Origin of the sequence: Streptomyces sp. NPDC085944 (genome assembly GCF_040686295.1) — a bacterium.
GTDB classification, from domain to species: domain Bacteria; phylum Actinomycetota; class Actinomycetes; order Streptomycetales; family Streptomycetaceae; genus Streptomyces; species Streptomyces salinarius.
The window spans coordinates 1-54,939 of the sequence record NZ_JBFBJX010000011.1; the positions used below are offsets into that span (position 1 = coordinate 1).

Below are 54,939 nucleotides of genomic sequence, written 5' to 3' on the forward strand. Positions count from 1 at the left end.
GGCGTTGACTTTTGGCACGCTGTTGAGTTCTCAAGGAACGGACGCTTCCTTTGTACTCACCCTCTCGGGCTTTCCTCCGGGCGCTTCCCTTCGGTCTTGCGTTTCCGACTCTATCAGATCTTTCCGACCCGATTTCCTCGGTGCTTTCCAGGTTCCCGCTTTCGCGTTTCCCTTTCCGGCGGCTCCGACTTTATCAGATCCTTTCGGGCTCTGATTCCCCGTCAGAGGGGGTTGTCGTCCCGGCTGTTGGGCCGTTCCGACGAGGTGAGACTCTAGCGGATTCCCGGCTCCCGAGCTAATCGGGGGCCGCGTTCTTTCGAACGTGGACTCCTCATTCCGTAAATACACGCGCCGACAGGACGACGACGCCGACAACGCGACTGTTCGTCGAAGAGTGGTTGGTACTTGCGGAATGGCTGTCCGGGGACCGACCGAGGTCGGCGCTCACGTCGAACAACCCGGAGAACATTAGGAGTGCGGGGCAGCCGTGTCAAATCCCGGGCGGAGCGGGCTGCGCGGGCGTACGGTGGGGCTCGTGACGACGCGTACGTGTAGCCAGCTCTGGCGGGCCGCCTGACGGCGGCCGCACACGTATGTACTCGACGGCCGCCGCTTCGGCGGCCGTTCTCGTATCTCCCTCCAGGAGGGGCGGCCGGCCGGTGGCGGCGGCCCTGACCAGGAGGTGGAGAGATGACGCGGGTCTTCAGTGGGGTCAAGCCGACCGGGCACCTGACGCTGGGGAACTATCTGGGAGCCATGCGGCAGTGGGCCGCGGTGGACCAGCACCGGTCGGACGCGTTGTTCTGCGTCGTCGACCTGCACGCGCTGACCGTGGACCACGACCCGGCGCGGGTGCGCAGACTCAGCCGCCAGGCGGCGTCGCTGTTGCTCGCGGCGGGACTGGATCCCGAGCTGTGCACGGTGTTCGTGCAGAGTCACGTGGACGAGCACGCCCGGCTGTCGTACGTACTGGAGTGCGTCGCGACGGACGGGGAGATGCGGCGGATGATCCAGTACAAGGAGAAGGCCGCGCGGGAACGGAGGCGGGACGGGAGCGTGCGGTTGTCGCTGCTCACGTATCCCGTGCTGATGGCGGCGGACATCCTGGCGTACGGGACGGACGAGGTGCCGGTCGGGGACGACCAGACGCAGCATGTCGAACTGGCCCGGGATCTCGCGGTGCGGTTCAACCAGCGGTACGGGCACACCTTCGTGGTGCCGCGGGCGACCAGTCCGGCGGTGGCGGCTCGGGTGATGAACTTGCAGGAGCCCGCGTCGAAGATGGGCAAGAGCGACGACACCGGGCCGGGGATCGTCTACCTGCTGGACGAACCGGACGTGGTGCGCAAGAAGGTCATGCGGGCCGTGACCGACAGCGGACGTGACGTCGTCTACGACCGCGAGGAGCGGGCGGGGCTCGCCAATCTGCTGGAGATCCTCGCCGCCTGTACGGGTGGGGACCCGGCGGAGCTGGCGGGTGGGTACGACTCGTACGGCGCGTTGAAGAAGGACACCGCGGAGGCGGTCGTCGAGGTGCTGCGGCCGGTGCGGGAGCGGCACCAGGCGCTCTGTGCGGATCCCGGGTATGTGGAGGGCGTGCTCCGGGAGGGGGCCGAGCGGGCCCGGGCGACGGCGCGGCCGACCGTGGACGCGGCCTACCGGGGGATCGGGCTGCTGCCTCCGGTGAACGCGGCGCGGTAGGCGCGGGGGCTGGTGGCGAGGCGCGCTGCGAAGTGCTGGCGCATCGTGACCTCGCTGCCGAAGCCGGCCCGGCGGGCTACCTCGGGCATGGGCAGGTCGGTGCGTTCGAGGAGCTTCTGGGCGGCGGCGATGCGCTGGTCCAGGAGCCAGCGCAGCGGTGTGGTGCCGGTGGCCGCCGTGAAGTGGCGGGCGAAGGAGCGCGGGGACATGCCGGCGCGGGCGGCCAGGTCGGCGACCGTGAAGGGCTCGTCGAGGTGGCGCAGGGCGTGTTCGCGGACGCCGGCGAGGGCGTCGGCGTCCCGGTCCGCGTGCCGGGTGGGGTGCTCGATGAACTGGGCCTGGGTGCCGGTGCGGAAGGGCGCGGTGACCATCGAGCGGGCGATGGTGGCGGCGGCTTCGGCGCCGTGGGCCAGGCGGACCAGGTGGAGGCAGAGGTCGATGCCGGCTGCGGTGCCCGCGGCGGTCCAGAGGTTGTCGTCCTCGACGAAGAGGGCGTCCGGGACGACGGTGACCCGGGGGTGGTGGGTGCGCAGCAGGTCCAGGAGCCGCCAGTGGGTGATGGCGCGGCGGCCGTCGAGCAGGCCGGCCTGGGCGAGGGTGAAGGCGCCCCCGCACAGGGCGGCGACGGTGGTGCCGCGGGCGTGGGCGCGGCGGAGGGCGGCGAGGACCGGGGCGGGTGCCGGGGTGAGGTGGTCGTCGAGGCCGGGGACGACGACGAGGTCGGCGGTGTCCAGCCAGTCGAGCGTGCGGTCGGGGTGGAGCGCGAGGCCGCCGCGCATCGGGACGGTGGTGGTGCCGTCGGCGGCGACGCGGCGCAGGTCGAAGGCAGGGGCGCCGCGGTCGGTGCGGTCGGTGCCCCAGACCTCGGTGATGACGGCGACGTCGAAGGAGCGGATGCCGGGGAAGGCCGCGAGGGCGACGCGGTGGGGCGTCGCGGGCGTGCGTGCGGCTCGTACGGCTTCTGCCATCGTGGCAGTAAACCATCGATCGGTGACTTTCGGACCTCTGGGGCGCCTGCTCCGCGGGCGGCACGATCGGGGCATGGACATCGCGGAGAACGCAGCACTGGTGGTCGTGGACGTGCAGAAGGGCTTCGAGGACGCCGGTTTCTGGGGTACGCGCAACCACCCGCAGGCGGACGACAACATCGCCGCGCTCATCGACGTGTGGCAGGCGACCGGACGGCCGGTCGTCTTCGTACGGCACGACTCGGTGAAGGCCGGGTCGCCGTTGCGGACGGGGTACGAGGGGAACGGGTTCAAGGAGTACGTCGAGCAGCGGCGCGGGAAGGGCGGGGCCGAGCTGCTGGTGACGAAGAGCGTGAACTCGGCGTTTCTCGGTACGCCCGACCTCGGCGCCTGGCTGCGCGGGGCGGGGATCTCGCAGCTCGTGCTCGCCGGGATCCAGACGAACATGTGCGTCGAGACGACGGCACGGATGGGCGGGAACCTCGGCTACGAGGTCGTGGTCGCGTTCGACGCGACGTACACCTTCGGCCTGGAGGGGCCCTTCGGCTGGCGGCAGAGCGCGGACGAGCTGGCGAGGGCGTCGGCGGTGTCGTTGCACGGGGGCGGGTTCGCCCGGGTGGTGATGACGGAGGAGGTGCTCACCGGCGTGCGGTGAGCGCTCCTGCGGGCTTTTCGGGGGCCCGGTCGTCGGCTCGGTGGTCAGTCCTTGGTGCCGGAGGCCAGTTCGCGGCTGCGGTCGCGGGCGGCCTCCAGGGCGGCGATGAGGGCGGCGCGGACGCCGTGGTTCTCCAGTTCGCGGATGGCGTTGATGGTGGTGCCGGCGGGCGACGTGACGTTTTCGCGGAGCTTGACGGGGTGTTCGCCGCTGTCGCGGAGCATCTTCGCGGCGCCGATCGCGGACTGGACGATCAGGTCGTGGGCCTTGTCGCGGGGCAGGCCGAGCAGGATGCCGGCGTCGGTCATGGCCTCGACCAGGTAGAAGAAGTACGCGGGTCCCGAGCCGGAGAGGGCGGTGCAGGCGTCCTGCTGGGACTCCGGGACGCGGAGGGTCTTGCCCACGGCGCCGAAGATCTCCTCGGTGTGCGTCAGGTGGTCGGCGGTCGCGTGGGTGCCGGCGGAGATGACGGACATGGCCTCGTCGACGAGGGCCGGGGTGTTCGTCATGACGCGGACGACCGGGGTGCCGGGGGCGAGGCGTTCCTCGAAGAAGGCGGTCGGGATGCCGGCGGCGCCGCTGATGATCAGGCGGTCGGCCGGGACGTGCGGGGCGAGTTCTTCGAGGAGCGTGCCCATGTCCTGCGGCTTGACCGTGAGGATCAGGGTGTCGGCGGTCTTGGCGGCCTCGGCGTTGGTGACCGGGGTGACTCCGTGGCGGGCGCGGAGTTCGTCGGCGCGTTCTCGGCGGCGGGCGGTGACCAGGAGGTCGGCGGGGGCCCAGCCGGATCCGATCATGCCGCTGAGGAGGGCTTCGCCGATCTTGCCGGTGCCGAGGACTGCGACTTTCTGGGTCATGGGTGTGGTGCCCTCCGGGGTGTGCGCGTCGTCCGGGGCCATCCTCGCACTGCGTGCGCGGGTGGGGGTGGTGCGTCCAGTCCGCGGGACGGTGCGGGGTGGGTGGTCCGGTCGGGGTTTCCCGCCCCGCCGCCCCTGAGGGGCACCCCCAACGGGCTGACTATGCCGTTCGGCGTTTCAAGGTTGCCGCGCCCAGGGCGAGGACCAGCAGCGCGCAGCCGGCGACGATGAGGGCGTCCCGTACGAAGGTGGCGGTCATGTCGGTGTGGCGCAGGACCTCGTTCATGCCGTCCACCGCGTAGGACATGGGCAGGACGTCGGAGACGGCCTCCAGGGCGGGGTGCATGTTGTCGCGCGGGGTGAAGAGGCCGCAGAGGAGGAGCTGAGGGAAGATCACCGCCGGCATGAACTGCACCGCCTGGAACTCGGAGGCCGCGAAGGCCGAGACGAAGAGGCCGAGCGCGGTGCCCAGGAGGGCGTCGAGCAGCGCGACCAGGAGGAGCAGCCAGGGGCTGCCGGTGACGTCCAGGCCCAGGAACCAGACCGCGAGGCCCGTCGCGAGGGCGGACTGGACGATGGCGAGGGCGCCGAAGGCGAGGGCGTAGCCCGCGATCAGGTCGCCTTTGCCGAGTGGCATGGCGAGGAGGCGTTCGAGAGTGCCGGAGGTGCGCTCGCGCAGGGTCGCGATGGACGTGACCAGGAACATCGTGATCAGCGGGAAGATGCCGAGGAGCGAGGCGCCGATGTTGTCGAAGGTGCGTGGGCTGCCGTCGAAGACGTAGCGCAGCAGGAGCAGCATCACGCAGGGGATCAGCATCAGGAGCGCGATGGTGCGGGGGTCGTGGCTCAGCTGGCGCAGGACACGGGTCGCGGTGGCCGTGGTGCGGGAGAGGCTCAGGGCACGGGTGTGGGCCGGGGTGCGGGTGGGCGCGGGAGCCGTGGGGGTGGTCATCGGACGTTCTCCTTGGTGCTGGCCTCCGCCTTCGCCTTCGCCTCGTCGACCAGGTGGAGGAAGGCTTCCTCGACCGTCTCGGAGTCGGTACGGGTGCGCAGGGCGTCGGGGGTGTCGTCGGCGAGGACCTCGCCCTCGCGCATCAGGAGCAGCCGGTGGCAGCGCTCGGCCTCGTCCATGACGTGGGAGGAGACGAGGATCGTGGCGCCGCGGTCGGCGGCGATGGAATGGAAGAGGGCCCACAGGTCGCGGCGGAGTACGGGGTCGAGACCGACCGTCGGTTCGTCGAGGACGAGGAGCTCGGGGGCGCCCAGGAGGGCCACGGCGAGGGAGACGCGGCTGCGCTGGCCGCCGGAGAGGTTGCCGGCCAGGGAGTCGGCGTGGGTGGTGAGGTCGACGTCGGTGATGACCCGGGTGACGTCCTCGCGGCGGTGGGCGGAGGCCGCCCGGCCGGGGTGGAGGATCTCGGCGAAGTAGTCCAGGTTCTGGCGGACGGTCAGGTCGTCGAAGACGGACGGGGCCTGGGTGACGTAGCCGATGCGGGTGCGCAGCGCCGGGTGGCCGGCGGGGCGGCCGAGGACGTCCAGCGTGCCGGCGACCTTGGCCTGGGTGCCGACGATCGCCCGCATCAGGGTCGACTTGCCGCAGCCGGAGGGTCCGAGGAGGCCGGTGATCCTGCCCCGCGGGACGGTGAAGCCGAGGCCGCGCAGGACGGTACGGGTGCCGCGGACGACGGTGAGGTCTTCGGCGTGGACGGCGGGTGGGGCGGGGTCGTCGCCCTGCCCTTCGGGGGGTCGGGAGGAGTGCTCCGGCAAGTAATTCATCATGTGATGAATACTCCTCCCGGGCGCCCGTGGCGTCAAGCCGTCACGTCGAGTCGGTGTGCCGGGCCGTCACGTCGAGTCGGTGTGCCGGGCCGTCGCGTCAGTGCGTCGGGGTCGTCGCGAGGAGGAGGTGGACGTCGTACGTCTCCTCGACGGCTCCGTCCGGGAAGACCGACAGCAGGTGTCGGCGCTCCTCGGCGAAGAAGGCCGCGGCGCGTTCCTCGGCGTCGGTCAGGAAGACCGAGTGGCTGCCGAGGTTGGCCAGGTGGGTGGCGAGCGGGACGCGCCGGCTCCAGCGGATCTCGCGGTGGACGAAGTCGAGCGTGCCGGTGGGGTCGGCGAAGCGGGCGTCGAAGTCGCGCCTCTCGGCGGAGAGGTTCAGGTGCCCGAAGTGCCGGTCGATGCGCCGTGCCGCGTCCGCGATCCACGGCACGTCGTGGGCGTCGGTGTTCCACCACAGCGCCAGCGCGCCGCCCGGACGCAGCACGCGCAGCGCCTCCGGGACCGCCAGGGCGGGGTCGGTCCAGTGCCAGGCCTGGGCGTAGGTGAGCAGGTCGGCGCTGTGGCCGACGAGGGGGAGGGCGTTGCCGTTGCCGCGGACGACGGGCACGCCGGGAAGGGTGCGGCGGAACTCGGTGGTCATGCCGGCGCCGGGTTCCACGGCGATCACGTCGGCGCCCCGCTCGCTCAGGCGGGCGGTGGCGAGGCCCGTGCCGGCGCCGACGTCCACGACGCGGGCGCCCTCGATGGGTCGGCCGGTGAGCTCTTCCAGCGCGTCGAAGAGGGCGGGCGGGTAGGAGGGACGGTTGGCGGCGTACTGGGCCGCGGCGGCGTTGAAGGAGTGGGCGCGGGCGCTGTGGTGGGCCGGCGCGGTGGTAAGGGGAGCGGCCGAGTCGTCCGGGGTCAGCGGTGTCGTCATACGGCCATGGTGGCCGGGCGGGCCCGGGCGGGGCAGGGGGTTCCGGGGAGGGTCGCAGGCAGGACCCGCGGCCGGGGGTTGCTTTTGGCGGCGCTTCTTCGGCGGGGGGTTGCCGCTGCCGCAGGCGACGCTCACCTCGCGATCCCCGCCGGCAAGGGCTCACGGCGCCCGCGGCCGCTTCCGGCGCACCTCGGCAGGTTCCCCGTACGGCGAGTGACGCGCCCCCGCGGAGAAAGCACGCACCCGGGCCACCTCCGTCGGCGCCTCCTCGACGGATTGCCCCTGCGAGGAGTGACGCCGCCCCCGCAGCCCTCATACTCCCCGTGCTCCCCCGGAGCACAGGCCCGCGGCGCCCCCGGCTACTTCCGGCGGCGCTTCTTCGACGGGTTGCCCGTACGGCGAGTGACGCGCTTCTCGTAGTCCTCGCGGGCCTTCTCGTACTCCTCGCGGTGCAGCTTCTCGCCCGGGGCCTCGGTGAAGGTGCGGAAGAAGTAGGCGAGGAGGGTGCCGACGAAGCCGATGGCGAGCAGGCCTCGCAGGGAGGCCTGGCGGTCGGGGTCGTGGCGGCTGGTGAAGCCGGACCAGGTGTGGCGGAAGGCCAGGGCGCTGCAGACCGCGAACATCACGATCATCAGCAGCGAGACGAAGCTGCCGACATCGGCGATCTGGAGGCCCTGGTAGGCGACGCGGAGCACGAAGCAGGCGGCGGCCGCCACGACGAGCGAGCCGACGGCGAGACCCACCCGGCGGGCGGTGTAGCCGTTGTCGTGGTGCACCCAGGTCGTGCCGTAGAACCGGAGGGGTTCGGGGCGGGGGCCGGCCTGGGTGTCCGGGGTGCCGTTCTTGCCGTTCTCTGCGCTCACGGGTCGATTATGGCGCGCGCCTGTTCCGGCGTGCGGTGCGGTCAGCCGCCCTGGCCGGCGCTGCCCATCGGGCCGACCTTCACCGGGGAGCCCGGGCTGTCCGAGGCGGGCAGCGAGGCGCCGCCCGGCCAGTCGAGGGTGACCGACTTGGTCTCGTTCGGCGGGGTCACCACCAGGCCCGTGATACGGACGCCGGAACCGCCGGTGTTGTTGATCGGATAGGTGATGCCGAAGGTCACGTTCTCGCCGTCCTCGAGGACGATCGGCGGGGCCTGCTCGCCGGTGCGCTCCGCGGACAGGCTTCCCGTGTTGGTCTTCAGGTCGACGCCCGCGTAGCCCGCGAGGGTGCAGGCCCGGCCACCGCCGTTCTTCAGGTCGACCGCTACGGTGCCCTCGGTGTCGCCGTCGACGGTGGCGTCCGCCGCCGTGATCTCCAGCTCGTCGGTGCGGCACTTGGCGGCCGCCGTGCCGTCCTCGCCGGTTCCGTCGGCTCCGCCTGTTCCGTTGGGGGTCTTCCCCGCGGAGTCCTGGCCGCCCTCCTGGTCCGAGCCGGTCGATCCGGAGCCGCCGTCCGAGGAGGACGGGGCCGAGGCGGCGGGCGGGGCGCTGGTCTCGTCCGTGCCGCCGTCGTTCTGGCAGGCCGTGAGCGAGAGACCGGCGGCGAGCGCCATGGCGGCGAGGGTCAGCTTGCGAACGCGCATCGTTGTCTACCTCAGGATCGGTTGGCGTGCCGGTCCGCCCGTACCCGTCGGTGCGAGCGGCTTTCCGATCACCAAGAGCCACTCGGCCCGGCACGCCGTTCCCCCCGGGAACCTCCTGGTACGGCCCCAGGACAACGCTGTTACAAGGTCATCGGCGGCACACTCAGCAGCGAGGAGCCACGTAGCCGTCGCTGCCGGTGCGGATGTACGCGTCGGAGACGTACTGGCCGCTGCCGATGTTGTCCCAGATGTTCGAGGTGCCGTAGGGGCCCGAGACCCACTCCCCCGGGCGCTGACAGTTGATCGAGACCCTGGAGCCCACGGGCAGGACCCGGACCAGGGAGTAGTTGGTGCCCGGGCCGCTGCGGACGTTCAGGCGGTAGCCCGGCGCGACCGGGTACGAGCTCAGGGCGGCGGTCGCCGCGACGGCTTCCGCCTGCGCTCCCCCCGCTGCCTCTTCCTCGCCGCCGGTGTTCTGGACCTGGTCGAGCGACATGCGAGAACTCCCCCCGTTGCACCCCACGACTTTCGTGGGGGACCGTTGATACCCCACGAACAAGTTGCCAAACACCAGTTCGTGACCCGCACACGGAGGGCGGCAGGCCGCCTCTGTCCCGTACGCCCCATCGACTAGGCTCCGAGCGTCGCTCGCGCGAACGAACAGCACGGGGGTGGTTCCATGGCGCCGCAGCGGGATGCCGGGGCGGACGCGGAAGCGGAACTTCCGGAGTACGACGGTCACTACCGCCTGGAGTCCCGGCTGGGCTCGGGCGGCATGGGCGTCGTGCACCTGGCCCGCAGCGCCTCCGGAATGCGCGTCGCGGTGAAGGTCGTGCACGCTACGTATGCCAGAGACCCCGAGTTCAGGGGGCGTTTCCGGCAGGAGGTGGCTGCGGCCCGGCGGGTGAGCGGGGCCTTCACGGCGCCGGTCGTGGACGCCGATCCGGAGGCCGGGCGGCCCTGGATGGCCACGCTGTTCATCCCCGGCCCGACGCTCTCGGAGTACGTGAAGCGGAACGGGCCGATGGACGAGCCCCAGTTGCGCCGGCTGATGGCCGGGCTCGCCGAGGCGCTGCGCGACATCCATCGCGTCGGCGTCGTGCACCGGGACCTGAAACCGAGCAACGTCCTGCTCGCCGAGGACGGCCCGAAGGTCATCGACTTCGGCATCTCCCGGCCGAAGGACAGCGAACTGCGCACCGAGACCGGCAAGCTGATCGGCACGCCGCCGTACATGGCGCCCGAGCAGTTCCGGCGGCCCCGGGAGGTGGGGCCCTCGGCCGACGTGTTCACCCTCGGGTCGCTGATGGTGCACGCGGCGACCGGGCGCGGGCCCTTCGACTCCGACAGCCCGTACGTCGTCGCCTACCAGGTCGTGCACGACGAGCCCGACCTGACCGGCGTGCCGGAGTCGCTCGCGCCGCTGGTGCTGCGGTGTCTCGCCAAGGAGCCCGCGGACCGGCCGACGCCCGACGAGTTGATGCGGGAGCTGCGGTCGGTGGCGGCGGCCTACGACACGCAGGTGTTCGTACCGGCGGCGCGGGAGCCCGCCGGTGAGGGGCCCACCGCGCAGGCTCCCTGCGGGCCGACCGGAACATCCGGGAAGTCCGGGCGGGTCGTGCGGCGGCTGGGGAAGCGGTCGGCGCTCGTCGCCGGGGCGTTGGGGCTCGCCGTGACGGGGAGCCTCGTGGCCGTGCAGGCGTTCGGCGGTGCCGAGCCCGCGCGCACGCCCGCCGCGCAGAGTGCGTCCGGCGGGTTCGGGGCGTGGGAGGCGGTGCCCGCGGCGACGGACGGCGGGATGCCGCAGTGCTCGTACGCGGGGCGGCGGCTGCTGTGCGCGCGGCCCGGACTGGTCTTCGCCCTCGATCCGGCCGACGGCGGCACGCTGTGGCGGCACCCCGTCGAGGAGGCCGTGCGGAGCGAACCGCCGGTCGTGTCGGGCGGGCTCGTGCAGCCCGAGGTCGGCCTGCTCGGCCCGCTGGAGGCGCTCGACCCCGCGACGGGGAAGCCGAAGTGGCAGGAGGACATGCCGGCGTACGACGGGCTGCGCACCGTCGGCGACATGCTGCTGCTCACCCGCGCCGACGGGATGGTCACCGGCGTGGACAGCGCTTCGGGGCGGACGGCGTGGGCGCACCGGATCCCGGGGCTGTCCGTGCCGTACTTCACCTCGTTCGCCGGGGAGCGGCATCCGGCGGCGTACGCGACGAGCCAGAGCGCGGACGGGAAGCGGACCCGGGTCACCGCCGTGGACCCGGCGAGCGGGGACGTGCGCTGGGACGCGGAGCTGGCGGGGACGCTGACGCCGGTGGGAGCGGCGGACGGGTCGGTGTTCCTCGTCGCCGAGGGGGCGGCCTACGGCGACGTCGAGGCCGTGGTCCGCTACACCCCCGCCACCGGAGCGACCCGCCGGGTGACGCTGCCGATCCCGGTCGCGCAGGCGTCGGCGTCGGCGGGCGTGCACGGGGACACCGTGTACCTCATGGGCGCGGGCGGCTCGCTGGTCGCCGTCGACATGGCGGCGGGGAAACAGGCGTGGCGGCTGGAGACGGGCGTGAGCCGGGGCTCGGAGCCGGTCTCCGACGGGCGGCACGTGTACGTCACCGCACCCGACGGGCGGCTGTTGGGTGTCGACGCCCGCGGGGGCAAGCTCCTCGGGCAGACCCGCCCCCGGCTCGGCGCCGAGTCCGACACGGTGCCCGCGTCCCTGCCGACGCCGGTGCTCGCGGGCGGGCACGTGTACGCCGGGGCGCCGGACGGCACGGTGTTCGGGGTGGCGGGGCGGGACCCGAGGGCCTGGTGACCCAAGGCCGTACCGGGCCCCCTGTGTCCCCTGCCGGGTCCCTCGGGGTGTCCCCTCGGGGGGTCAGCCCAGCTTGCTGACGTCGCGGACGGCGCCCTTGTCGGCGCTGGTGGCCATCGCGGCGTAGGCCTTCAGGGCCGCGGAGACCTTGCGGTCGCGGTTCTTCGGCGCGTACACGCCGTTCAGGGCCTGCTGGCGGCGGGTCAGCTCGGCATCGTCCACGAGCAGCTCGATGGAGCGGTTCGGGATGTCGATGCGGATGCGGTCGCCGTCCTCGACCAGGGCGATGGTGCCGCCGGCTGCCGCCTCCGGGGAGGCGTGGCCGATGGAGAGCCCGGACGTGCCGCCGGAGAAGCGGCCGTCGGTGACCAGGGCGCAGGCCTTACCGAGACCGCGGCCCTTGAGGTACGAGGTCGGGTAGAGCATCTCCTGCATGCCGGGGCCGCCCTTGGGGCCCTCGTAGCGGATGACGACGACGTCGCCCTCCTTGACTTGCTGGGTGAGGATCTTCTGGACGGCCTCCTCCTGCGACTCGCAGACGACCGCCGGACCCTCGAAGGTCCAGATCGACTCGTCGACGCCGGCCGTCTTGACGACGCAGCCGTCCACGGCGAGATTGCCGCGCAGGACCGCGAGGCCGCCGTCCTTGGAGTAGGCGTGTTCCACCGAGCGGATGCAGCCGCCCTCGGCGTCCTCGTCCAGGGAGTCCCAGCGCTCGGACTGGGAGAAGGCCTCGGCGGAGCGCACGCAGCCGGGGGCCGCGTGCCACAGCTCGACGGCCTCCTTGGAGGGGGAGCCGCCGCGCACGTCCCAGGTCTTCAGCCAGTCGGCCAGGGACGGGCTGTGCACGGAGTGCACGTCCTCGTTGAGCAGGCCCCCGCGGTGCAGTTCGCCGAGGAGGGCGGGGATGCCGCCGGCGCGGTGCACGTCCTCCATGTAGTACGTGCGGTCCTTGGCGACGTTGGGCGCGACCTTGGCGAGGCACGGGACACGGCGCGAGAGGGCGTCCATCTCGGTGAGGCCGTAGGCGACCTCCGCCTCCTGGGCGGCGGCCAGCAGGTGCAGGATCGTGTTGGTCGAGCCGCCCATCGCGATGTCGAGCGCCATGGCGTTCTCGAAGGCCGCGGGGGTGGCGATGTTGCGGGGCAGGACCGAGTCGTCGTCCTGCTCGTAGTAGCGGCGGGTCAGGTCCAAGGCCGTGCGGGCGGCGTTCTCGTACAGCGCCTTGCGGGCGGTGTGGGTGGCCAGCACCGAGCCGTTGCCGGGGAGGGAGAGGCCGATCGCCTCGGTCAGGCAGTTCATCGAGTTGGCGGTGAACATGCCGGAACAGGAGCCGCAGGTCGGACAGGCGTTCTCCTCGATGCGGAGGATGTCCGCGTCGGAGATCTTGTCGTTGACCGCCTCCGACATCGCGTCGACCAGGTCCAGCGTGCGGACCGTGCCGTCGACCAGGGTGGCGCGGCCGGACTCCATGGGTCCGCCGGAGACGAAGACCGTGGGGATGTTCAGGCGCAGCGCCGCGTTGAGCATGCCCGGAGTGATCTTGTCGCAGTTGGAGATGCAGATCAGGGCGTCGGCGCAGTGCGCCTCGACCATGTACTCCACGCTGTCCGCGATCAGGTCGCGGGAGGGGAGGCTGTAGAGCATGCCGCCGTGGCCCATCGCGATGCCGTCGTCCACGGCGATCGTGTTGAACTCGCGCGGGATGCCGCCGGCCGCGACGACCGCCTCGCTGACGATCCGGCCGACCGGGGCCAGGTGCGTGTGGCCCGGCACGAACTCCGTGAAACTGTTGGCGACGGCGACGATCGGCTTCCGCCCGATGTCCGCGCCGGGTACACCGGAGGCACGCATAAGGGCGCGGGCGCCCGCCATGTTGCGGCCGTGGGTGACTGTGCGGGACCTCAGTTCGGGCATCGTCGCTCGCTCCTTCGGAGAGTTATGACTGCCGTCGAGCGTACGCCGGTCATCCAGGGGTCGGGACGGGGTGTCCGGAATGCGGGACGCCCGTCTCGCCGCACGCCGCCAGGGAGGGCGCCCTCCGGGGCCGGTGAGGGGCCTCACGGTCCGGTGAGGAGCTTCACGGTCCGGTGAGGTGGCCCTGGACGACCGGCGCCAGGTGGGCGATGAGCTGCTCCGGGTCGGCCGAGGCCAGCGGTTCCACCTTGATCACGTAGCGGAGCATCGCGCAGCCCACCAGCTGTGCCACCGCCAGCTCGACGCGCAGCTGTGCGTCCGGGCTGTTCAGCTGGGCGGCGACCCGGCGCAGCAGCTGGGCGGCGATCAGCCGGCGGAAGACGGCTGCGGCGGCCTCGTTGTTCACGGCGGAGCGGAGGATGGCCAGCAGGGGCGTGCGGGTGGCCGGGTTCTCCCAGACACCGAAGACGAAGCGGGTCAGGCGCTCGCCGACCCCGTCCAGGGGGCCGTCGGCGATCGCTTCGGGGGCGTCCATGGCGGGCGCGAAGGCGACCTCGATGGCCGCCCCGAAGACCTGCTCCTTGGTGCCGAAGTAGTGGTGGACCAGCGCCGGGTCCACGCCCGCCGCCTTGGCGATGCCGCGCACGGAGGTCTTCTCGTAGCCGCGCTCGGAGAACTCCTCGCGGGCGGTGACGAGGATGCGGTCGCGGGTGTCCCCGGCCTCCGTACGGGGCGGGCGGCCGCGGCGCCGGGCGGCTTTGTCGGCGTCGCCGCTCACCGGCGGTCCGTCCTGGCCGCCGGGCCACCCGGCACCGGGGACGCCGACCGCGCCAGGTGCTCGCGGGTGAAGGCGAGCGCCTCGGCGAGATCGGCTTCACGTTCGGCGCCGGACATCGCGCGCCTCGTGTTGACCTCGATGACGACGTGGCCGTCGAAGCCGGTGCGCGTGAGGTGCGCGAGGACCTCGGCGCAGGGCTGGGTGCCGCGGCCGGGGACGAGGTGCTCGTCCTTGGCGGAGCCCTTGCCGTCGGCCAGGTGGACATGGCCGAGGCGGTCGCTCATGCGGTCGATCATGCCGAGGGCGTCGGTGCGGGAGGTCGCGGCGTGGCTGAGGTCGATCGTGAAGTGCCGGTAGTCGTCCTTGGTCACGTCCCAGTCGGGGGCGTACGCCTGCATCTCGCGGTCGCGGTAGCGCCAGGGGTACATGTTCTCGACGGCGAAGCGGACGTCCGTCTCGTTCGCCATCCGCCAGATGCCGTTGACGAAGTCCCGCGCGTACTGGCGCTGCCAGCGGAACGGGGGGTGCACCACGACGGTGGACGCGCCGAGCTTCTCGGCGGCGGCGCGGGCGCGCTGGAGCTTGGCCCAGGGGTCGGTGGACCAGACCCGCTGGGTGATGAGCAGGCACGGGGCGTGCACGGCGAGTATCGGCATGCGGTGGTAGTCGCTGAGTCTGCGCAGCGCCTCGATGTCCTGACTGACCGGGTCCGTCCAGACCATCACCTCGACGCCGTCGTAACCGAGGCGCGCGGCGATCTCGAAGGCCGTCGCCGTCGACTCCGGGTAGACGGAAGCCGTCGACAGGGCGACCTTCGCGTCCGGGGTTCGGATCACGTCCCTGGGGTTTGCCACGGGGGTCAGGGTACGGGGTGCCCTCCGGGAGTCGCGGGGTGCCCGATCGCCGTTGTGGTCATTGCCATAGGACAGGTGCGCGACGGTTCGCGGTTGCCCGCGCCCCTTTTCAGGGGCGCGTTCACCCCTGGCCCATGTGATCCAGGCGCCGTAGGATCACGCCCTCTCTGAGGGCCCACGGGCAGATTTCCAGGTTTTCCACGTGGAACAGGTCCATCGCGGCCTCGGCCACCAGGGCGCCGGCCAGGAGCTGGTTCGCGCGGCCCTCGGAGACGCCGGGGAGTTCGGCGCGTTCGGCGCTGGTCATGGCGGCCAGGCGGGGCACCCAGGCCTCCAGGGAGGCGCGCTTCAGCTCGCGCTGGACGTAGAGGCCCTCGGCCGAGCGGGCGGCGCCGGCGATGCGGGCCAGCTGCCGGAAGGTCTTCGAGGTGGCGACCACGTGGTCGGGGGCACCCAGGCGGCTGAACTCGCCGACCGTCCGGGCGATCTCCGTACGGACGTGGCGGCGCAGCGCCCTGACGTCGTCCGGGTGGGGCGGGTCGTCGGGCAGCCGGGCGGCGGTCAGCCGGCCCGCGCCGAGCGGCAGCGACACCGCGGCGTCCGGTTCCTCGTCGAGGCCGTAGGCGATCTCCAGGGAGCCGCCGCCGATGTCGAGGACCAGCAGTCTGCCCGCGGACCAGCCGAACCAGCGGCGGGCGGCGAGGAAGGTGAGCCGGGCCTCCTCGGCGCCGGTGAGGACGGTCAGCTCGACACCGGTGTCGTCCCGCACGCGTTCGAGGACGTCGTCGGCGTTGGTCGCCTCGCGCACGGCCGAGGTGGCGAACGGCAGGAGGTCCTCCACGCCCTTGTCCTCGGCGGCCTGGAGCGCCTCCCTGATGACCGCGACCAGCCGGTCGACGCCGTCGGGGCCGATCGCCCCGCCCTCGTCGAGGAGCTGGGCGAGGCGCAGTTCCACCTTGTGCGAGTGCGCGGGCAGCGGGCGGGCACCGGGGTGCGCGTCGACCACCAGCAGATGCACCGTGTTCGAACCCACGTCGAGGACACCGAGTCTCATGTACGGAACGCTACTGCGGGCGCGGGCGGCGGTGGTCCCGTCCTTCCGCTCCGGCGACTTACCCTGGAGCCGTGCCAAAGACGAAAAAGGCGAAGGACGAAAAGTCGGCCAAGAAGGACAAGAAGCGCATCTCGGGCGACGAGAAAGGGCTCGACTTCGCGCGCGCGTGGGTGGAGTTCCCGGATCCGGCGGACGACGAGCAGGTCTTCCGGTGCGATCTGACATGGCTGACCTCTCGTTGGAACTGCATCTTCGGCAGCGGCTGCCAGGGCATTCAGGCGGGCCGCGCGGACGACGGGTGCTGCTCGCTGGGCGCGCACTTCTCCGACGAGGACGACGAGCAGCGGGTCGCCGAGCATGTGGCGAGGCTCACGCCGGACATCTGGCAGCACCACGCCGAGGGCACGCGGAACGGCTGGACCTCCGAGGACGACGAGGGTTCCCGGCAGACCCGGCCCTTCCAGGGCTCCTGCATCTTCCAGAACCGGCCGGGATTCGCCGGGGGCGCGGGCTGCTCGCTGCACATCCTGGCGCTGAAGGAGGGCCGGGAGCCGCTGGAGACCAAGCCGGACGTGTGCTGGCAGCTGCCGGTTCGGCGGACCTACGAGTGGATCGACCGGCCCGACGACACGCGCGTCCTCCAGGTGTCGATCGGTGAGTACGACCGGCGGGGGTGGGGCCCGGGCGGGCACGACCTGCACTGGTGGTGCACGTCGGCGACCTCGGCGCACGGCGCGGGCGAGCCCGTGTACGTGTCCTACCGGCCGGAGCTGATCGAGCTGATGGGCAAGGCGGGGTACGACCGGCTGGTCGAGCTGTGCGAGGAGCGGCTGGCCTCGCAGCTGCCGCTGCTGGCACCGCATCCGGCGGACCCGGCTCGCTGAGGGCGGGGGCCGGGCCGGGGCCGGTGGCGGTGCCGATGCCGGGGCCTGTCCCGCGGGCCGGTTGCAGTGCCGGGTTCCGTCCCGGTCGCGGGCACCGTGCCGGCGTTACGAGCCGGACGGGCTCGGGGTGCGTTGCGTTACGAACCGGACGGGCTCGGGGTGCGTTGCGTTACGAGCCGGACGGCCTCCGGTGCGTTGCGTTACGAACCGGACAGGCTAGGGGTGCGTTGCGTTACGAGCCGGACGGCCTCCGGTGCGTTGCGTTACGAGCCGGACGGGCTCGGGGTGCCGCTGTCGGCGTCGCCCGGCGGGGGTGACGAGCCGTCCGGACCGCCGGTCGGGGACGGGTTGCCGGTCGTCGGGTCCGGGTCGGGCGAGGTCGGCGGCGGGTCCTGGGTGGGCGTCGGGTCCGGATCGGTGGGCTGCGAGGTGGACGGGTCCGGGTTTGGGGCCGGGGTATGGCCCGGGTCGGACGGGGACGTGGTGTCGCCGGGGGTGCTGGGGCGCGGGTCCGGGCGGGTTGGGGTGGGCGTGGGACCGTAGCCCTCGATGGTGACGACCGCGTCGGCGGGCGAGACGGCCACCCGTGCGCTCCAGTGGCCGGTCGGCTCGCGCAGGTGGTCGACGTACACCCGGACCGTCACGGACTCGCCGGGACGCAGGGTGCCCGAGGACCGGCTCAGGTAGAGCCAGGAGGCTCCGGCGGACACGGACCAGCGCACCGGGGCGTCGCCGGTCGCGGTCAGGGTGACCAGCGTGGTGTCGCCGTCGTGGCCGGCCGTCACCTTGAGGTGGCCGGTCCCCTTCTCGCCGGCGCCGGAGACGCCGACGACCTCCACGGAGACGTCGGCCTCGCCGTTCTCGCCGAAGCCGGTGCCGGGGGTGGTGCTCGCGTTGCCCGCGTTCTCGTAGCCGCCGTAGCCGCCGCCCGCCGACTCGCCCTCCAGGCCGTCTGGGTCCTGCGCCTCGCTGGCGCTGGCCGAGCGGCCCTCCTCGCCCTCGACGACGGGCGTGCCCCGGTAGGCCGCCCACAGGGCGAGCACCGGGGCCGCCACGACGGTGGCGACGACGGTGGTGGTGACGGCACGCGCGCGCAGGCGGTCGCGGCGGGCCGCGCGGTCCTTGGGGTCCATCGGGAAGCCGCGCCGGTCGAAGCGGGGAGCGCTGCCCCGCGCGCGCGTGCCGTGGGCCGGGGCTCCGCGCAGGGCGGCGCGGGGGGCTTCCAGGACGGGCAGCTCGGCGGGGGTGACGCTGGTGCCGGGCCAGCGGCCGGGGATCGCGCGCTCGGCGGTACGGCGGCAGCGCGGGCAGTCGTCGACGTGCCGGACCAGCTCGCGGCGCAGGGCGCTGCTGAGGACGTAGCGGTTGTCGCCGGTGAGGCGGGACACGCCCGCGCAGGTGCCGGTCTCGACGACGGCGAGGGCGGCGCGGGTGCGTTCCACCTCGCAGGCGGCGGAGGCGAGCAGTTCGCGGGCGGCGGCGAGGTCCATGCCGAGGACGGCGGCGACCTCGTGGGGGGCCAGGCGGTGGCGTACGGCGAGTTCGAGGGCCTCGCGCTGCTCGGGGGTGGTGCCGGCGGCCTCCGGCCAGGCGAGGAGGGCGAGTTCGCTGCGGTGCCGCTGGGTGACCTCGTCGTTGGCGGCGGTGGCTGTGGCGGTGGCCGGGGTGGTGGGGGCCGGGGGCGTGGGTGTGGTGGGAGCGGTGGGGCGGCCTGCGGCGTGGCTGCTCGGACGTTTCTGCTTGGCCTCGGCCAGCTTGCGCAGGCAGGCCCAGCGGGCCAGCGCGTACAGCCAGGCCCTGCGGTCGGCGGCGGGCGGAGGGCCACGGTGGCCGCGGCGCTCGGCGAGCGCGAGGACGTCGGTCAGGGCGGTGGTCGCGGCGTCGTGGTCGCAGAGGACGGACAGGCAGTACGTGAACAGGCCGTCCAGATACGCGTCGTACGCGGCGTATCGCGCGGGCGGACGCTGCGCCGGCGGCTGTGCCAGCGCCCTCGCCGCGGTGCGGTCACGCGCTTCCCGGTGCGCCCGGTGTGCGCCGGTCGTGCGGGTCGTGGTTTCCGTACTGCTCCTCATCACTCGGCGACCGTAGGGGGCTATGGGTGGCGCGAACTGGCGCGTTGGGCACTTTTAATCCGTACGGGTGAAACGATCCCTCATAAGGGGACAGGAACCTGCCCTTCCGTGGCCGGGCCGGGGTCGCCGTCGTCCGTTCGTGGTGCTGGGGAGCGGGTGCCTGCGGCGCCGGTGCGGGTGCCTTCGGCGGTGGTGCGGGGTGCCTGCGGCGCCTGTGCGGGTTGGGTGGGGGTGCGCGTAGCGCCTCGGGTTCGGTGGGTGGGTCGGGGCCGGGCCGGGGGGTGTCCGTCCTCGGAACGGCGCGGAATCGGTCGGCCACAGATCTCCCCCGGCGCGGACGCGCCAACCACTGCGGGCGGACACCCCCCGACCCGACCCCTCCTCGCCGTACGCGGCTCTCCCCCGCCCCACGCCACTGCCCCATCCCCGCCGTACGCGGCTCCCCGCCGCCCCAGCCGCAGGCAGTCCGCCACACCACCGCCGCTGCTGCGGGCAGTCGCCACGCCTGCCACCCCAACTGCAGGCAGTCCGCCACGCCGTCGCCGCTGCTGCGGGCAGTCGCCACGCCTGCCGCCCCAGCTGCGGGCAGTCCGCCACGCCACCGCCGCTGCTGCAGGCAGTCCGCCACGCCGTCGCCGCTGCAGGCAGTCCGCCACGCCGCCCCAGCTGCGGGCAGTCGTGCCGCTGGGGCGGCACGGGTGGGCGCAGCGGCAGAGCGCGAACGCCGGGCCGCGTCACCCACCCGCGCCCACACCCACGCCGGGAGCCACGCCGACGCCGGGACAGTGGGTCCACCCGCGCGCGCCCGCACGCGCGCCGGGGGCCACGTCGGCGCCGGGACAGTGGGTCCACACCCGCGCCGGGTCCGTTGTCAGTGGGGGCGGTTACCGTTCGTGCATGGCTGCCCGTACGAAGTCCGCCAAGGAACGGCCGTCCTACCGCTGCACCGAGTGCGGCTGGCAGACGGCCAAGTGGCTCGGCCGCTGCCCCGAATGCCAGGCATGGGGCACGGTCGAGGAGTACGGCGCGCCCGCCGTGCGTACGACCACGCCGGGGCGCGTCACGACCTCCGCGGTGCCCATCGGCCAGGTGGACGGCCGGCAGGCGACCGCCCGCTCCACCGGCGTGCCCGAGCTGGACCGGGTGCTCGGCGGCGGGCTGGTGCCCGGGGCCGTGGTGCTCGTCGCGGGAGAGCCCGGCGTCGGCAAGTCCACGCTGCTCCTCGACGTGGCGGCCAAGTCCGCGAGCGACGAGCACCGGACGCTGTACGTCACCGGTGAGGAGTCGGCCAGCCAGGTGCGACTGCGGGCCGACCGGATCCACGCCATCGACGACCATCTGTATCTCGCCGCCGAGACCGACCTCGCGGCGGTACTCGGGCATCTGGACGCCGTCAAGCCGTCGCTGCTGATCCTGGACTCCGTGCAGACGGTCGCCTCGCCCGAGATCGACGGCGCCCCGGGCGGCATGGCGCAGGTGCGGGAGGTGGCGGGGGCACTGATCCGCGCCTCCAAGGAGCGCGGCATGTCCACGCTGCTGGTGGGCCACGTCACCAAGGACGGGGCCATCGCGGGGCCGCGGCTGCTTGAGCACCTCGTGGACGTCGTCCTGCACTTCGAGGGTGACCGGCATGCGCGGCTGAGGCTGGTGCGAGGCGTCAAGAACCGGTACGGGACGACGGACGAGGTCGGCTGTTTCGAGCTGCACGACGAAGGGATCACGGGACTGGCCGATCCCAGCGGGCTGTTCCTCACCCGGCGGGCCGAGCCGGTGCCCGGCACCTGTCTGACCGTCACCCTGGAGGGGCGGCGGCCGCTGGTCGCCGAGGTGCAGGCGCTGACCGTCGACTCGCAGATTCCGTCGCCCCGGCGCACCACCTCGGGGCTCGAGACCTCGCGGGTGTCGATGATGCTGGCCGTGCTGGAGCAGCGCGGGCGCATCAGCGCCCTGGGCAAAAGGGATATCTACAGTGCGACCGTGGGCGGGGTGAAGCTCTCCGAGCCGGCCGCCGACCTCGCCGTCGCGCTCGCGCTGGCCAGTGCGGCCAGTGACACTCCGCTGCCCAAGAACCTCGTGGCGATCGGCGAGGTCGGGCTCGCCGGAGAGGTGAGACGGGTCACGGGGGTGCAGCGCAGGCTCTCCGAGGCGCACCGGCTCGGCTTCACGCACGCCCTGGTACCGGCCGATCCGGGGAAGGTCCCTGACGGCATGAAGGTCCTGGAAGTCGCGGACATGGGGGACGCCCTGCGGGTGCTTCCGCGCTCGCGTCGCCGAGAGGCCCCACGGGAGGAGGGGGACCGCCGGTAGACTTTGCCCTGGTCTCGCCTGTCCGTACGACCGAATGTGCGACACGGGAGCGCCAGAAGAACCTGCGACCGGAGGAGTGCAGTGGCAGCCAACGACCGGGCAGCAGCTCCCGGAAAGTCCGGTGGGAGTGCCGGTGCCGATGGCCTGATGCGCGCCTCACTGAGCGCCGTGGCGCCCGGCACGTCCCTGCGCGACGGCCTGGAGCGGGTCCTGCGCGGCAACACGGGCGGTCTCATCGTGCTGGGCTCCGACAAGACCGTCGAGCAGATGTGCACGGGCGGTTTCGTGCTGGACGTCGAGTTCACCGCGACCCGGCTGCGCGAGCTGTGCAAGCTCGACGGCGGCATCGTGCTGTCGTCCGACCTGTCGAAGATCCTGCGGGCCGGGGTGCAGCTGCTTCCCGATCCGACCATTCCCACGGAGGAGACCGGCACGCGGCACCGGACGGCGGACCGGGTCAGCAAGCAGGTCGGGTTCCCCGTCGTGTCGGTCTCGCAGTCGATGCGGCTGATCGCGCTGTACGTGGACGGGCAGCGGCGGGTGCTGGAGGACTCGGCGGCGATCCTGTCGCGGGCCAATCAGGCGCTGGCGACGCTGGAGCGGTACAAACTGCGCCTCGACGAGGTCGCGGGCACGCTGTCGGCGCTGGAGATCGAGGATCTGGTGACGGTGCGGGACGTCTCCGCGGTCGCGCAGCGGCTGGAGATGGTCCGCCGGATCGCCACCGAGATCGCCGAGTACGTGGTGGAGCTGGGGACGGACGGGCGGCTGCTCGCGCTGCAGTTGGACGAGCTGATCGCCGGGGTGGAGCCCGAGCGCGAGCTGGTCGTGCGGGACTACGTGCCGGAGCCGACCGCCAAGCGGTCCCGTACGGTCGACGAGGCGCTCGCCGAGCTGGACAAGCTCAGCCACGCCGAACTGCTGGAACTGTCGACCGTGGCCCGGGCCTTGGGCTACACCGGGTCGCCCGAGACGCTGGACTCGGCGGTGTCGCCGCGCGGCTTCCGGCTGCTGGCCAAGGTGCCGCGGCTGCCCGGCGCGATCATCGACCGGCTGGTGGAGCACTTCGGCGGTCTGCAGAAGCTGCTCGCCGCCAGCGTCGACGACCTGCAGACCGTGGACGGCGTCGGCGAGGCGCGGGCGCGCAGCGTGCGCGAGGGGCTGTCGCGGCTGGCGGAGTCGTCGATCCTGGAGCGCTACGTCTGAGCCCTCGGGGCCCGTCTGTGATCAGTCGCTCTTGAGGACGAACGACGTGCGCACCTTCTCGAACCCGGCCGCCTTGGCCTCCACCAGATAGGTGCCCGCCTTGGCCGAACCCGCGGGCGGCGTACCGCACTCGGGGGCGCTCGGCTTGCGGTCCCACTTCACGGTGTAGGTGATTCCGCCGCCGGCGGCCACCCGGTACCGCAGGCTGCCCTCGCCCTCGACGCAGTCGTCCGAGGACCAGTAGGCGTCGTCACCACTGGCCGGGGTGATGGTGAACACCGCGTGCTCCGGGCCGAGATCGACCTTGCAGTCGGTGCCGGAGGTGTTCCGCGCGGTCAGTTCGAAGGCCGGGGTCTGGCCCGGCGAGTAGCTGTTGCGGACGCTGCGCAGGCTCAGCTTCACCGCGCCCGGCGTGCAGTTGGGCAGCGCCGACCCGGCCGGCAGCGCGTCACCCGCGCCGACGCCCGTCACCGCGCCGCCACCCGAGGCGCCTCCCGAACCGCCCGCCCCCTCGCCGCCGGACTCACCGCCGGATCCGGACCCGGTGTCCGACCCGTCGCCGCTTCCGGAACTCGACCCGGAGCCCGAGCCGTTGGAGTCCCCGCCCCCCGACTCGTCGCGTCCGCCGGGGGCCTGGCTGATCGCCGGGCCGGAGCTCGAAGGACCCGGAGTGATGGAGGGCGCCGGGTTCTTGCCGTCGGCCCCGTCCTTGCGGCCGTTGCCGCCGTCCCCGCCGCCCGAGACCACGATCCAGGTGATCAATAGCGCCAACAGGGCGAAAAGAGACAGCAGTACGGCCCTCCGTCGCCAGTAGATGGAGGAGGGAAGCGGCCCGACCGGATTGCGCAGAGATCCCACGGCGCAAACTGTACGAGAGATCGGCGCGTTCCCTTGTCCCACCCGCCGTTCGGGCTCGCAACTTTTACGGATCATCATTCCGGCAGACCGGCCCGCCGGCCGCCACCGGGTGGCGGTGTTCCCGTGCGGAGGCCCTCCCGTGGCAGGATCGGAGGGTCATGACTGCGCCCACGAAGCCCTCGCCAGGCGGACCCTCCGACCCCGCCGCGTCCGGTGTGCCGCTGCACGCCCCCGTCATCGACTGGTTCGACGAGCACGCCCGCGATCTGCCGTGGCGGCGCCCCGAGGCCGGTGCCTGGGGCGTGATGGTCAGCGAGTTCATGCTCCAGCAGACGCCGGTCAGCCGCGTCCTGCCCGTGTACGAGCAGTGGCTGGCCCGCTGGCCGCGCCCCGCCGATCTCGCCGCCGAGGCACCCGGCGAGGCCGTCCGCGCCTGGGGCCGCCTCGGCTACCCGCGCCGCGCCCTGCGCCTGCACGGCGCCGCCGCGGCCATAACGGAACGGCACGGCGGCGACGTGCCCGCCGACCACGCCCAACTGCTGGCGCTGCCCGGCGTCGGCGAGTACACGGCCGCCGCGGTCGCCTCCTTCGCCTACGGCCAGCGCCACGCCGTACTGGACACCAACGTCCGCCGGGTCTTCGCCCGCGCGGTCACCGGCGTGCAGTACCCGCCGAACGCCACCACCGCCGCCGAGCGGAAGCTGGCCCGGGCGCTGCTGCCCGACGAGGAGGCGAGCGCCGCCCGCTGGGCCGCCGCGTCGATGGAACTGGGCGCCCTGGTCTGCACAGCGAGGAACGAGTCGTGCCACCGCTGCCCGATCGCGGCCCAGTGCGCCTGGCGGCTGGCCGGCAAGCCCGCGCACGACGGGCCGCCGCGGCGCGGCCAGACGTACGCGGGCACCGACCGGCAGGTGCGCGGGCGGCTGCTCGCGGTGCTGCGGGAGGCGACCGCACCGGTGCCGCAGGCCACCCTCGACCAGGTGTGGCAGGAACCGGTCCAGCGTGCCCGCGCCCTGGACGGCCTGGTGGCCGACGGTCTGGTGGAACCGCTGGCGGACGGGCTGTACCGGCTGCCGCTGAGCTGACGTACAGCGACAGCCGGCATCTTTGTGACGGCTCCCCCGTCGGGCAAATCACCCCATGTCGCCATCAAGTGGGCTGCCGTCTTACCCGGTTCCTCCTTCCGTTACACAACCGACGGACAGCCGAGGGTTTGCCGCAGGCTGCTACGCACAGCGCCGTGACAACGCTTCCCTACCTTCGTTTGCGTGCCCGGAGGGGCACGGCAACGACCAAGGACCACAGGCAGTGGGCCGGCGGATGACCACCGCCGGGATACGGGGATCGGAAGGCGGTTGACATGGGCGAGGTGCTCGAGTTCGAGGAGTACGTCCGCACCCGGCAGGACGCGCTGCTGCGCAGCGCCCGGCGCCTGGTACCCGACCCCGTGGACGCCCAGGACCTGCTGCAGACCGCGCTGGCGCGGACGTACGGGCGCTGGGAGACCATCGAGGACAAGCGGCTCGCGGACGCCTACCTGCGCCGGGTGATGATCAACACCCGGACCGAGTGGTGGCGGGCGCGGAAGCTGGAGGAGGTGCCGACCGAGCAGCTCCCCGAGTCCCCCATGGACGACGCCACCGAGCAGCACGCGGACCGCGCCCTGCTGATGGACGTCCTGAAGGTGCTCGCCCCCAAGCAGCGCAGCGTCGTGGTGCTGCGACACTGGGAGCAGATGTCAACGGAGGAGACCGCCGCCGCCCTCGGCATGTCGGCGGGAACGGTCAAGAGCACGCTGCACCGGGCGCTCGCCCGGCTCCGCGAGGAGCTGGTCGCCCGCGATCTGGACGCACGGGCGCTGGAGCGTGAGGAGCGGAAGCGTTGCGCGGCCTGACCGACGGTCGGACACCCGGGGAAGCCCGGAGAACCACGCAGGCGGCGAGTACGGCGGTGGCCGTGTTCGTCGCCCTCGGCGTTTCCCTGGCCGGCTGCGGGACCGGCGGCACCGGCGCCCGGGACGAGGGACCGGCCCACGCGGACGCGGTGGGCGGCGCCGCCTCCTCGTCCCCGAAGCCCGCGGCTGATGCGTCGCCGTCGAAGGCACCCGACCGCGTGGACGCGGTGCGGCTCGTCAAGGCCGATCCCAAGGTCTCCGCGGAGGTCAAGCGCGAGCTGAAGCCGTGCGCCGCCGACGAGTACCCCGTCGACGTGTCGTACGGCAAGCTGACCGGCGGCTCGGCGGAGGACGTCGTCGTCAACGTGCTGACGTGCGGTGACGCGGTCGGTGTGGGCAGTTACGTGTACCGCGAGGAGGACGGCGGGTACCAGAACGTGTTCAAGGCGGAGGAGCCTCCGGTCTACGCGGAGATCGACCGCGGCGACCTGGTGGTGACCAAGCAGGTGTACGACAAGGGGGACCCGGTGTCGAGTCCGTCCGGCGAGAACGTGATCACGTACCGCTGGGCGTCGGACCGGTTCGCCGAGGAGTACAGCACCCACAACGACTACAGCAACTCCGCGGGGAACGCGCCCACCCCGGCTCCCGAGCCGGACGGCTGATCCGCCCGTCGCGCAGGCCGACGCGAACCGATCGGACCGCTCGCACCGATGAGCGAGTGAAGGCTGTTGAGGGAGCCGGCACCCCGTTCGACCCGACCACACCCTGAGGACTGAGAGCACCGGGATGGCAGACCAGACCCACGTCCTGTTCGTCGAGGACGACGACGTCATCCGCGAGGCCACCCAGCTCGCCCTGGAGCGGGACGGCTTCGCGGTCACCGCGATGCCCGACGGGCTCTCGGGCCTGGAGTCCTTCCGGGCCGACCGTCCCGACATCGCCCTCCTCGACGTCATGCTCCCCGGCCTCGACGGCGTCAGCCTGTGCCGCCGCATCCGGGACGAGTCCACAGTGCCGGTGATCATGCTGTCGGCGCGGGCGGACTCCATCGACGTGGTGCTCGGCCTGGAGGCCGGCGCCGACGACTACGTGACCAAGCCGTTCGACGGGGCCGTCCTGGTCGCCCGGATCCGGGCGGTGCTGCGCCGCTTCGGGCACGCCGGGGGCGACGGCCGGGCGGAGCCCGGCGGCGCCGCCGGGACGGGAGGCGTGCTCACCTTCGGCGACCTGGAGGTGGACACCGACGGCATGGAGGTGCACCGGGCCGGGCGGCCGGTGGCGCTCACCCCGACCGAGATGCGGCTGCTGCTGGAGTTCTCCTCGGCGCCGGGCACCGTGCTCTCGCGCGACAAGCTGCTGGAACGCGTGTGGGACTACGGCTGGGGCGGGGACACCCGGGTCGTCGACGTCCATGTGCAGCGGCTGCGCACCAAGATCGGCCAGGACCGGATCGAGACGGTCCGCGGCTTCGGCTACAAGTTGAAGGCCTGAGCGGGGATACAGGGACATGCGGGGGTTCTTCCGACGACACCGGGCAGACTCGCCACCGGGGCAGCGGTACGACCGCGCCGCGCCGGGCCGGCAGGCGGGACCGGACGAGCGCACGGCACCGTCCGGGCGGCCGGGCGGCCGTACGCACGTCCCGAGCTCGGGCGGCGCCGACGAAGGGGAGCTGCGTCCGGGGAGTGCCGGTGCGCGCGGGCTCCTTGCCCGGGGACTCCGTGCCCGCGGTATCCGCACCGGGCTGCGCTGGAAGCTGAGCGCGGCCATCGCGCTGGTCGGCGCGCTGGTGGCGATCGTGCTGAGCCTGGTCGTGCACAACGCGGCCCGGGTGTCGATGCTCGACAACGCCCGTGACCTCGCCGACGACCGGGTCCTGATCGCCCAGCGCAACTACGAGCTGTCCGGGCGGCAGAACTTCCCCAACGCCCAGATCGACGACCCCGAACTGCCGCCGGAGCTGCGCCGCAAGGTCGAGGCGGGCCGGCGGGCCACGTACGTCTCCGAACAGGCGAACGGCGTGCCGGACATCTGGGCGGCCGTGCCGCTCAAGGACGGGCACGTCATGTCGCTGCACTCCGGTTTCACCGACCGCAGCGCGGACATCCTCGGCGACCTGGACCAGGCCCTGGTCATCGGCTCGATCGCGGTCGTACTGGGCGGCAGCGCGCTCGGTGTGCTCATCGGCGGTCAGCTCTCGCGCCGGCTGCGCAAGGCCGCGGCCGCGGCGAACCGGGTCGCGGGCGGCGAGGCGGACGTCCGGGTGCGGGACGCCATCGGCGGTGTCGTGCGGGACGAGACGGACGACGTCGCGCGCGCCGTGGACGCGATGGCGGACGCGTTGCAGCAGCGGATCGAGGCCGAGCGCCGGGTCACCGCGGACATCGCGCACGAGCTGCGCACCCCGGTGACCGGTCTGCTCACGGCCGCCGAACTGCTGCCGCCGGGCCGGCCGACCGAGCTGGTCCTCGACCGGGCGAAGGCGATGCGCACGCTCGTCGAGGACGTCCTGGAGGTGGCCCGGCTCGACGGGGCCTCGGAGCGGGCCGAGCTGCAGGACATCATGCTCGGCCACTTCGTCTCCCGCCGGGTCGCCGCCAAGGACCCGTCCGTCGAGGTACGGGTGATCCACGAGTCGGAGGTCACGACCGACCCGCGCCGCCTGGAGCGCGTCCTGTTCAACCTGCTCGCCAACGCCGCCCGGCACGGCCGCGCACCGGTCGAGGTCAGCGTCGAGGGCCGGGTGATCCGGGTCCGCGACCACGGGCCGGGCTTCCCCGAGGACCTGCTGGCCGAGGGCCCGAGCCGGTTCCGTACCGGCAGCACGGACCGGGCGGGCCGCGGACACGGCCTCGGCCTGACCATCGCGGCCGGTCAGGCCCGGGTCCTGGGCGCCCGCCTCACCTTCCGCAACGTCCGCCCGGCCGGCGCCCCCGCCCACATACCGGCCGAGGGCGCGGTCGCCGTCCTGTGGCTCCCGGAACACGCACCGACCAACACGGGGAGCTACCCGATGCTGCCGGACCGGGCGGACGGCGCGGCGGCGGCGTCCCGGGAGGCGTCCTCGAAGCGCTGACTCCCGGGGTGACGGCGGTCGGGTCCGCCGGCGGCCCGAAAACCGGGGGCCGTGGCGGTCCCGATGTGAAACGCTTCCCGTCGGGCCAGGAGAGCCACGCCGACATCGAGGGGGACCACGTGGAGCCTTCGGAACTCCGCCGCGCGATCGGGGCGGGCCGGGCGGCCGCTTCGGAGCTGGGCCTTGACGTCACCGATGTGACGGTCGTCCATGATTCCGACCGGGTCGCGTTGCACCTGCTCCCTTGCGACGTCCTGGCGCGCGTCGCACCCTCGGGGCAGCTGGCCGATTCCGAGTTCGAGGTGGAGGTCGCCCGCCGCCTCGCCCTCGTCGACGCCCCGGTCGCGGAGCTCGATCCCCGGTCCGACGGCCGAGTCCGGGTGCGGGACGGGTTCGCCGTCTCGCTGTGGACCTACTACGAGCCGCTGCCCTCGGAGATCGCGCCGACCGCCTACGCGGACACCTTCCGGCGCCACCATGCCGCCCTGCGCCGGATCGATCTGGCCGCGCCGCATGTCACCGACCGGGTCGCCGCGGCGCTGAGAGAGGTGCGTGACCCGGAGCGGTCTGACGAGCTGTCCGACGCGGACCGGTCCTTCCTCGGCGACACCCTCGCCGACCTGAGCGCCGCGCTGGGCACCGGCCGGACCGGCGAGCAGCTGCTGCACGGCGAGCCGCATCCGGGCAACCTCCTCAACACGAGGCGAGGACCGCTCTTCGTGGACCTCGCCACCTGCTGCCGCGGACCGGTCGAGTTCGACCTGGCCCACGCCCCGGAGGACGTGGCGCAGCACTACGCGGGTGCCGACCAGGATCTGGTCCGCCGGTGCCGCGCCCTGAACTGGGCGTTGTTCTCGGCCTGGCGCTGGCGCCGGGAGGACCGGATGCCCGAGCGGGAGCACTGGAGGGCGGAAGGACTCAACCGGGTGCGGGCCGCCCTCCGCGGACGGTCCGCACCGACATGACCGGGTCCACGGGCGGCACCAGCCTCGCGGCGGCGACCGCCACGAGGTGGTCCGGTGCGGCACCCGTCTTCAGGGCGGCCACGTACGCGACGGCCTGGGCGGGGGTCAGTTCGGGAACCTTCTGACGAAGAAGGCGCGTGGCGTGGACCCGTCCCCGGTCGGCCGTGACCGCCCGCACTTCGTCGTGCAGATCGTCCACCGCGGTCCGCACGGTCTGCCCCCGGACGCGGACCCGGTAGTCCGCCTCCCATGCCCCGCTCATGGCGGAGAGGACGCCGATCGAGTGCAGGCTTCCGTCGACGCGGTCGACCAGGTAGGGCCCGTTTCCGGCCAGCAGGAACCGATCGTCCCCGGTCCGCAGGTACTCCGCGGACGTCCAGGTGACGATCCAGACCAGTTCGTGCGCCTTGACGTCGGCCACGGCCATGCGCAACGGGTCCAGACCGGCCGCCAGATCCCTTCGGTGGACGCGTTCCAGCTCTTCCTCGACGATCCGGACCGCGGCGTCCCGTTCGGTCATCTACCGCAGGGCGTCGACGAAGGACTGCCAGGCGACGGCGCCGACGGTGACGACCGGGCCGGACGGGTGCTTGCTGTCCCGGACGGGGACGGCGTCGGCGGGGCAGTTGTCGGCGACCTCGACGCAGTCGCCGCCATTGGGGCCGCTGTAGCTGGACCTACGCCACTGGGTCTCGCTCGGTCCGGTCTGCATGACGTTCCTCCACTACGCGGGCGATCAGCGCCGCCGAGTCTTCACGGAGAGGGCGTCCGCCTGCAAGTGAGCGTAATTGAGAGTGTCTTCTTTGATGGTCTGCGGGCCGGCCGTCATGTGGCCGGCCGGACGTCATGTCCTCCGTACCGCGTCGAAGGGTTATAGCGTGATTCACGCAACCGGTCCGCAGACGGCGGACGTTGAGAGCCGGTACCACGCCGAGTTCGCCATGGGCGCGCACGCGGCCCGCCGTCTGCGCCGCGTCCTGCGGCGGTACCTCGTGCGCTCCGGGCTGTCCGACGTGGCCGACGCTGCCGAGCCGGCGCTCACGGAACTCGTCGCCGACGTCGTACGGCACGTGCGCGGCCGTCGGGGACGCGTGTGCTTCCTGCTCCGGCCGGGCGGCGTACGGGTGAGGTCGCCGGCGGATGCCCGGAACCGCCCGTACCCGGGGCCGCCGACGCGCTGGGCGAGGGCGGGCGCGGGCTCCCGATCGTCGCGGCGGTGGCCGACCGGTGGGGTGTCACGCCGTACGCGGACGGGCGGGGCAAGACGGTGTGGTTCGAGTGCGCCGGCAAGGCGGGTGAGTCGGCGCCGCGTCCGTGACCGGCCCCCTCAGCCGGCCGCGTGCCGGGTGGCGACGCGGCGTACCTCCTGGGCGGCGCCCGGCGGTTCCAGGAGCATGTGACCGGCCTCGCGGCCCTCGTGGTGGACGCGCAGGCGCGGGCCGTCGACGAGGACGCGCAGCTCCGGCCACGGGTGGCGCCACAGCAGTGCGGAGCGCTCCCACAGTTGGAGGCCGCGGCTGGTCACCACCAGTTGGTACCGCGGGCCCTCGTGCGCCGCGGGCGGCGTGTGCTCCCGGTACGGGGGCCGGACGGTGTAGGTGCCGAGGACCGTCTCCCCCGGCTCCAGGGCCTCACGGCGCACGGCGCGGCGCCGGCTGATCCGCACTCCGGCCCAGCCGGCGAGACCGGTGGTCAGCGCGGCCGGGCCGGCGATCGCCCACCACGGCAACGCGGCCTCGACGCCCGCCAGGACGACCGCGGTGACCGGGAGGACCGCGGTTGCGGCGGCGCCGGTCAGCGCTGAGCGCCGACGGGATGCGGTCCTGCCGTTCTCGTCCCTGCTCACGCCCCGCATCCTCCCTCGCGCTCCCCCTGGAGCCTCGCGGCTCAGCCTATGCCGGAAGACGAAGGCCTCCGGGCGGCCGAAGCCGCCCGGAGGCCTGGGTAGGGGAGACGGCGGGCCGCCGCCGAGGTCAGACGGCCTCGGTCACCGGTGTCTTCGCCGGTGCCGGGTCGCCGTCGCCGTCGGCCGGGGCCTCCGCCTTCGGGCCGGCGCCCTTCAGCGGGACCTCCTTGACGAACACCGCCGCGACCAGGGCGAGGACCGCCACCGCCGAGCCGAGCAGGAACGCGCCGTGGGTGCCCGCGGACACCGCGTGCTGGTAGGCGTCGCGGATCGCGGCCGGCAGGGCCTTCAGCGCCTCCGCGGTCAGGGTCGCCGACTGCTCCGTCGCCTGGGAGCCGCCCGCCGGCACACGCTCGGCCATGACGTCCTGGACCCGGTTGTTGAACAGTGCGCCCATGATCGCGACGCCGAAGGAGGAGCCGAGGGTGCGGAAGAGGGTGGTGGAGGAGGACGCGACGCCCATGTCCTTCATCTCCACGCTGTTCTGCGCCACCAGCATGGTGATCTGCATCAGGCAGCCCATGCCGAGGCCGACGACGGCCATGTACATGCCGGAGGTGAAGCGGGTGGTGTCGGTGTCCATGGTCGACAGCAGGAAGAGGCCGACCGTCATCAGCGCGCCGCCCGCGACCGGGAAGATCTTGTAGCGGCCGGTGCTGGTGGTGACCCGGCCCGCGACCATCGACGTGACCAGCATCGCGCCCAGCATGGGCAGGAGCAGCAGGCCCGAGTTGGTGGCGGACGCGCCCTGCACCGACTGCTGGTACAGCGGCAGGAAGAGGGTGGCGCCGAACATCACGAAGCCGACGATGAAGCCGATGACCGACATCAGCGTGAAGTTGCGGCTGCGGAAGATGTGCAGCGGCAGGATGGGCTCCGCGGCCCTGGTCTGCCAGAACACGAACCCGATCAGCGCGGCGACGCCGATGCCGATCAGCTCCATGATCCGCGCGGAGGTCCAGGCGTACTCGGTGCCGCCCCAGGTGGTGACGAGCACGATGGCGGTGATGCCGACGGTCAGCAGCGCCGCGCCCAGGTAGTCGATCCGGGCCTCGCTGCGCTTCTTCGGCAGGTGCAGCACGGCGCTGATCGCGATCAGTGCGACCACGCCGAGCGGGAGGTTGATGTAGAAGGACCAGCGCCAGCCCCAGTTGTCGGTGATGGTGCCGCCGACCAGCGGTCCGCCGATCATCGAGAGCGCCATGACACCGGCGATCATGCCTTGGTACTTGCCGCGCTCCCGGGGCGGTATCAGGTCACCGATGATCGCCATGACGCCGACCATCAGACCGCCGGCGCCCAGACCCTGGATCGCGCGGAAGCCGATGAGCTGGCCCATGTCCTGGGCCATGCCGCTGAGCGCGGAGCCGGCCAGGAAGATCACGATCGACGTCATGAACGAGCCCTTGCGCCCGTACATGTCGCCGAGCTTGCCCCACAGCGGGGTGGAGGCCGCGGTGGCGAGGGTGTAGGCGGTGACGACCCAGGAGAGGTGTTCCAGGCCGCCCAGTTCGCCCACGATCGTCGGCATCGCGGTGCCGATGATCATGTTGTCGAGCATCGCGAGCATCATCGCGATCATGAGGGCGAGCAGGACGACCCGCACGCTCCTCGGCTGTTTCACGGCACCGGCGTCGCCGGTCGCCGCCTCCGTCTTGTCCGCCATCTCTCCTACTCCCCCAGCTACCGCTGTACCACTCACGCTTACTTGCCGCCCGGCAAGTTGTCTACACTGGGAAAGGTAGGCGCGTAACTAGCCGGTCGTCAAGTAAGTTTTTCGGAAAGTGCGCGGGGCAGGAGGTGCGTAGGAGGATGGGCGGCACAATGAACGGCACCAAGCAGCAGCGACGCCGCGGGGACACCCGCCAGCGCATCCAGGACGTGGCGCTCGAGCTCTTCGCGGAGCAGGGGTACGAGAAGACCTCCCTGCGCGAGATCGCCGAGCGTCTGGACGTGACCAAGGCAGCGCTCTACTACCACTTCAAGACCAAGGAAGAGATCCTCGTCAGCATCTTCGAGGATCTCTCACGGCCGTTGGAGGACCTGATCGAGTGGGGGCGGGAGCAGCCGCACACCCTGGAGACGAAGCAGGAGATCGTCCGCGGCTACAGCGAGGCGCTGGCCGGCGCGGCGCCGCTGTTCCGCTTCATGCAGGAGAACCAGGCGACGGTGCGGGACCTGCGCATCGGCGAACTGTTCAAGACCAGGATGTTCGGTCTGCGCGACATCCTCATGGATCCCGAGGCGGACCTGGTCGACCAGGTCCGCTGCGTCAGCGCGCTGTTCACGCTGCACGCCGGGATGTTCGTGCTCCGGGACCTCGAAGGCGACCCCGAGGAACAGCGTGCTGCCGTTCTCGAGGTCGCCACCGATCTGATCACCCAGGCTCACCGGGGAGCCGAGGAAGCCCAGTCCCGCTCTTAGACGGTCACGCCCTTGGCCTTCAGGAAGGCGACCGGGTCGACGGCCGAGCCGTAGTTCGGCGTCGTGCGGATCTCGAAGTGCAGGTGCGGACCGCTGGAGTTGCCGGTGTTGCCGGACTTGGCGATCGACTGGCCGGTCTTCACGACCTGGCCGATCTTCACGTTGATCCTGGACAGGTGCGCGTACTGGGAGTACGTGCCGTTGCCGTGCTTGATGACGATGGCGTTGCCGTAGGCGGGGCCGTCGCCGGCGCCGTTGCCGCCGGCCTTGACCACGGTGCCGCCGTGGGCGGCGACCACGTTGGTGCCGATCGGCACGGCGAAGTCCTGGCCGCTGTGCTTGTGCGCCCACATGCCGCCGTTCTGGGCGAAGCTGGCGCTCAGCGTGTACTTCCTGACCGGGTCGACCCAGGAGGCGGCCTTCTTCTTGGTGGCCGTCTTCTTGGCGGTCGTGGTCTTCTTGGCGCTCGCGGCGGCCTTCTCGGCCTTCGCCGCCTTGGCCTGCGCCGCTGCCTGGGCCTCTACGGCGCTGGCGGCGGCGGTGGTACTGGTGGCCGCCGTGGTGCCGGTGGCGGCCGCGACCCCGGCTCCCAGTGCGACCGAGGCTCCGAGGCCGGCGGCCATCACCGCGGCGCGGGTGCGGATGGTCGTACGGGAAGAACGGGACGTGACACGCGGGAACATTCGAACCTCATGGGGACGGGTGCAGAGGAATGCCCACCGGCGGGGCGCACAAGACGCTCACCGGGCGGGCTCAACCTTGGTAACCCGGGGACCCCGAACCGCACAAAGGTGTGACCTACGACCGTATTTAGTACTTCGGTCTGAAACTTCCCGACCCATGCCAGAGCCGTCATTCTGGGCAAAACCAGGTCAGACGCCCGGAAAAACCCCTGCCGTCTACACCGTTATGTCCGTTTTCGTAGTTCTTGCGGCTTCCACTATTCCCCGTAGTACAGGGCAATCGGCCTGTGCGGCACATCACCGGCGGCCATGATCGAAGGGCCGGTGAATGTGACCGGGGCTACTCCCGTCCCGGTTAACCCGCCCCCCGTACAAGGGCGTTCACCTAGGCTCGGAACATGGTCGACGTCACAGCACTCGGGGCCCGAGTCGCTTCCAGCGCGGTCACGCCGCTCGTCCGTCGGCTCTTCGTGCGGGACGGGCCGGGGGCGGGGCTCGTGGACCGGCCGGTGCGGATATCGGCGCTGGTGTCCTTCCGGGGCGAGAAGCGGACCGTCACGCCCAAGGACGTCGAGAAGATCGCCGGGGAGCTGGTCCGCAGGGCGCTGGCCGCGGCCGGACCCGGCGAGGAGCCCGTGGACGCCGCCGAGGCCGCGGCCGTCAGGGACGCCCTGGCCCGCACCCTCGCCCGGCTCGGCGAGATCACCGTCGAGGACTACGAGGCCGTCGGGCTCGGCCCGGAGCGCTTCGCGCGCGAGCTGGGCGCGGGCGTGCCGCTGGCTCCGTACGGGCTGAGCGAGGGCGGCACGCTGCTGTACGAGCGGCTGCTGCGCACCGCCTCGCTGCACATCCTGAACTTCCTCACCCAGCGCTCCACCTACGTCGCCCGGCGGCAGACCGACCAGACGCAGCAGCTGGCCCGGCTGGTCCAGGCCGTCGACGTGGTGCTGGAACGGCTGCCGTCCCAGTCGGCCGAGGACGCCGGGTTCGAGGAGCGCTACGCGGACCACATCGCCACCCGGTACGGCAGCCTCACCATCTACGGGCTCGACGCCGGGACCCGGGAGTGGCCCCTGGACACGGCCTACCTGAGCCTGGAGGCGACCCGGCCCCGGGCGGGGCAGGACGGGCGCCGAGGACCGGAGTACGGGGCCGTGGCCGCCGAGCAGGTGCTCGCCGGGCACGACCAGGTGTTCCTGCGCGGCGTCGCCGGGTCCGGCAAGACGACCCTCGTGCAGTGGCTCGCGGTCACGGCCGCGAGCCGGGTCTACGACCACGGGCTGACCCACCTCGTCGGGCGGGTCCCGTTCGTGCTGCCGATGCGCCGGATCGTGCGGCCGGGGGCGGAGCTGCCCTTCCCCGGCGACTTCCTGCGCGCGGTCGGCTGTCCCGTCGCCGGGGAGCAGCCGCCGGGGTGGGTGGAGCGCGTGCTGCGGGCCCGGCGCGGGGTGCTGCTGGTCGACGGCATCGACGAGATCGCCGGGGACCGCCGGGCCGCCGCCCGGCGCTGGCTGCGCGAGCTGGTGCGGGCCTTCCCGGGGAACCTGTGGCTGGTCACCTCGCGGCCCTCGGCCGTACCGGAGGAGTGGCTGGCCGCCGAGGGCTTCGACGAGCGCGTGCTCGCACGGATGTCCCGGGACGGCGTCACCACCTTCGTACGACGGTGGCACCGGGCGGCCGGGGCACCGGAGGAGGTCGGCAAGTCGCTGCTGGAGGCCGTGCGCACCACGTCCGAGCTGAACCGCCTGGCCACCAACCCGCTCATGTGCGGCATGCTCTGCGCCCTGCACCGCGACCGGCGCGGCTTCCTGCCCCAGGACCGCAGGTCCCTGTACGAGGCCGCCCTGACCATGCTCCTGGAGCGCCGGGACCGGGAGCGGGAACTGCACGGCCCCGACGGAACGCGGCTGCCGTACGCGGTCCAGGTGCAGCTGCTGCAGAAGCTGGCGTGGTGGCTGATCCGCAACGGCCGCCAGGAGATGGACCGGACCGAGGCCCTGCGGATCGTCGGCCGTGCGCTGCCCGCGCTCAGCCTGGCGGCCGACGGCGAAGAGGAGACCTACCACGCCCTGCTGCTGCGCTCCGGGCTGCTGCGCGAACCTGCCGAGGGCAGGGTGGACTTCCTGCACCGCACCTTCCAGGACTACCTCGGCGCCCGGCTGGCCGTCGAGGAGATGGACTTCGACCTGCTGGTCGACCACGCGGGCAGGGACGACTGGGAGGACGTCATCCTGCTGGCCCTCGCGCACGCCCGCCCGAAGGAGGCGGAGTACCTGATGCGCAGGCTGACGGAACCGGGCGACCCCCGCCGCGCGCTGCTGGCGGCGGCCGGGCTGCGGTACGCGGCGGAAGTCGCCCCCCAGGTGCGCAAACGGGTGGAGGACGGGCTGGTGGCGCTCGTGCCGCCGGTGTCCTTCGACGCGGCACGTGAGGTGGCGCGCGCCGGCGGCGATCTCGTGCTGGGCCTGCTGCCGGGCCCCGAGGAGGTGGATCACCGCACGGCAGCCCGCGTGGTGTACACGGCGGTCAGTGTGGGCAGCGAGGCGGCGCTGCAGTTCCTGCGCCGTTTCCGCGGTCATCCCGGCTCCGGCGTACAGCAGTCCCTCGCCGCCGCCTGGCACCTGTTCGACCGTGACCGGTACGCCCGCGAGATCCTCGCCCACCTGCCCCGGCAGTGGTCCGTCGACGTGTCCTCGGTGGCGGACCTGCGCGCGCTGCGCGCGCTCGGCGGCTGGGAGCACATCCACGTCCGCGGCGCGTACCGCGTCGAGGACCTGACCGCCCTGATCGTGGCCGAGCGCCTCGCCCGGCTGACGCTGGACGCCGCGCATCCGGTGGAAGGGCTGGCCTGGCTCTCCGCCTTCCCGGGCCTGCGCACCGTCACCGTGCTGGCCGACACCGACCCGTCCGTGGCCCGGCAGGTGCCGGACAGCGTGCGGGTCCAGATCTCCGCAACCGACCAGTCCTCACGACACCGGGGGTAAGCCGTATCCATGGATCCCGCCGTCCGCACGCCCTCCCGTCTCGCCGCCCCCCTCGTCCACCGGCTCTTCCGCGACCCCGTGCGGCCGCCGGTGTTCTCCGAGCCGGTCCCCGGCCTGGTCACCTGGCGGGGCACGCGGGCCACGGCCACCCCCGACGACGTCCACCGCACCGCCGCCGACCTGGTCCACCTCGCCGCCGAGCGGCATGCCGCGCCCACCGCCGAACTCGCCCCGGTCGTCGACGTCCTGGCCCGCACCCTGCTCGCGATCGCCGAGGTCGACGTCACCGACGCCGACGCCGTACGGCTGGGCCCGCAGGACTACGCGCGGCGGCTGCGGGGCGCCGTGCAGGGCGCCGACCGGGAACTGTCGCCGGACGCGGCCTGGTTCCACGACGCGCTGCTGGTGTCGGTGTGCCTGCACGTCCTGCACCACCTGGTGCGGCGTTCCGCCTATCTCCAGCGGCAGTTGCCGGGGCGAGCGAGCCGGATCGCCCAGCTGGTCGACCAGGGCGACGCCGAGGCGGCGGCACGGCAGGCCGAACGGCCCGAGGAGGACGTGGCGTTCGAGGCCGAGTACGTCCAGTGGGTGGCCCGGCGGTACGGCTGGCTGACCATCGTCGGCGTGGACTTCCCCAACGCGCCCGACCGTTGGCCGCTGGAGGAGACCTATCTGAGCCTGGAGGCGGAGGAGCGCAGCAGCGGCGTGGGCGGCGCCGAGGACGAGCAGCGCACGGTGCTGCTCGCGGACCGGGCGCTGGAGGACCACGAACGGGTCCTGCTGCGCGGCGGCGCCGGCTCGGGCAAGACGACCCTGGTGCAGTGGCTGGCCGTGGCCGCCGCCCGCGAGGGCTCCCGCATCCCCTTCGTGCTGCCCGTACGCCGCTTCGCCCGCGAGGGCTTCCCGGCCCCGGACGACTTCCTGCACGCGGTGCGGCATCCGCTCGCCGACCGGGCGCCGGAGGGGTGGGTGGTGCGCACCCTGCTCGCCGGGCGGGCGCTGCTGCTGGTCGACGGCATCGACGAGGCTCCGGAGAAGACGCGGGGCGAGTTGCGCGACCGGCTGCGGCGGCTGCTGCGCGTCTTCTCCGGAAACGGCTGCCTGGTCACCTCCCGGCCGTCCGCCGTCTCCGACGGCTGGCTGTCGGGGGGCGGGCTGGCCGAGGAGGACTTCGTCGAACTGTCGCTGGCGCCGATGTCGCGGGACCAGGTGACGCGGTTCATCCGGGACTGGCACTCGGCGGCCCGCCTGGACGAGCAGAGCCGTCCCCAGGGGCCCCAGGGCCGGGAGCGGGAGCGGGAACGAAGAACGCTCGACGAGTACGAGCAGCGGCTGCTGCACTCCGTACGGATCTACCGCGAGCTGCGCCAGCTCGCCACCAACCCGCTGATGTGCGGCCTGATATGCGCCCTGAACCGCGACCGGTCGGGCTCCCTGCCCAGTGGCCGCAAGGAGCTGTACGACGCCGCCCTGGAGATGCTGCTCCAGCGCCGCGACCCCGAACGGGACGTGCTGTACGCCGACGACGTGCGGCTCCAGCAGAGCACCCGCGAGCGGCTGCTGCAGAAGCTGGCCCACGCCATGCTGGAGGAGGACGCCTCCGAGCTGACCGGCGAACGGGCGGTCGCCATCCTGGACGCCGCGCTGCCCGCGATGCCCGCGGCTCGCGCACAGGGGGACGGCGCGACGATCTTCCGGCACCTGCTGCACCGCACGGGTCTGCTGCGCGAACGGTCGGGCGAGTCGGTCGACTTCGTCCACCGCACCTTCCAGGACTACCTGGCCGCCAAGGAGATCGTGGCGCGCGGCCGGTTCCCGACGCTGGTGGACCACGCCCACCAGTCCGAGTGGGAGGAGGTCATCCGCATGGCCGCCGCCCACGCCCGGCCCGAGGAGTGCGCCCAGTTCCTGGAACGGCTGCTGGCGCCCGCGCCCGGACTGCGCCGCCCACAGATCAACCACCGGCGGCTGATGGCCGCGGCCTGCCTGGACCACGTCACCGAACTCGACCCGGCCGTCCAGCGGCTCGTCCACGACCGTACGAAGAACCTGGTGCGCCCGACGACGGAGCTGGCCGCCCGGGGGCTCGGCTGGGTGGGCCCCATCGTCCTCGAACTGCTGCCCGATCCGGGGCAGGTGCCCGACGACCGGCAGGCGCATCTGCTCGCCTGCACCGCGACCCGCGTCCAGGACGACGCCGCCATCGACTACCTGGCCCGGCTGCGCTCCCGTGCGGCGCTGCCGGTCCGCACCGAACTGGCTCGGGGCTGGCGGCACTTCGACACCGAGCGATACGCCCAGGAGATCATCGCCCACCTGGATCCGGACGGTCTCTACTTCCCGGTCGCCGACACCGCCGAGCTGGCCGCGCTGCGCGAGCTGGGCGGGCGGCCGCGCGTCCAGGTGGGCGGGGTGATGCGGGCCGAGGAGCTGCTGGCGGGGCTGCTGACCGACCAGGTGACCCACCTGTGGCTCAACGCGGAGCTGCCCGACACGGACGTCTCCTGGCTCTCCGGGCTCCCGCGGCTGCGGGTGCTGCGGGTCAACCCCCGGCTGCCGCGGGTGCGGAACGTGCCGGACGGGGTGGAGATCACGGCGTAACCGCAGGCCGGACGGATGACTACTGCTCAGTAACCCAATCGTTGCCGTCCGGCCACTTGCTGGGGCGAGCATGCACGCGACAACTTTGTGCCGTCAGGCATCCGTTTTGTGCCGTCAGGCATCCGCGCAGGCATGAGAGGACCCCACCCCCCATGACCGACCAGACCGGACAGACCAGACAGACCCGGCCCCTCTGGGGGCGCGCCGCGAGTACGGCCGTCGTCGCCGCGGCGGCGCTCACCGCGACGGTCACGCCGTCCGTCGCCGCCCCGGCCGATTCGCCGCCCGCGTCGGTGCCGGCGGCCGCCGCGGCCGACGTCGACTACGACACGTGGCAGCGCGACTGCCGGGCCGTGATGGACGCGGCACTGCCGTACCTGAAGGAGCGGATCGCCGACGCCGGCCCCGGCGAGAAGCAGGCGATCGTCCTCGACATCGACAACACCTCCCTGGAGACCGACTTCGGCTTCAGCTACCCCCAGCCCGCCAACCGGCCGGTGCTGGAGGCCGCCCGGTACGTCCAGGAGCACGGCGTCGCCCTGTTCTTCGTGACCGCCCGCCCGGGCATCATCGAGGCGCCCACCGAGTGGAACCTCGCGCACGCCGGGTACGAGTCGTCCGGGCTGTACGTCCGCGGGTTCCTCGACCTGTTCAAGGACGTCGCCGTGTACAAGACGGAACAGCGCGCGGAGATCGAGTCGAAGGGCTACACGATCATCGCGAACATCGGTAACAGCGCCACCGACCTGTCGGGCGGCCACGCCGAGAAGACCTTCAAGCTCCCGGACTACGGCGGTCAGCTGTCCTGACGCCGGTCACGGAAAAAGGGGGCCACCCGGGACTTCGGTCCCGGGTGGCCCCCTTCTCAGGCTCACCCTCGCAGGGCTACGCCTCCTTGCTCAGGTTCGGGCCCGCGCCGCCCCCGGCCGCCTGCTCGATCGGCGGAACGTCGGGGAGGGCCGACTTCTCCTCACCCCGGAAAGTGAAGGTCTTGGCGTCGCCCTCGCCCTCGGTGTCCACGACCACGATGTGACCGGGACGCAGCTCGCCGAAGAGGATCTTCTCCGACAGCGTGTCCTCAACCTCGCGCTGGATCGTGCGACGCAGCGGACGCGCGCCCAGCACCGGGTCGTAGCCCTTCTTGGACAGCAGCTCCTTGGCGGACTGGGAGAGCTCGATGCCCATGTCCCGGTCCTTGAGGCGCTCGTCCACCTTGTCGATCATCAGGTCGACGATCCGCAGGATGTCGTCCTGGCTGAGCTGCGGGAAGACGACCACGTCGTCGACGCGGTTGAGGAACTCGGGCCGGAAGTGCTGCTTGAGCTCGTCCTGGACCTTGTTCTTCATGCGCTCGTAGTTGGTCTTCGTGTCACCCGCGGCGGCGAAGCCGAGGTTGAAGCCCTTGGAGATGTCCCGGGTGCCGAGGTTGGTCGTCATGATGATGACCGTGTTCTTGAAGTCCACGACCCGGCCCTGGGAGTCGGTCAGGCGACCGTCCTCCAGGATCTGCAGCAGCGAGTTGAAGATGTCCGGGTGGGCCTTCTCGACCTCGTCGAAGAGGACGACCGAGAACGGCTTGCGGCGGACCTTCTCCGTCAGCTGACCGCCCTCCTCGTAGCCCACGTAGCCGGGGGGCGAACCGAAGAGGCGCGAGACCGTGTGCTTCTCGCTGAACTCCGACATGTCGAGGGAGATCAGCGCGTCCTCGTCGCCGAAGAGGAACTCGGCGAGCGCCTTGGACAGCTCGGTCTTACCGACACCGGACGGACCGGCGAAGATGAACGAGCCACCGGGACGCTTCGGGTCCTTCAGACCGGCACGGGTACGGCGGATCGCCCTGGACAGCGCCTTGACGGCGTCGACCTGGCCGATGACCCGCTTGTGGAGCTCGTCCTCCATGCGCAGCAGGCGGGACGACTCCTCCTCCGTGAGCTTGAAGACCGGGATGCCGGTCGCGGTCGCGAGGACCTCGGCGATCAGCTCGCCGTCGACCTCGGCGACGACGTCCATGTCGCCGGCCTTCCACTCCTTCTCCCGCTTGGCCTTGGCGGCCAGGAGCTGCTTCTCCTTGTCGCGCAGGGAGGCGGCCTTCTCGAAGTCCTGCGAGTCGATCGCGGACTCCTTGTCGCGGCGGACGCCGGCGATCTTCTCGTCGAACTCGCGCAGGTCCGGCGGCGCGGTCATCCGGCGGATGCGCATCCGGGAACCGGCCTCGTCGATCAGGTCGATCGCCTTGTCCGGCAGGAAGCGGTCCGAGATGTAGCGGTCGGCGAGCGTCGCCGCCTGCACCAGGGCCTCGTCCGTGATGGAGACGCGGTGGTGGGCCTCGTAGCGGTCGCGCAGGCCCTTGAGGATCTCGATCGTGTGCGGCAGCGACGGCTCCGCGACCTGGATGGGCTGGAAGCGGCGCTCGAGGGCCGCGTCCTTCTCCAGGTGCTTGCGGTACTCGTCCAGCGTGGTCGCACCGATGGTCTGCAGCTCACCACGGGCCAGCATCGGCTTGAGGATGCTCGCGGCGTCGATGGCGCCCTCGGCGGCACCCGCACCGACCAGCGTGTGCAGCTCGTCGATGAACAGGATGATGTCGCCGCGGGTGCGGATCTCCTTGAGCACCTTCTTCAGGCGCTCCTCGAAGTCACCGCGGTAGCGGGAGCCGGCGACCAGGGCGCCGAGGTCCAGGGTGTAGAGGTGCTTGTCCTTGAGGGTCTCGGGCACCTCGCCCTTGACGATGGCCTGCGCGAGGCCCTCGACGACGGCGGTCTTGCCGACGCCGGGCTCACCGATGAGCACCGGGTTGTTCTTCGTACGGCGGGACAGCACCTGCATGACCCGCTCGATCTCCTTCTCGCGCCCGATGACCGGGTCGAGCTTGGACTCACGAGCGGCCTGGGTGAGGTTCCGGCCGAACTGGTCGAGGACCAGGGACGTGGAAGGCGTGCCCTCCGCAGGACCGCCGGCGGTGGCGGTCTCCTTGCCCTGGTAACCGGAGAGCAGCTGGATGACCTGCTGCCGCACCCGGTTCAGATCGGCGCCCAGCTTGACCAGGACCTGGGCGGCGACGCCCTCGCCCTCGCGGATCAGGCCGAGCAGGATGTGCTCCGTGCCGATGTAGTTGTGGCCCAGCTGGAGGGCCTCGCGGAGCGACAGCTCCAGGACCTTCTTGGCACGGGGGGTGAAGGGGATGTGTCCGGACGGGGCCTGCTGGCCCTGGCCGATGATCTCCTCCACCTGCTGGCGGACCGCCTCGAGCGAAATCCCGAGGCTCTCAAGGGCCTTGGCGGCGACACCCTCACCCTCGTGGATCAGGCCCAGGAGGATGTGCTCGGTGCCGATGTAGTTGTGGTTGAGCATCCGGGCTTCTTCCTGAGCCAGGACGACAACCCGCCGCGCGCGGTCGGTGAACCTCTCGAACATCGTTAATCGCTCCTCAGAGCGGTCAGGCAGTGGGGGGAACTTCCCCTCCCTGTCCTTCCGCAGCTTAGTCCCGCAAGCGGGGACCGCTCATTCCAACTGCCGACACCGTCGATGGCCTCCTGACCCCTGACGCCGACATCTGCCACAACCCGATGGTGCGAGACGATGTTCCCGCAGGCCAAGCACTTACCCCACTCGCCAGTACGCCGATGGCGAACGCGAGACGGCCCGATCTGCAAGTCGCCCCCTCCCACTAGGGATGTCTTACCCGCGGGGACTGACACTCCATGCCGCGCACACCGGTTCCCTCCGCTACGGGCGAACAACCTTGCGCCACCCCGCACCCCCCGCACGCCCCCTCGCACCACCCGTGTCCAGCACTCTGCGTTTTCGAATCGGGACCCAGCGTAACTTGAGGCCTCTGCGGACGGTTGCACTTGGCATGGTTGGCGCCTCGCACCCGGTCCCCGTCGCTCCCGCGGCCCCCGTTGTGCCGTCGCCGCGCCGGCCCACCGGGAACGGCGGCTCGGCGTGGGAGCGGACGCGCTGGTGGTACGAGAGCGCGCTCGGGTGGCCGACGACGCCCGGGGACCCGGTGCGGTTGCGCACGGGCGTGCGCTTCGACGTCCTCGACGTGCCGGTCGGCGCCGGGTACGCGACGCTGGAGCGGCTGGACCGGAGGGAGCGACTGGACCGGGCGGACCGGCCGGTGTGCGCCGGTCCGGCCGGACGCGTCGGCGGGGGTTCGCCGGTGCCGGGGTTTCCGGTGGCCGTCCAGGGCGGGCGGATGCTGCTGCTCGTGGCGGCGGGTGCCGCGGAGGAGCTGCCCGGGCTGCTGGAGTGGCTGGAGTGGGGTTCGCTGACGCTCGGCCTGACGGCGCTCGGTGCGGGCGGCACCGTGGACGCGCCCCTTGCCCCGCCCGGCCCTGCGCTTGCCCCGCCCGGCCCTGCCGGGCTGCCGCCGCGTCCCCCGGAGCGCGACGGCCTGCACGGGGCCGCCGTATGGCTGCGGCCCCCGGAGCCGGGATGCGAGGTGGAGTCCTCGCTGCCGGCACTGTCGGTGCCCGGACGCACCGGGACCGCCCTCGATCTCGCCCGGCTGGTCCACACGCTGGCCACGCAGTGCCACCGCCTCCGGCTCACCGCGAGCGGCCCGCCGCGGGCACGGCCCGTGGCGCGGGTCGGGTGATCAGCCGTTGGCCTGCTCGTACGCCTCACGGACCTTCGCGGGGACACGGCCGCGGTCGTTGACGTCCCAGCCGTTCTCCTTGGCCCAGGCGCGGATCGCCGCCGTGTCCTGACTGCCGCCGGAAGCGGCGCGTGCCTTGCCGCGGCCGCCCGAGGCGCGGCCCCCGGTACGGCGGCCACCCTTCAGGTACGGGTCGAGAAGACCGCGGAGCTTGTCCGCGTTGGCGGTGGTGAGGTCGATCTCGTAGGTCTTGCCGTCCAGTGCGAACGTCACGGTCTCGTCTGCCTCGCCGCCGTCGAGGTCGTCGACAAGAAGGACCTGAACCTTCTGTGCCACCGGATTTCCTTTCATCGATAACTTGAGGGCCGGGGGTCCGCCGGCGTCCGCCGTATCGCCGCCCCTTGTTATATGCAGTACTGCAGTACGCCGGAAAGCAAACCGCTTTTGCCGGAAAAACACAAACCCCCGGCGGAGACCGGTAGCCCGACTCCGGGCCGGAAACATGCGCGTTTCGGACATAGGGAACCCATGAAGGGCGCGTCGGTGGAATAAACCTCGAAGGACCGTGGGCCGTGGACGTCCGGGGCTCCCCGGCGATCACAGATGCAGAAGCATCCGGCTGTTGCCCAAGGTGTTCGGTTTCACTCGTTCGAGACCCAGGAACTCCGCAACGCCCTCGTCATAGGAACGCAGCAGCTCCGCGTACACATCGGTGTCGACGGGTGTCTCCCCGATCTCGACGAAGCCGTGCTTGCCGAAGAAGTCCACTTCGAAGGTCAGACAGAAAACGCGGCGAACACCGAGCCAGCGTGCCGTGTCCAGCAACTTCTCCAGCAGCTTGTGGCCGACGCCGGCGCCCTTCAGACCGGGCTTCACCGCGAGAGTCCGCACTTCCGCGAGGTCTTCCCACATCACGTGCAGGGCGCCGCAGCCGACCACCTCGGCGTTGTCGTCGCGTTCCGCGACCCAGAACTCCTGGATGCTCTCGTAAAGCGTCACCATCGCTTTGTCGAGCAGGATGCGGTCACGGACGTACGCGTCGAGCAGCCGGCGCACGTCCGGGACATCGCTGGTGCGGGCCCGCCGGACGCTGATGGCATTTGGCATGGGGGGACGCTATCGCTCGCCGCCGTCCGATGCCGCGCCGGGTCCCGGCGGCGGGGTTTCCGCTTCCGGCGCGGGCGTTTCCCGACCCTGCGCCGGGGTTTCCGGTGGCTGTGCCGGGGTTTCCGGTGCCTGGGCGGGGGTTTCCGGTGGCTGTGCCGGGGTTTCCGGTCCCTGCACGATGCGGATGGCGTCCCCGAGGGCCTGACGCTGTTCCTCGCTCATCATGCCGAAGAAGGCGACGAGGGCGGCGGCGGGGTTGTCGCTCTGCGACCAGGCGTCGTTCATGAGGGCGGCGGCGTAGGCGGCGCGAGTGGAGACCGCCTCATATCGATAGGCACGGCCTTCGGACTCGCGGCGCACCCAGCCCTTCTGATGGAGATTGTCCAAAACGGTCATCACGGTCGTGTACGCGATGGACCGTTCCTGTTGCAGGTCTTCCAGGACTTCCCGAACGGTCACGGGGCGGTTCCACTTCCACACCCTCGTCATGACCGCGTCTTCGAGTTCTCCCAATGGGCGAGGCACGCTTCGAACGATAGTGGGAGATCGGGACGACCGCGTGCCGGACGTGCGCTTTCGCAGGCGAACGCGCGCAAAAGGGGCGTACGGCTCCGCGGGGAGGGTGCGGGAGCCGTACGCGGGTGTGCCGCGGTGCGTGTCGTGGCGCGGCGCGCCCCGGGTCGGTCAGGACTCGGGGTGCGGGGACGCCTGCCGGGCGCCCTCCGCGCGGGCGAGGGCCGCGTCGACGACCGCGTCCTCCTTGGCCTTGTTGGCGCCGCCCTGGGTCTTCACGATCACCCGGATCAGGCCGATGAAGAAGACGGCCATGACGACCGGGGGCAGGAGCGCGGAGACGTAGTCCATGGATCCAGGGTAGCCAGGCGCCGTCAGCCGGCGGCGAGGTGGTGCCGGGAGCCCGGTGCCGGCGGGGCGGGCGGGTTGGCGGGCGGCGCGGGCTTGCGGCGGGGGAAGACCTCGCCGGGGGTGGGGACGGGGCGCTTGGGGGCGGCGGGGGCGGGGCCGGGTCGGGGGGACGGCTTCGGGGCGGGTTTCCGCGCGGGGTCCTCGCCGGGGTGGCGGCCGCCGGGGACGGCGTGGAGGCGGGTGCGGGTGCGCGCCGCGGGGAGCGTCGCCCTGGCCGGGGCGGATGCCGTCGCGGGGCCGCAGCGGGCCAGGAGCTCGGCCGCGGCGGGGTTGCCGCGCAGGGCGCCCAGGGCGGCGAGGTCGTCCGCGTCGGGGCGATGGCCGGCGTCCAGCGCCTCGTCCAGGAGCGCGAGGTAGCCGGTGGCGGTGCCGGGGAGGGCGGCGCGGTACCGGGCGAGGTCGGCCACCAGGAAGGCGCGGAGCCTGGCACCCTCCCGCATCGCCTCGTCGAGCGACTCTGCGAGGTGGAGGCAGTCCTGGGCCTCCTGGGCCGAGACCGTGCTGGGGTTCAGGGCGAGGGCGAGGGCTCGCCGGAGCACACGCAGCTCCTGAGCACCGAACGCCATGCCGCCGCGGGGTCCGTAGGGCGTGGGCATGCGGCGACGATACGCGCTAATCAGACAAACTCGGCATAGGGGGCACGGGTGTGGCGTACGGGCCCACCCGGATGCGGGTGCCTCCGGCGGTGGTGCGGGCGCCTTCGGCGGTGGGTGGTTGGTGTGGTGGGGGTGGGTGCCTGCGGCGCCTGCGCGGGTGGGGTGGGGGTGCGGATGCCTGCGGCGCCGGTGCGGGTTTGGTGGGGGTGCGGATGTCTGCGGCGCCTGTGCGGGTGCCTCCGGCAGTGGGTGGTGGGGGATGCCTGCGGCGGTCTGTACGGGGTGCGTGGTGGTGGGTGCCTGCGGCGCCGGTGCGGGTGCCTTCGGCGGTGGTGCGGGGTGCCTGCGGCGCCTGTGCGGGTTGGGTGGGGGTGCGCGTAGCGCCGTAGGTTCGGTGGGTGGGTCGGGGCCGGGCCGGGGGGTGTCCGTCCTCGGAACGGCGCGGAATCGGTCGGCCACAGATCTCCCCCGGCGCGGAGGCGCCAACCACTGCGGGCGGACACCCCCGACCCGACCCCTCCTCGCCGTACGCGGCTCTCCCCCGCCCCACGCCACTGCCCCATCCCCGCCGTACGCGGCTCCCCGCCGCCCCAGCCGCAGGCAGCCCGCCACACCACCACCGCTGCTGCGGGCAGTCGCCACGCCTGCCGCCCCCGCTGCGGGCAGTCCGCCACGCCACCGCCGCTGCTGCGGGCAGTCGCCACGCCTGCCACCCCAACTGCAGGCAGTCCGCCACGCCGTCGCCGCTGCAGGCAGTCCGCCACGCCGCCCCAGCTGCGGGCAGGCGTGCCGCTGGGGCGGCACGGGTGGGCGCAGCGGCAGACCGCGAACGCCGGGCCGCGTCACCCACCCCGCGCCCACACCCACGCCGGGGGCCACGCCGACGCCGGGACAGTGGGTCCACCCGGCGCGCCCGCGCCGGGTGACCGGGCAACCCCGGACCGGTGGGCCGCCGCGCGTCGGGGGCGGAGGGGGCATCGGGTCACCTACATGCGGGACACGTTTCGTTCGTACACCAGGCGCAGTCCCATCAGCGTCAGCCACGGCTCGTGCTCGTCGATCACCGACGACTCACCCAGCACCATCGGGGCCAGTCCGCCCGTCGCGATGACGGTGACGTCGTCCGGGTCGTCGGCCAGCTCGCGGGCCATGCGGTTGACGACGCCGTCGACCTGGCCGGCGAAGCCGTAGACGATCCCGGACTGCATCGCCTCGACCGTGTTCTTGCCGATCACGCTCCGCGGCCGGGCCACCTCGATCTTGCGGAGCTGGGCGCCCTTGACGCCGAGCGCCTCGACCGAGATCTCGATGCCGGGGGCGATGACGCCGCCGATGTACTCCCCGCGTGCGCTGACCGCGTCGAACGTCGTCGCCGTGCCGAAGTCCACGACGATCGCCGGGCCGCCGTACAGCTCGACGGCCGCGACCGCGTTGATGATGCGGTCGGCGCCGACCTCCTTGGGGTGGTCGGTGAGGATCGGGACGCCGGTCTTGACGCCCGGTTCGACCAGCACCGCGGGGACGTCGCCGTAGTAGCGACGGGTGACCTCACGCAGTTCGTGCAGGACGGAGGGGACCGTCGCGCAGATGGCGATGCCGTCGATGCCGTCGCCCAGCTCGTCACCGAGCAGCGGGTGCATGCCCATCAGGCCCTGGAGGAGGACCGCCAGCTCGTCGGCCGTGCGGCGCGAGTCCGTGGAGATGCGCCAGTGCTCGACGATGTCCTCGCCGTCGAAGAGGCCGAGGACGGTGTGCGTGTTGCCTACGTCGATCGTCAGCAGCATGGCTTCTACTCCGCCGCTCGCAGGTCCAGGCCGATGTCCAGGATCGGGGAGCTGTGGGTGAGCGCGCCCACGGCCAGGTAGTCGACGCCCGTGTCGGCGTACGCCTTGGCGTTGGTGAGGGTGAGGCGGCCCGAGGCCTCCAGCGCGGCGCGGCCTGCGACCAGGGTCACCGCCTCCGCGCACTCGTCGGGGGTGAAGTTGTCCAGCAGGATCAGGTCCGCGCCCGCCTCCACGACCTCGCGCAGCTGGTGCAGGGTGTCGACCTCGACCTCGATGGGCAGGTCGGGGAAGCTCTCGCGCACGGCCGTGAAGGCCTCGGCGACGCCGCCCGCGGCGACCACGTGGTTGTCCTTGACCAGGGCCGCGTCCGAGAGGGACATGCGGTGGTTGACGCCGCTGCCGCAGCGGACCGCGAACTTCTCCAGGCTGCGCAGCCCGGGGGTGGTCTTGCGGGTGTCGCGGACCTTGGTCTTCGTGCCGTCCAGAACGTCCGCCCACGCGCGCGTGGCCGTCGCGATGCCCGACATGCGGCACAGCAGGTTCAGCGCGCTGCGTTCGGCGGTCAGGATGTCGCGGGTGCGGGTGGTGACGGAGAGGAGCTTCTGGCCCTCCCGCACGCGGTCGCCGTCCTCCACGTGGCGCTCCACCTCGAACTCGTCCGTGCAGACGATCGACAGGACCGCCTCGGCGACCCGGAGGCCCGCCACGACGCCCGCCTCGCGCGCGGTGAAGTCGGCCGTGGCCACGGCGTCCTCGGGGATGGTGGCCACGGTCGTCACGTCCACGCCGCCCGCCAGGTCCTCCTGGATGGCGACGTTCGCGATGTCCTCGACCTCGACGGGGTCGAGGCCGGAGTCCAGCAGGAGGGCGGCGAGGGACGGGTCGAGGCCGCACTCCATGTAGCTGTCCTCCTCGGTGTCCGCGCCGCAGGCACAGCCGTCGCCGCAGCCTCCGGTGGAGGCGAGGGGGAGTTCGTTGGGGTCGGAGGGGTTCACTGTCACTGCTCCTGGGGACGGTGCGTCGGCTGGGCGCCGTGGACGGTCGGGGGGAATTCTGGCGTGTCCGTGGTGTGCACGGCGAGCGTGCGGTCCGGGTTCAGGCGTACGACGATGTGGCGGCGCCACGCCGTGTCGTCGCGCTCCGCGTGGTCCTCGCGCCAGTGGCAGCCGCGGGTCTCCTCGCGCCGGGCGGCCGCGGCGACCAGGACGCGGGCCACGCACAGGAGGTTGGTGGCCTCCCAGGTGTCGACGCCCGGCTCGGACGTCTTGCCGTGCTCGTGCAGCGCCTCGCGGGCCTCGGTGTGCAGGGCGTGCAGCCGGTCGGCCGCGCGCGTGAGGGAGTCGGCCGAGCGCAGGACTCCGGCGCCCTCCGTCATGATCCGCTGGATCGTGATGCGGGACTCGGGCGGGAGGAGGGGGTGCTCCGGGTGGTCCGGGTGCGGGACGGGGGCCGGTACGCGTGTGTGGGGGGTGCCGGCTGTGCCTCCCGCCGCGATGTCGGCCGCGATGCGCTCGGCGTAGACCAGGCCCTCCAGGAGGGAGTTGGAGGCCAGGCGGTTGGCGCCGTGCACGCCGGTGCAGGCGACCTCGCCGCACGCGTACAGGCCGGGGACCGTCGTACGGCCGTGCGCGTCGGTGCGGACGCCGCCCGAGGCGTAGTGGGCGGCGGGCGCGACGGGGATCGGCTCGGTGACCGGGTCGATGCCGTGGGCCCGGCAGGCGGCGAGGATCGTGGGGAAGCGGTGCTCCCACATGTCGGCACCGAAGTGACGGGCGTCCAGGTACATGTGCGCGGCGCCCCGCTCCTGCATGCGGCGCGTGATGGCCTTGGCGACGATGTCGCGGGGTGCCAGTTCCGCGAGTTCGTGCTGCCCGAGCATGAAGCGCACGCCGTCCGCGTCCACCAGATGGGCGCCCTCGCCCCGTACCGCCTCGGAGACCAGGGGCTGCTGGCCCTCGGCGTCCGGGCCCAGGAAGAGGACGGTGGGGTGGAACTGGACGAATTCGAGGTCGCTGACCTCGGCGCCCGCGCGGAGGGCCAGGGCCACTCCGTCGCCCGTGGAGACGGGGGGGTTGGTGGTCGCCGAGAAGACCTGGCCCATGCCGCCGGTGGCGAGGACGACCGCGGGGGCGTGGACCGCCCCGACGCCGTCGTGCTGGCCCTCACCCATGACGTGCAGGGTGACACCGGCGGTGTGGCCGTCGGCGTCCGTGAGGAGGTCGAGGACGAGTGCGTTCTCGACGGTGCGCAGGCCACGCGCGCGTACGGCCTCGACCAGGGCGCGGGAGATCTCGGCGCCCGTCGCGTCGCCGCCCGCGTGGGCGATGCGGCGGCGGTGGTGGCCGCCCTCGCGGGTGAGGGCCAGGCCGCCCTCGGTGGACTCGTCGAAGTGCGCGCCGGTCGCGATGAGGCGGCGTACGGCACCGGGGCCTTCGGTGACCAGGGTGCGGACCGCTTCCCGGTCGCACAGGCCGGCGCCGGCGACCAGCGTGTCGTCCAGGTGCTGCTCGGGGGTGTCGCCCTCGCCGAGGGCCGCGGCGACGCCGCCCTGGGCCCAGCGGGTGGAGCCGTCGTCCAGGCGGGCCTTGGTGACGACGACGGTCCGCAGGCCGGCGGCCTCACAGCGCAGCGCCGCGGTGAGGCCCGCGACGCCGGAGCCGACGACCACCACGTCCGCGGCGACGGCCCAGCCGGGCGCGGGAGCGTGCAGTCGTATGCCTGTGCTGGTCACGAGGCGGCTCCGAGGGGTCCGAAGGTGAGGTGGACGTTGTCGATCAGGCGGGTGGCGCCGACCCGGGCGGCGACGGCGAGGACGGCCTCGCCGGTGTGGTCGTCGCCGATCTCGGTGAAGTCGGCGGGGTCGACCAGGGCGAGGTAGTCCAGCTCCAGGGGCGGGGTGGCCCGGGCGGCGTCGTCCAGGACCAGGCGGGCGGCGTCCCGGACGGCCGTGGCGCTGCCGGGGGCGGAGGTGGCGACGGCGTGGGCGTCGGCCGCCGCGCGGGACTCGCCCAGGGCGCCCAGCGCCTCGGCGCGCGCCCGGGTGGCGGGTACTTCGCGGGCCCGCGCGCAGAGCGCCTCCTGCGCGGCGTGCCGGTCCTGGCCGGCGAAGAGCGCCTGGGAGAGGGCGAGGGCCGTGCGGCGTTCCGCCGTCGAGAGGTAGCGGTTGCGGCTGGACAGGGCCAGGCCGTCCTCCTCGCGCACGGTGGGGACGCCGACGATCTCCACGCCGAAGTTCAGGTCGCGGACCATGCGGCGGATCAGCGCGAGCTGCTGGGCGTCCTTCTGGCCGTAGAGGGCGAGGTCGGGGCGGGTGAGGTGGAGCAGCTTGGCGACGACGGTGAGCATGCCGTCGAAGTGGCCGGGGCGGGAGGCGCCCTCCAGGCGCTCGCCCATGGGCCCGGCGGTGATCCGCACCTGGGGTTCGCCGCCCGGGTAGACCTCGTCGACGGCGGGGGCGAAGACGGCGTCGGCGCCCGCCCGTCCGGCGATCTCCAGGTCGGCGTCCAAGGTGCGCGGGTAACGGTCGAGGTCCTCGCCCGCGCCGAACTGGAGCGGGTTCACGAAGATCGTGACGACGACCTCGCCGTCGGGGCCCGCGAGGTCGCGCGCCGTGCGGATCAGGGTGGCGTGGCCCTCGTGCAGGGCGCCCATGGTCATCACGACGGCCCTGCGGCCGTGGCGCACGCGTGCGTGCAGCTCGTCGGCGGTGCGCAGCAGGACGGGCGGGGTGGGGGTCATCGGGCGCCTCCGTCGGTGCCTTCGGGGCCTTCGGTGCCTTCGGTGCCTTGAGTGCCGTCGGAGCCGGGGGGCTCGTTCGCGCCGGTGGCTCCGTCGGCGAGTACGCCGAGCAGGTCCTCGGCGAGTTCCGCCCTCAGCAGGCCGTGGTCCAGGGCGCGGTCGGCGGTCGCGCGGGCCATCGCCACGTAACCGGCGACGGCCTGGGGGGCGTGTTCGCGCAGCTCCGTGATGTGCGCGAAGACCGTGCCCGCGTCCCCGCGCGCGACGGGGCCGGTGAGGGCCGCGTCGCCGGAGCGCAGGGCGTTGTCCAGGGAGGCGCCGAGGAGCGGGCCGAGCATCCGGTCCGGGGCCGTCACACCGGCTGTGCGCAGCAGCTCCATGGACTGGGCGACCAGGGTGATCAGGTGGTTGGAGCCCAGGGCGAGGGCCGCGTGATAGAGCGGGCGCCGGTCCTCGGCGATCCACTCCGGCTCGCCGCCCATCTCGATGACCAGGGCCTCGGCCGCCAGCCGCAGCTCCTCGGGTGCGGTGACGCCGAAGGAGCAGCCGGCCAGCCGCTGGACGTCCACCGGGGTGCCGGTGAAGGTCATCGCGGGGTGCAGGGCCAGCGGCAGGGCACCGGCTCGCAGCGCGGGGTCCAGGACCCTCGCGCCGTACCGCCCCGAGGTGTGCACGAGCAGCTGGCCCGGGCGCACCGCCCCGGTCTCCGCGAGCCCGGTCACCAGGCCGGGCAGGGCGTCGTCGGGGACCGTCAGCAGGACCAGCTCGGCGTGCTGGAGGACTTCGGCCGGCGTCATGAGCGGCACGTCGGGGAGGAGGGCGGCGGCACGCCTGCGGGATGCCTCGGAGACCCCCGAGACGGCCACCGGGCGGTGCCCGGCGAGCTGGAGGGACGCGGCAAGCGCTGGGCCCACCCGTCCGGCGCCGACAACGCCTACGGTGAGCCGCGCGGGGCGGTCCTTGGGGTCTGGCTGTGGGGTTGTGTTCACGCGACGGCGGCCTTCCCGTTCCAGTCCGCTCGGGGTACCGGACGATTTCTCGTCATGTTAACGCGATCGGTCCGGGCGACGTCCGGTTGTCCACAGGCTGTGGGTTTCCGCGCGATGCCGGGACACACCCCCGCGCGCGCGTGTCGGAGCCTGTGGGAAACGGGGTGCCCCGCGGGCGGTCAGCGCGACATGATCCCGGCATGAGTGACACGGCAGAGCGAAACGAGCAGGCGGAACCGGACGAACCGGAGGAGCGGCGGAACGAACGCCGGCGGGAACGACGCGTGGCCGCCCTGCGCGACGCGCGGCGCGTGCTCGCCCGCCCGGGCTTCATGACGTCCCTGCGGGAGCGCATCGCCCTGCTGGACGGGGCCGGCGAACTGTACGACCTCGACGAGCCCTCCGACATGTACGGCAACGGCGTCGTGACGGCCCTGGAGGAGCGGACCGCCGCCCTGCTCGGCACGGAGGCCGCCGCCTTCTTCCCGACCGGAACCATGGCGCAGCAGGTGGCCCTGCGCTGCTGGGCGGGCCGCACCGGCAACCCGGTCGTCGCCCTGCACGGGCTCGGCCACCCCGAGCGGCACGAGCGCAGCGCCTTCAGCCGGGTCGGCGGGCTGCGCCCGGTACGGCTGACCGACGCGCCCCGGCAGCCGACCGCCGACGAGGTGCGCGGCTTCGAGGAGCCGTTCGGGGCGCTGATGCTGGAGCTGCCGCTCAGGGAGGCCGGCTATCTGCTGCCCACCTGGGAGGAGCTCACCGAGGCCGTCGAGGCCGCCCGGGAGCGCGACGCGGTGGTGCACTTCGACGGGGCCCGCCTGTGGGAGTGCACCACCCACTTCGACCGCCCCCTGGCGGAGATCTCGGGCCTGGCGGACAGCGTGTACGTCTCGTTCTACAAGTCCCTCCAGGGCTACGGCGGCGCCGCCCTGGCCGGCCCCCGGACCCTGGTCGAGGAGGCGAAGGCCTGGCGGCACCGGTACGGCGGCCAGGTGTTCCAGCAGTTCCCCACGGCGTTGTCCGCCCTGGTCGGCCTGGAGCGCGAGTTGCCCCGGCTGCCCGCGTACGTGGCCCACGCGCGCGTGGTGGCCGCCGCGCTGCGCGAGGGCCTCGCGGAGGCCGGGCTGCCGTGGGCGCGGGTGCACCCCGAGGTGCCGCACACGCACGAGTTCCAGGTCTGGCTGCCCTGCGACGCGGAGGTCGCGGGCGAGACCGCGCTGCGGCAGGCCGAGGAGACCGGGACCATGCTGTTCTCCCACCCCTGGGACCCGGCCGGCCCCGGTGTCGCCCTGACCGAGGTCTCGGTGGGCGAGGCGGGCCTGGGGTGGACGACCGACGAGGTACGGGCGGCGGTCGCCGACTTCGCGGCCCGGGTGCAGGGCTGACGACGTGGACAGTCGCCGAGGTCGCGGCCCGACGGCAGGGCTGACGGCTTGGGGGCAGTCGCCCAGGCACGGCCCGACAGCAGGGCCCACCGCCCGGCAGCCGG

49 protein-coding genes and 1 pseudogene are annotated in these 54,939 nt (G+C 72.8%); 19 read left to right on the top strand and 31 right to left on the bottom strand.

Features of this window, described 5'->3' with window-relative positions; translation table 11 throughout:
* Positions 1 to 690 precede the first annotated feature (690 nt).
* On the top strand, positions 691 to 1,701 hold the full coding sequence (gene trpS / locus AB0P07_RS21920; RefSeq protein ID WP_365552946.1) for a tryptophan--tRNA ligase: 1,011 nt from the start codon (positions 691 to 693) through the stop codon (positions 1,699 to 1,701).
* Here the strand turns inward: trpS and AB0P07_RS21925 are convergent.
* Positions 1,656 to 2,669 (bottom strand): helix-turn-helix domain-containing protein, encoded by a 1,014-nt coding sequence (locus AB0P07_RS21925; RefSeq protein WP_365552947.1) that lies wholly within the window; start codon positions 2,667 to 2,669, stop codon positions 1,656 to 1,658. The two genes, trpS and AB0P07_RS21925, sit on opposite strands and share 46 nt — an antisense overlap.
* Positions 2,670 to 2,742: 73 nt before the next feature.
* On the opposite strand from AB0P07_RS21925, the gene AB0P07_RS21930 reads away from it, so the two are divergent.
* Complete coding sequence (locus tag AB0P07_RS21930; RefSeq protein ID WP_365552949.1) at positions 2,743 to 3,324, top strand: cysteine hydrolase family protein; 582 nt, start codon at positions 2,743 to 2,745, stop codon at positions 3,322 to 3,324.
* Between the two features lie 44 nt (positions 3,325 to 3,368).
* Here AB0P07_RS21930 and proC read toward each other — a convergent pair whose 3' ends face one another.
* The 7 genes from proC to AB0P07_RS21965 form a co-directional block, all read right to left on the bottom strand.
* Positions 3,369 to 4,181: a pyrroline-5-carboxylate reductase gene (proC, locus tag AB0P07_RS21935; protein WP_365552951.1), complete on the bottom strand. Its 813-nt coding sequence runs from the start codon at positions 4,179 to 4,181 to the stop codon at positions 3,369 to 3,371.
* Positions 4,182 to 4,341: 160 nt separating this feature from the next.
* Positions 4,342 to 5,133, bottom strand: a complete 792-nt coding sequence (locus AB0P07_RS21940; protein WP_365552953.1) for an ABC transporter permease — start codon at positions 5,131 to 5,133, stop codon at positions 4,342 to 4,344.
* On the bottom strand, positions 5,130 to 5,960 hold the full coding sequence (locus AB0P07_RS21945) for an ABC transporter ATP-binding protein (RefSeq protein ID WP_365552954.1): 831 nt from the start codon (positions 5,958 to 5,960) through the stop codon (positions 5,130 to 5,132). Before AB0P07_RS21945 ends, AB0P07_RS21940 begins: the two co-directional genes overlap by 4 nt.
* A 97-nt stretch (positions 5,961 to 6,057) precedes the next feature.
* Positions 6,058 to 6,876 (bottom strand): class I SAM-dependent methyltransferase, encoded by an 819-nt coding sequence (locus tag AB0P07_RS21950; RefSeq protein ID WP_365552956.1) that lies wholly within the window; start codon positions 6,874 to 6,876, stop codon positions 6,058 to 6,060.
* A 359-nt stretch (positions 6,877 to 7,235) separates the two neighbouring features.
* Entirely contained in the window at positions 7,236 to 7,739 is a 504-nt protein-coding gene (locus tag AB0P07_RS21955; RefSeq protein ID WP_365552958.1) for an EamA/RhaT family transporter, read from the bottom strand.
* 41 nt (positions 7,740 to 7,780) lie between these two features.
* Entirely contained in the window at positions 7,781 to 8,440 is a 660-nt protein-coding gene (locus AB0P07_RS21960) for a DUF4232 domain-containing protein (protein ID WP_365552959.1), read from the bottom strand.
* Positions 8,441 to 8,603: 163 nt separating this feature from the next.
* Entirely contained in the window at positions 8,604 to 8,936 is a 333-nt protein-coding gene (locus AB0P07_RS21965; protein WP_365552961.1) for an SH3 domain-containing protein, read from the bottom strand.
* Between the two features lie 183 nt (positions 8,937 to 9,119).
* Here AB0P07_RS21965 and AB0P07_RS21970 point away from each other — a divergent pair, with 183 nt between their 5' ends.
* Positions 9,120 to 11,243, top strand: a complete 2,124-nt coding sequence (locus tag AB0P07_RS21970) for a serine/threonine-protein kinase (protein ID WP_365552963.1) — start codon at positions 9,120 to 9,122, stop codon at positions 11,241 to 11,243.
* Between the two features lie 63 nt (positions 11,244 to 11,306).
* Here AB0P07_RS21970 and ilvD read toward each other — a convergent pair whose 3' ends face one another.
* The 4 genes from ilvD to AB0P07_RS21990 all read right to left on the bottom strand — a co-directional run bounded on the left by ilvD (position 11,307) and on the right by AB0P07_RS21990 (position 15,846).
* On the bottom strand, positions 11,307 to 13,160 hold the full coding sequence (ilvD, locus tag AB0P07_RS21975; protein ID WP_365552965.1) for a dihydroxy-acid dehydratase: 1,854 nt from the start codon (positions 13,158 to 13,160) through the stop codon (positions 11,307 to 11,309).
* Positions 13,161 to 13,323: 163 nt separating this feature from the next.
* Positions 13,324 to 13,938 carry a TetR family transcriptional regulator gene (locus AB0P07_RS21980; RefSeq protein ID WP_365552967.1) on the bottom strand — a complete coding sequence of 205 codons (615 nt, stop codon included), beginning with the start codon at positions 13,936 to 13,938 and terminating at the stop codon, positions 13,324 to 13,326.
* Complete coding sequence (locus AB0P07_RS21985; protein WP_365552969.1) at positions 13,935 to 14,792, bottom strand: sugar phosphate isomerase/epimerase; 858 nt, start codon at positions 14,790 to 14,792, stop codon at positions 13,935 to 13,937. Before AB0P07_RS21985 ends, AB0P07_RS21980 begins: the two co-directional genes overlap by 4 nt.
* A gap of 121 nt (positions 14,793 to 14,913) precedes the next feature.
* The gene (locus AB0P07_RS21990; RefSeq protein ID WP_365552971.1) at positions 14,914 to 15,846 is read right to left on the bottom strand and encodes a Ppx/GppA phosphatase family protein; all 933 of its coding nucleotides are present in this window, start codon (positions 15,844 to 15,846) and stop codon (positions 14,914 to 14,916) included.
* Between the two features lie 71 nt (positions 15,847 to 15,917).
* Here AB0P07_RS21990 and AB0P07_RS21995 point away from each other — a divergent pair, with 71 nt between their 5' ends.
* Positions 15,918 to 16,730 carry a hypothetical protein gene (locus AB0P07_RS21995; protein ID WP_365552973.1) on the top strand — a complete coding sequence of 271 codons (813 nt, stop codon included), beginning with the start codon at positions 15,918 to 15,920 and terminating at the stop codon, positions 16,728 to 16,730.
* 263 nt (positions 16,731 to 16,993) lie between these two features.
* On the opposite strand, the gene AB0P07_RS22000 is transcribed toward AB0P07_RS21995, so the two are convergent.
* Positions 16,994 to 18,802, bottom strand: coding sequence for a hypothetical protein (locus AB0P07_RS22000; RefSeq protein ID WP_365552974.1), 1,809 nt, complete (start codon positions 18,800 to 18,802; stop codon positions 16,994 to 16,996).
* An 897-nt stretch (positions 18,803 to 19,699) separates the two neighbouring features.
* Between AB0P07_RS22000 and radA the strand changes: the two genes are divergently transcribed.
* Positions 19,700 to 21,109 (top strand): DNA repair protein RadA, encoded by a 1,410-nt coding sequence (gene radA / locus AB0P07_RS22005; protein WP_061443262.1) that lies wholly within the window; start codon positions 19,700 to 19,702, stop codon positions 21,107 to 21,109.
* A gap of 81 nt (positions 21,110 to 21,190) precedes the next feature.
* A complete protein-coding gene (disA, locus tag AB0P07_RS22010) occupies positions 21,191 to 22,315 on the top strand; it encodes a DNA integrity scanning diadenylate cyclase DisA (RefSeq protein ID WP_030404779.1) in 1,125 nt (374 codons plus the stop codon).
* Positions 22,316 to 22,336: 21 nt separating this feature from the next.
* Here disA and AB0P07_RS22015 read toward each other — a convergent pair whose 3' ends face one another.
* A complete protein-coding gene (locus AB0P07_RS22015) occupies positions 22,337 to 23,173 on the bottom strand; it encodes a hypothetical protein (protein WP_365552977.1) in 837 nt (278 codons plus the stop codon).
* Between the two features lie 158 nt (positions 23,174 to 23,331).
* On the opposite strand from AB0P07_RS22015, the gene AB0P07_RS22020 reads away from it, so the two are divergent.
* The 6 genes from AB0P07_RS22020 to AB0P07_RS22045 all read left to right on the top strand — a co-directional run bounded on the left by AB0P07_RS22020 (position 23,332) and on the right by AB0P07_RS22045 (position 29,111).
* Entirely contained in the window at positions 23,332 to 24,258 is a 927-nt protein-coding gene (locus tag AB0P07_RS22020) for an A/G-specific adenine glycosylase (RefSeq protein ID WP_365552978.1), read from the top strand.
* 275 nt (positions 24,259 to 24,533) lie between these two features.
* Entirely contained in the window at positions 24,534 to 25,067 is a 534-nt protein-coding gene (locus AB0P07_RS22025) for a SigE family RNA polymerase sigma factor (protein ID WP_365552980.1), read from the top strand.
* On the top strand, positions 25,055 to 25,732 hold the full coding sequence (locus tag AB0P07_RS22030; RefSeq protein ID WP_365552982.1) for a hypothetical protein: 678 nt from the start codon (positions 25,055 to 25,057) through the stop codon (positions 25,730 to 25,732). The genes AB0P07_RS22025 and AB0P07_RS22030 overlap by 13 nt, the downstream gene beginning before the upstream one ends.
* A gap of 124 nt (positions 25,733 to 25,856) precedes the next feature.
* The gene (gene cseB / locus AB0P07_RS22035; RefSeq protein ID WP_365552984.1) at positions 25,857 to 26,561 is read left to right on the top strand and encodes a two-component system response regulator CseB; all 705 of its coding nucleotides are present in this window, start codon (positions 25,857 to 25,859) and stop codon (positions 26,559 to 26,561) included.
* A gap of 16 nt (positions 26,562 to 26,577) precedes the next feature.
* Positions 26,578 to 28,146, top strand: coding sequence for a two-component system sensor histidine kinase CseC (gene cseC, locus AB0P07_RS22040; protein ID WP_365552986.1), 1,569 nt, complete (start codon positions 26,578 to 26,580; stop codon positions 28,144 to 28,146).
* A gap of 119 nt (positions 28,147 to 28,265) precedes the next feature.
* Positions 28,266 to 29,111, top strand: a complete 846-nt coding sequence (locus AB0P07_RS22045) for an aminoglycoside phosphotransferase family protein (protein WP_365553355.1) — start codon at positions 28,266 to 28,268, stop codon at positions 29,109 to 29,111.
* Here AB0P07_RS22045 and AB0P07_RS22050 read toward each other — a convergent pair.
* The 3 genes and pseudogenes from AB0P07_RS22050 to AB0P07_RS22060 all read right to left on the bottom strand — a co-directional run.
* Positions 29,065 to 29,631 carry a YrhB domain-containing protein gene (locus tag AB0P07_RS22050; RefSeq protein ID WP_365552988.1) on the bottom strand — a complete coding sequence of 189 codons (567 nt, stop codon included), beginning with the start codon at positions 29,629 to 29,631 and terminating at the stop codon, positions 29,065 to 29,067. The genes AB0P07_RS22045 and AB0P07_RS22050 overlap by 47 nt on opposite strands.
* Positions 29,632 to 29,823 carry a DUF397 domain-containing protein gene (locus AB0P07_RS22055; RefSeq protein WP_365552990.1) on the bottom strand — a complete coding sequence of 64 codons (192 nt, stop codon included), beginning with the start codon at positions 29,821 to 29,823 and terminating at the stop codon, positions 29,632 to 29,634.
* Positions 29,789 to 29,949: pseudogene (locus AB0P07_RS22060) on the bottom strand (XRE family transcriptional regulator); the annotation flags it as partial. The pseudogene AB0P07_RS22060 and the gene AB0P07_RS22055, both read right to left, overlap by 35 nt.
* 255 nt (positions 29,950 to 30,204) lie before the next feature.
* On the opposite strand from AB0P07_RS22060, the gene AB0P07_RS22065 reads away from it, so the two are divergent.
* A complete protein-coding gene (locus tag AB0P07_RS22065; protein ID WP_365552992.1) occupies positions 30,205 to 30,429 on the top strand; it encodes an ATP-binding protein in 225 nt (74 codons plus the stop codon).
* 9 nt (positions 30,430 to 30,438) lie between these two features.
* Here AB0P07_RS22065 and AB0P07_RS22070 read toward each other — a convergent pair whose 3' ends face one another.
* Together AB0P07_RS22070 and AB0P07_RS22075 are read right to left on the bottom strand one after the other, a co-directional pair.
* Positions 30,439 to 30,957, bottom strand: a complete 519-nt coding sequence (locus AB0P07_RS22070) for a hypothetical protein (protein ID WP_365552994.1) — start codon at positions 30,955 to 30,957, stop codon at positions 30,439 to 30,441.
* A 127-nt stretch (positions 30,958 to 31,084) separates the two neighbouring features.
* Positions 31,085 to 32,683 carry an MDR family MFS transporter gene (locus tag AB0P07_RS22075; RefSeq protein WP_365552995.1) on the bottom strand — a complete coding sequence of 533 codons (1,599 nt, stop codon included), beginning with the start codon at positions 32,681 to 32,683 and terminating at the stop codon, positions 31,085 to 31,087.
* Positions 32,684 to 32,841: 158 nt separating this feature from the next.
* Between AB0P07_RS22075 and AB0P07_RS22080 the strand changes: the two genes are divergently transcribed.
* Entirely contained in the window at positions 32,842 to 33,441 is a 600-nt protein-coding gene (locus AB0P07_RS22080; RefSeq protein WP_365552997.1) for a helix-turn-helix domain-containing protein, read from the top strand.
* On the opposite strand, the gene AB0P07_RS22085 is transcribed toward AB0P07_RS22080, so the two are convergent.
* Positions 33,438 to 34,124, bottom strand: a complete 687-nt coding sequence (locus tag AB0P07_RS22085) for a M23 family metallopeptidase (protein WP_365552999.1) — start codon at positions 34,122 to 34,124, stop codon at positions 33,438 to 33,440. The two genes, AB0P07_RS22080 and AB0P07_RS22085, sit on opposite strands and share 4 nt — an antisense overlap.
* Positions 34,125 to 34,522: 398 nt before the next feature.
* On the opposite strand from AB0P07_RS22085, the gene AB0P07_RS22090 reads away from it, so the two are divergent.
* From AB0P07_RS22090 to AB0P07_RS22100, 3 genes are all read left to right on the top strand, one after another.
* Positions 34,523 to 37,108, top strand: coding sequence for an NACHT domain-containing protein (locus AB0P07_RS22090; RefSeq protein WP_365553001.1), 2,586 nt, complete (start codon positions 34,523 to 34,525; stop codon positions 37,106 to 37,108).
* A 9-nt stretch (positions 37,109 to 37,117) separates the two neighbouring features.
* Positions 37,118 to 39,709 carry an NACHT domain-containing protein gene (locus AB0P07_RS22095; RefSeq protein ID WP_365553002.1) on the top strand — a complete coding sequence of 864 codons (2,592 nt, stop codon included), beginning with the start codon at positions 37,118 to 37,120 and terminating at the stop codon, positions 39,707 to 39,709.
* 152 nt (positions 39,710 to 39,861) lie between these two features.
* On the top strand, positions 39,862 to 40,518 hold the full coding sequence (locus tag AB0P07_RS22100) for an HAD family acid phosphatase (RefSeq protein WP_365553004.1): 657 nt from the start codon (positions 39,862 to 39,864) through the stop codon (positions 40,516 to 40,518).
* A gap of 76 nt (positions 40,519 to 40,594) precedes the next feature.
* Here the strand turns inward: AB0P07_RS22100 and AB0P07_RS22105 are convergent, their stop codons facing one another.
* Complete coding sequence (locus tag AB0P07_RS22105; protein WP_365553006.1) at positions 40,595 to 43,123, bottom strand: ATP-dependent Clp protease ATP-binding subunit; 2,529 nt, start codon at positions 43,121 to 43,123, stop codon at positions 40,595 to 40,597.
* Positions 43,124 to 43,565: 442 nt separating this feature from the next.
* Here AB0P07_RS22105 and AB0P07_RS22110 point away from each other — a divergent pair, with 442 nt between their 5' ends.
* On the top strand, positions 43,566 to 44,312 hold the full coding sequence (locus tag AB0P07_RS22110; RefSeq protein WP_365553008.1) for an SCO3374 family protein: 747 nt from the start codon (positions 43,566 to 43,568) through the stop codon (positions 44,310 to 44,312).
* On the opposite strand, the gene AB0P07_RS22115 is transcribed toward AB0P07_RS22110, so the two are convergent.
* From AB0P07_RS22115 to AB0P07_RS22160, 10 genes are all read right to left on the bottom strand, one after another.
* A complete protein-coding gene (locus tag AB0P07_RS22115) occupies positions 44,313 to 44,648 on the bottom strand; it encodes an Lsr2 family protein (RefSeq protein WP_003975458.1) in 336 nt (111 codons plus the stop codon).
* Between the two features lie 261 nt (positions 44,649 to 44,909).
* Positions 44,910 to 45,419 carry an amino-acid N-acetyltransferase gene (locus AB0P07_RS22120; RefSeq protein ID WP_030404798.1) on the bottom strand — a complete coding sequence of 170 codons (510 nt, stop codon included), beginning with the start codon at positions 45,417 to 45,419 and terminating at the stop codon, positions 44,910 to 44,912.
* A gap of 9 nt (positions 45,420 to 45,428) precedes the next feature.
* Positions 45,429 to 45,944, bottom strand: coding sequence for a BlaI/MecI/CopY family transcriptional regulator (locus tag AB0P07_RS22125; RefSeq protein ID WP_365553011.1), 516 nt, complete (start codon positions 45,942 to 45,944; stop codon positions 45,429 to 45,431).
* 159 nt (positions 45,945 to 46,103) lie between these two features.
* Positions 46,104 to 46,283, bottom strand: coding sequence for a hypothetical protein (locus AB0P07_RS22130; protein WP_061443280.1), 180 nt, complete (start codon positions 46,281 to 46,283; stop codon positions 46,104 to 46,106).
* A gap of 23 nt (positions 46,284 to 46,306) precedes the next feature.
* Complete coding sequence (locus tag AB0P07_RS22135; RefSeq protein ID WP_365553357.1) at positions 46,307 to 46,909, bottom strand: hypothetical protein; 603 nt, start codon at positions 46,907 to 46,909, stop codon at positions 46,307 to 46,309.
* A gap of 1,016 nt (positions 46,910 to 47,925) precedes the next feature.
* Positions 47,926 to 48,723, bottom strand: a complete 798-nt coding sequence (locus AB0P07_RS22140) for a type III pantothenate kinase (RefSeq protein WP_003975453.1) — start codon at positions 48,721 to 48,723, stop codon at positions 47,926 to 47,928.
* 5 nt (positions 48,724 to 48,728) lie between these two features.
* Positions 48,729 to 49,718, bottom strand: coding sequence for a carboxylating nicotinate-nucleotide diphosphorylase (nadC, locus tag AB0P07_RS22145; protein WP_365553013.1), 990 nt, complete (start codon positions 49,716 to 49,718; stop codon positions 48,729 to 48,731).
* A gap of 2 nt (positions 49,719 to 49,720) precedes the next feature.
* Positions 49,721 to 51,454, bottom strand: a complete 1,734-nt coding sequence (locus AB0P07_RS22150; RefSeq protein ID WP_365553015.1) for an L-aspartate oxidase — start codon at positions 51,452 to 51,454, stop codon at positions 49,721 to 49,723.
* Entirely contained in the window at positions 51,451 to 52,461 is a 1,011-nt protein-coding gene (gene panC / locus AB0P07_RS22155) for a pantoate--beta-alanine ligase (protein ID WP_365553017.1), read from the bottom strand. The genes AB0P07_RS22150 and panC overlap by 4 nt, the downstream gene beginning before the upstream one ends.
* Positions 52,458 to 53,450, bottom strand: a complete 993-nt coding sequence (locus AB0P07_RS22160) for a DUF2520 domain-containing protein (RefSeq protein ID WP_365553019.1) — start codon at positions 53,448 to 53,450, stop codon at positions 52,458 to 52,460. Before AB0P07_RS22160 ends, panC begins: the two co-directional genes overlap by 4 nt.
* A 200-nt stretch (positions 53,451 to 53,650) precedes the next feature.
* Between AB0P07_RS22160 and AB0P07_RS22165 the strand changes: the two genes are divergently transcribed.
* Complete coding sequence (locus tag AB0P07_RS22165) at positions 53,651 to 54,835, top strand: beta-eliminating lyase-related protein (protein WP_365553021.1); 1,185 nt, start codon at positions 53,651 to 53,653, stop codon at positions 54,833 to 54,835.
* Positions 54,836 to 54,939: the final 104 nt, after the last annotated feature.

What these genes read in the sequence shown, in the direction of transcription:
- trpS (WP_365552946.1), top strand. Translation starts at nt 691, where the DNA reads ATGACGCGGGTCTTCAGTGGGGTCAAGCCGACCGGGCACCTGACGCTG.
- AB0P07_RS21925 (WP_365552947.1), bottom strand. Translation starts at nt 2,669, where the DNA reads ATGGCAGAAGCCGTACGAGCCGCACGCACGCCCGCGACGCCCCACCGC.
- AB0P07_RS21930 (WP_365552949.1), top strand. Translation starts at nt 2,743, where the DNA reads ATGGACATCGCGGAGAACGCAGCACTGGTGGTCGTGGACGTGCAGAAG.
- proC (WP_365552951.1), bottom strand. Translation starts at nt 4,181, where the DNA reads ATGACCCAGAAAGTCGCAGTCCTCGGCACCGGCAAGATCGGCGAAGCC.
- AB0P07_RS21940 (WP_365552953.1), bottom strand. Translation starts at nt 5,133, where the DNA reads ATGACCACCCCCACGGCTCCCGCGCCCACCCGCACCCCGGCCCACACC.
- AB0P07_RS21945 (WP_365552954.1), bottom strand. Translation starts at nt 5,960, where the DNA reads ATGATGAATTACTTGCCGGAGCACTCCTCCCGACCCCCCGAAGGGCAG.
- AB0P07_RS21950 (WP_365552956.1), bottom strand. Translation starts at nt 6,876, where the DNA reads ATGACGACACCGCTGACCCCGGACGACTCGGCCGCTCCCCTTACCACC.
- AB0P07_RS21960 (WP_365552959.1), bottom strand. Translation starts at nt 8,440, where the DNA reads ATGCGCGTTCGCAAGCTGACCCTCGCCGCCATGGCGCTCGCCGCCGGT.
- AB0P07_RS21965 (WP_365552961.1), bottom strand. Translation starts at nt 8,936, where the DNA reads ATGTCGCTCGACCAGGTCCAGAACACCGGCGGCGAGGAAGAGGCAGCG.
- AB0P07_RS21970 (WP_365552963.1), top strand. Translation starts at nt 9,120, where the DNA reads ATGGCGCCGCAGCGGGATGCCGGGGCGGACGCGGAAGCGGAACTTCCG.
- ilvD (WP_365552965.1), bottom strand. Translation starts at nt 13,160, where the DNA reads ATGCCCGAACTGAGGTCCCGCACAGTCACCCACGGCCGCAACATGGCG.
- AB0P07_RS21990 (WP_365552971.1), bottom strand. Translation starts at nt 15,846, where the DNA reads ATGAGACTCGGTGTCCTCGACGTGGGTTCGAACACGGTGCATCTGCTG.
- AB0P07_RS22000 (WP_365552974.1), bottom strand. Translation starts at nt 18,802, where the DNA reads ATGAGGAGCAGTACGGAAACCACGACCCGCACGACCGGCGCACACCGG.
- radA (WP_061443262.1), top strand. Translation starts at nt 19,700, where the DNA reads ATGGCTGCCCGTACGAAGTCCGCCAAGGAACGGCCGTCCTACCGCTGC.
- AB0P07_RS22020 (WP_365552978.1), top strand. Translation starts at nt 23,332, where the DNA reads ATGACTGCGCCCACGAAGCCCTCGCCAGGCGGACCCTCCGACCCCGCC.
- AB0P07_RS22025 (WP_365552980.1), top strand. Translation starts at nt 24,534, where the DNA reads ATGGGCGAGGTGCTCGAGTTCGAGGAGTACGTCCGCACCCGGCAGGAC.
- cseB (WP_365552984.1), top strand. Translation starts at nt 25,857, where the DNA reads ATGGCAGACCAGACCCACGTCCTGTTCGTCGAGGACGACGACGTCATC.
- cseC (WP_365552986.1), top strand. Translation starts at nt 26,578, where the DNA reads ATGCGGGGGTTCTTCCGACGACACCGGGCAGACTCGCCACCGGGGCAG.
- AB0P07_RS22050 (WP_365552988.1), bottom strand. Translation starts at nt 29,631, where the DNA reads ATGACCGAACGGGACGCCGCGGTCCGGATCGTCGAGGAAGAGCTGGAA.
- AB0P07_RS22055 (WP_365552990.1), bottom strand. Translation starts at nt 29,823, where the DNA reads ATGCAGACCGGACCGAGCGAGACCCAGTGGCGTAGGTCCAGCTACAGC.
- AB0P07_RS22075 (WP_365552995.1), bottom strand. Translation starts at nt 32,683, where the DNA reads ATGGCGGACAAGACGGAGGCGGCGACCGGCGACGCCGGTGCCGTGAAA.
- AB0P07_RS22080 (WP_365552997.1), top strand. Translation starts at nt 32,842, where the DNA reads ATGAACGGCACCAAGCAGCAGCGACGCCGCGGGGACACCCGCCAGCGC.
- AB0P07_RS22085 (WP_365552999.1), bottom strand. Translation starts at nt 34,124, where the DNA reads ATGTTCCCGCGTGTCACGTCCCGTTCTTCCCGTACGACCATCCGCACC.
- AB0P07_RS22090 (WP_365553001.1), top strand. Translation starts at nt 34,523, where the DNA reads ATGGTCGACGTCACAGCACTCGGGGCCCGAGTCGCTTCCAGCGCGGTC.
- AB0P07_RS22095 (WP_365553002.1), top strand. Translation starts at nt 37,118, where the DNA reads ATGGATCCCGCCGTCCGCACGCCCTCCCGTCTCGCCGCCCCCCTCGTC.
- AB0P07_RS22100 (WP_365553004.1), top strand. Translation starts at nt 39,862, where the DNA reads ATGACCGACCAGACCGGACAGACCAGACAGACCCGGCCCCTCTGGGGG.
- AB0P07_RS22105 (WP_365553006.1), bottom strand. Translation starts at nt 43,123, where the DNA reads ATGTTCGAGAGGTTCACCGACCGCGCGCGGCGGGTTGTCGTCCTGGCT.
- AB0P07_RS22110 (WP_365553008.1), top strand. Translation starts at nt 43,566, where the DNA reads ATGGTTGGCGCCTCGCACCCGGTCCCCGTCGCTCCCGCGGCCCCCGTT.
- AB0P07_RS22120 (WP_030404798.1), bottom strand. Translation starts at nt 45,419, where the DNA reads ATGCCAAATGCCATCAGCGTCCGGCGGGCCCGCACCAGCGATGTCCCG.
- AB0P07_RS22130 (WP_061443280.1), bottom strand. Translation starts at nt 46,283, where the DNA reads ATGGACTACGTCTCCGCGCTCCTGCCCCCGGTCGTCATGGCCGTCTTC.
- AB0P07_RS22135 (WP_365553357.1), bottom strand. Translation starts at nt 46,909, where the DNA reads ATGGCGTTCGGTGCTCAGGAGCTGCGTGTGCTCCGGCGAGCCCTCGCC.
- AB0P07_RS22140 (WP_003975453.1), bottom strand. Translation starts at nt 48,723, where the DNA reads ATGCTGCTGACGATCGACGTAGGCAACACGCACACCGTCCTCGGCCTC.
- panC (WP_365553017.1), bottom strand. Translation starts at nt 52,461, where the DNA reads ATGACCCCCACCCCGCCCGTCCTGCTGCGCACCGCCGACGAGCTGCAC.
- AB0P07_RS22165 (WP_365553021.1), top strand. Translation starts at nt 53,651, where the DNA reads ATGAGTGACACGGCAGAGCGAAACGAGCAGGCGGAACCGGACGAACCG.